Source organism: Parasedimentitalea psychrophila (assembly GCF_030285785.1).
In the GTDB taxonomy this organism is placed as follows: Bacteria; Pseudomonadota; Alphaproteobacteria; order Rhodobacterales; family Rhodobacteraceae; genus Parasedimentitalea; species Parasedimentitalea psychrophila.
The window spans coordinates 2,892,889-2,948,601 of sequence record NZ_CP127247.1 but is presented as its reverse complement, the minus strand read 5'-3'; the positions used below and the strand labels follow the sequence as shown (position 1 = coordinate 2,948,601).

Sequence of the window (55,713 nt, the reverse complement as noted above, 5' to 3'; positions counted from 1 at the left end):
GGGCCTCGGCGGCCTGCCCCAAACGCCAGGTCACCGCCTCATCGGCGAGCCCGCTCAGGTCTTCTTCGGCCTCGGCCACCTCGGCATCCAGCCCAAGCCGCGCTTCTATTTTGGCGAATTCTTCACTCAGCATCAGGCTGGCGGTTTCCAGATCACCGGGGTTGCGCAGACAGGGGCTGATTGCGACATGGCGAAGCGCATGCAGGTTTTCAAGGGCATAAGGCCCCAAAGCATAGAGTATTTCATCCTGCAGCCGGTCCGGCGCGCCCACGCCGTAGCGCAGGATCATATCGCGCATGATGGCATGGTCCGGGTCGGCGCAGGACATCCGTTCAAAATTGGCTTCAAATTCAACGATCACCGCCGGCGTGGCGATGGCGCTGGCCAGAATAACCGCCTCTCGCATGGCAATGGCTGCCTGATCGGTGGCCGCCGCCAACATGGAGCTTTTGGTGCTGGCCAGCGGTTGCGGCACCGCTTTGCCCGGACGCCATTTGCCGCGCGCCCCGTCCTTGAAGCCTCCCTTGGCGGTGAAGCCACCCTTGGGGGGAAAGTCACCATTGGGGTTAAAGGCCGCACTGGCAGGCTTGCGATTGCCGCGATACAGCTCCCAGAGCATGTCTTTGACGTCATCGCCATAGTGTTTGCGGATCGACGGATCGCGGATCAGTTTGATCTTTTGGCGCAGGCTTTTGTCCAGCCCGGCCTTGCGTTCGGGGCTGTCGAACACCTTGCCCTCGGTTTCGCGCTGCCACAGCAGTTTCACCATCGGCATCGCTTGATCCAACAGCGCCTGCACCGCCGCCGGACCCTGACTGCGGATCAGATCGTCGGGGTCTTTGCCTTCGGGCATCATCGCAAAGCGCAGCGATTTACCGGCCTCCAGCAGCGGCAGCGCCAGATCAATCAGCCGCATTGCGGCGCGCAGGCCGGCGGTGTCGCCGTCCAGCGCAATGATCGGCTCATCCGCGATCCGCCACATCATCATCAGCTGGCTTTCGGTCACTGCGGTGCCCAGCGGTGCCACTGCCGCCTCAAAGCCGCCGTCCGCCAGAGCGATCACATCCATATAGCCCTCGGCCACCAGCAGCGGCTGACCCTTGCCAGCGGCCACCCGGGCGGGGGCGAGATTATACAGGCTGCGGCCCTTGTCGAACAATTCGGTCTCGGGCGAGTTCAGGTATTTGGCGTTGTCATTGGGATCCATCGCCCGGCCGCCAAAGGCAATGGCACGGCCGCGGGCGTCGCGGATCGGGAACATGATGCGATTGCGGAAGGTGTCATAGGGTTTACCGCCCTTGGTTGACGGCTTTGCCAGCCCAGCACCGAAGATCAGATCCTCATCCACGCCCTTGCCACGCAGGTGGTCCCACATGTTCTGCCAGCCATCGGGGGCAAAGCCGATCTGCCAGCGTTCCAGCGATTGCTGCGACATGCCGCGCCGTTCCAGATAGGCGCGGGCGTCATGGGCGCGGCCGGTGTTCAGTTGCAGACGGAAGAACTGCACCGCCTGTTCCATCACATCCACCAGCAATGTGCGGCGGTCCTGTTTCTGTTGCGCCTGAGGGTCGCGGGCGGGCATTTCCATCCCGGCTTCGGCGGCGATGATCTGCACCGCCTCCATAAAGCCGACGTTTTCAGTTTCCTGCACAAAGCCAATCGCATCGCCCTTGGCCTGACAGCCAAAGCAATAATAGAATCCCTTGCGGTCATCGACGTGGAAACTGGCGGATTTTTCGTGGTGAAACGGGCATGGCGCCCACATGTCGCCCTTGCCCATATTGGATTTGCGCTGGTCCCACATGACTTTGCGCCCGACAACCTGGCTCAGGCTGACGCGGTTGCGCAGTTCATCAAGGAATCCGGGGGTCAGTGACATGGGGGTAATGTGCCAGAAAACGGAAGCAGTTCCAAGCCCGGGCTGCGTTTACAGTGGGTTTGGATAGGTGCCAATTATGTAGAAAGAAGGGGGCTTACTGGATCTGTTCCAGACAGCGTTCTTTCCAGACCTCCCCCAGATCCTCGTTGCGGATCACCTTCATCTTCATCTCGTAGACCCAGGGTGCAATCAGCGGAATGGCGGCATTGTAGTTGTCCGGCCAGTCTGGCTCGGCGGCGATAAGGGCTTCGCTCACCGCGCGTTCCTTGACCCGGTCGCGCCGGGCAGCCTGGATCGCCGCCACCACATCCGCCTGATAGCCGCAGCTTTCCTCGGCTGTTATTTCATCTGCCATCACCGGGGTTGCCAGCACAGCGGACAAGAGGGCAGCGCTTAGCGCGGTCAGGGTCTTCATCAGGCAGCTCCGGTGAATCGTCAGGGTCACGCCAGACTAAAGCGCCCGTCGCCAAGTGGGAACCGGTTTTCACCGGGGACCGTGTTGAATTTCAGCCCCCCAACCCCAGCCTGTTCCCAAGCCGATCCCTGCCCTAGCCCCGCGCGGTCACCCCTGCCATCGCAGTCTTCAGATCATGCACCAGGGTGCGCGCCATCGAGCGAAACACCATAACCTGAAACATATCCGGGCCAATGCGGGTGATCGAGGCCATCATATGGGCCAGTTCCGTCCGCACCGTATGGCCCAGCTCGAAGTTCTGGCGGCGCAGATCCACCGGCACAAATCGCGCCAGCACATCCTCGGCGCCGCTCCCCTCCAGCCGCACCACCGCCCAAGCATCGCCCTGATCGGTGAGCGCGGCAAACTCCGCCAGCCCTGCCGCTGCCACCGGACCCTGCAACAGCGCCATGCCCTGGCCAAACCAGATCACCCGGGTGCCAGCCTTGCCGGTGCTACGGTTGACCGCAGGGAAGCCCATGCCATGCGCCGCCTCCAGCGCTGCATTCAGCGCGGCGTCCTGCCCGGCATAAGGCGCAATCGAGGTCATTGCGTCGGGCAGGTCTTCGGTCAGCGAGACACTGCCGATGGTCAGCGGCAGTAGCCCATCACAGGGCGTCAGTGCAATCAGTTCAACCACGGGCACGACCTCCTTCGGGATCAAAGAATACTGGGCTCACCACTTCGCACAGCGCATCAATGCCGCGCATGTGATCCACCAGACGGATCTCTTCGCCAATGCGGTCCGCGCCGTTTTTCAAGAACGCCAGGGCGACCGAATGACCTAGGGTCGGCGAGAACCCCGCCGAGGTGACATAGCCCTGATCATAGACCCGCTCAACCGGATCATCAGGATTGAACAGATGCGCCCCGGTGGTCAGCTCTTTAACTGCGCCAATAGGTTTCAGCCCCACCAGCCGCTGGCGATCTTTGTCCATCAACCCCGGCCGCGCCGACATTGGCTTGCCGATACAGTCTTTCTTTTTCGACACCATACCCTGCATCCCCAGATCAAAGGCGGTGACAGTGCCGTTCAGCTCGGCATGGGTCAGGAAACCCTTTTCAATGCGCAAAACATTCAGCGCCTCCATGCCATAGGCACCACCGCCCAGCGCGCGGGCCCGCTGCAACAGCTCGCGAAACAGCGCATCGCCATAGCGGGCCGGCACCGCAAGCTCATAGGCCCTCTCGCCCGAGAACGAGATCCGGAACAGCCGCGCCGCGCCGCCCAAGACGTCAACCGCACCGCAAGCCATGAACGGCCAGCTGGCATCATTGATCTGATCGCCTAACATGCCATTCAGCAAGTCGCGCGATTTGGGCCCGGCAATGGCAAACTGCGCCCATTGCTCGGTCACCGAGGCGATTTGCACATCCCATTCCGGCCGCAGCACCTGATGCACAAACTCCAGATGCGCCATCACCTGCCCGGCAGCGGCGGTGGTGGTGGTCATCACATAGTGATGCTCGCCCAGCCGCGCGGTGGTGCCGTCATCCATCACAAAGCCATCTTCGCGCAGCATCAGCCCATAACGGACCTTGCCCAGCTTTAGCGTGCTAAAGGTGTTGGTATAGACAAAATCCAGCAGCTTTGCCGCATCCCGCCCCTGAATGTCGATCTTGCCCAGGGTTGAGACATCGCAGATGCCCACCGAGCCACGCACCAGCTCAACCTCGCGATCACAGGACTGTCGCCAGTTGCTCTCGCCCTTGGTCGGGAAATAGCTGGCACGGTACCACAGGCCGACTTCGATCATCGGCGCGCCTTGCTCTTTGCTGGCCAGATGCGAGGTCAGCAGCCGCTGAGGCCTGAACCCCTGCCCTGCCGCCCCGGCGCCCATTGCGGCGATAGAAACCGGCACAAACGGGGGCCTAAAAGTGGTGGTGCCGGTCTCAGGTATGCCGCGCCCGGTGGCATCCGCCAGCACCGCCAGCGCCGCCACGTTTGAGCTCTTGCCCTGATCGGTGGCCATGCCCTGTGTGGTGTAACGCTTCATATGCTCCACCGAGCGGAAATTCTCAGCTGCGGCCTGTTTCACATCCTTGACGGTGACATCGTTCTGGAAATCCAGCCAGGCACGCCCCTTGCCGGGCACCGCCCAGAGCGCGGTGATATTATAGGGCGCATCCTCCGCCTCTGGCACATCAGGTCTGGTTGATTTCAACCCCAGATCGGCCAGCACCTGTGCGGCGGCCTCCCCCCCCTCGCGCAGCGCCCCGGAGGTCGAGAAGGTGCCATTGCAGGCACCGGCACAGGTCAGCCCCGGCACTGTTCCCGGAGTGGGCACAAAGCTGGCAATGTCGCGGTTCCACTGGGGCCGCCCGTTCAGATGACAGGTCAGATGCAGCGTCGGGTTCCAGCCGCCCGACATCGCCAGACAATCGGTCTGAATGCGCTCCTCGCCCGCAACCGAGCGCACGGTGATACTGTCGATCCGCTTGCGGCCGCTGGTGTCACAGATCTGCGCGCCCTTCATCACGGCGTACAAATCACTGTCCGGCGCGTCATGGCGGCTGTCCACCAGCAGTGCCACATGCACCCCCGCCTGCACCAGATCGCGCGCGGTGTGATGGGCCTGATCATTATTGGCAAAGACCGTCACCCGCTGTCCCGGAGCCACCCCCCAGCGGTTCAGATAAGAGCGCACCGCGCTGGCGGTCATGATGCCGGGGCGGTCATTGTTGGCAAAGGCTATGGGGCGCTCAATCGCCCCAGTCGCCAAAACCGCCCGCCTCGCCACGATGCGCCAGAAACATTCACGCGGCAGGCCAGCGCGGCGCGGCTGATGATGGCCGACCCGCTCCAGCGCGCCGTAGGTGCCCTGATCATAAGCTCCGGTGATGGCGGTGCGCGGCATCAGCCGGACATTGTCCAGGCTGGCCATCTCCACCAAGACCTGCGCCACCCAGTCCGCCCCGGACAGGCCGTCGATCTGCTCAACCTCAGCCAGCAGGCGGCCTCCCATGCGGGCATCCTCTTCGGCCAGAATAACATCGGCGCCCGCCCGACCGGCGGTCAAGGCTGCCATCAACCCGGCAGGGCCAGATCCGATCACCAGCAGATCACAAAACCCATAGGCCTTCTCACAAGGATCCGGATCCGCCAGCCCCGACAATGCCCCAAGTCCCGCCGCCTTGCGGATCACCGGCTCATAGAATTTCTCCCAGAACGCCGCGGGCCACATGAAGGTCTTGTAATAGAACCCGGCGCCCAAAAACGGCGCCGCCAGATCATTGATGGCCTGCAGATCATGCTCGACCGAGGGCCAGCAATTCTGACTGCGCGCCTCCAGCCCGTCAAAGATCTCTTGGCTCGTGGCGCGAATATTGGGATCGCTTTGCGCCCCTGAGCCGATAGTCACCAGCGCATTTGGCTCTTCACTACCGGCACTCAGAATGCCGCGCGGGCGGTGATACTTGAACGAGCGCGCCACCAGATGCACCCCATTGGCCAGCAGCGCCGAGGCCAGCGTGTCGCCCTCCAGCCCCATCATGTGGCGCCCGTTAAAGGAAAACGTCACCGGCCTGGCGCCCTGCAACAACCCTTTGCCTGATATCCTCATCGCGCGCCCCCCAGATCCGCAGCCGAGGCCAGCGCGGTTGACAGCACCGCATGACTGACAACATTGCGACAGACATCGATCCAGGCACCGCAGCCCATCTCATGATACCACAGCTCATGCAGCTCCCCTGCCGGATTGTCCCGCAGGTTGACATGATCATGCCAGGCCTCCAGCGTCGCATCCGCTGCCGGGCGCGCCAATGCGGCGCCCTTGACATAAAACTCGCGACGATCGCGCTCGCCGCAATTCGGACAGTTGATCCTCATGCGCCAGCCCCCTTCTTCTTGTTCAAAATACCTCGGGGGTGAGGCCGCCAGGCCGAGGGGGCAGCGCCCCCATTCCCCACATCCCGAACCACATCAATGCAGATTATGTTGCGCACCGGAGCCCTCCTCATCCATCAACCCATGCCCCGAGCGGAACCGGTCCAGCTTGAACTTGGTGGCCGCGCCATGCGGGCGATCGGTGGCGATCAGATGGGCATAGGCATCGCCGGATCCGGGGATCGCCTTGAAGCCGCCGTAACACCAGCCACAATTGAGATAGAGCCCCTCGATGCCGGACTGATCAATGATCGGCGAGCCATCCGGGGTCATATCCATGATGCCACCCCAACTGCGCAGCAGCCGCGCCTTGCCCAGCGCCGGCACCATCGCCAGGCAGCTTTCCATAGTGTGCTCCACCATCGGCAGATTGCCGCGTGCCGCATAGGAGCTGTAAAAATCCAAGTAACTGCCAAACACCAGACCGCCCTTGTCGGACTGGCTGATATACAGATGGTTCTCGGCAAAGGCGATGACGTGGTTGAGCACCGGCTTCAGTCCCTCCGAGACAAAGGCCTGCAGCACATGGCTTTCGATCGGCAGCCGCAGCCCGGCCAGGGCCGCCACCTGTCCCGACCGCCCCGCCGCCGCCAGTGCGACCTTCTTGGCCCGGATCACCCCGCGCGTGGTCTGCACCCCGCGCACTTTGCCATTGTCGATATCAATGCCGGTGACTTCGCAGTTCTGGATAAGATCAACACCGCGCATATCGGCGCCGCGGGCAAAGCCCCAGGCCACCGCATCATGGCGCGCGGTGCCGCCGCGCCGATGCAGCAAGCCGCCCATGATCGGGAAGCGGTTGTTGTCAAAATTCAGAAACGGCGCTCGTTTGCGCACCCCTTCGACATCCAGCAGTTCGGCATCATCGCCCTGATTGATGATGGCATTGCCGCGCCGCACCATGGCGTCGCGCTGGCCATCGTTGTGATAAATCATCATCACCCCGCGCTGCGACATCATCGCGTTATAGTTCAAATCCTGCTCCAGCCCCTCCCAGAGCTTCAGCGAATGAGAGTAGAACTCGGAATTGCCCGGCAGGTAATAATTGGCCCGCACAATGGTGGTGTTGCGGCCCACATTGCCGCCGCCCAGATAGCCCTTTTCCAGCACCGCGATATTGGTGATGCCGTGTTCTTTTGCCAGATAATAGGCGGTGGCCAGCCCGTGACCGCCGCCGCCGATGATCACCACATCATATTCGGGTTTCGGCTCGGGGTTGCGCCAATGCGGTGCCCAGCCCTTGTTGCCTGTCAGCCCTTCTTTGAGCACGCGCCAGCCTGAAAACCGCATGGGCTACCTCCAAATTCAAATATGGGGAGGCCGGCCAATCCGCTGCCGTCTCCCGCTAAAGCATTGCTAGCCGCTTTCCCGTGTGGCTCCTACCCCTATTGGTAGAAACGCAACAGTCCGGCACCTTGTTGCCGGTACAAGTGCCCGTACTGGGCAGATATGTCTAGTCGAGGTTGCGACATCCTGCGTCGTTCTTTGGCAGCGCTCAATTCACGGACAGGTGCTCAACCACGAAACAGCTTTCACTAGGGGCTTGATCAGGCATAAAAACTGATGCAAAATTCGGGAGCGGGCACTTCAAATGAAGGATGATGGTCTAATGGTAAATGTGAGAAAAATGATATTGAAACGAATAAAGCTGCCTGCAATTGCCGCGTTACTTTTCACGGCTCTTTTGAGCAGTGCTGCCTCAGCGCAGTCAAAGAATGATCTGCCGGACATGCAGTATTATGGATACAAAATCGTTCACCACATGTCATCTGTAGTGGACCATATCGAGCAATTCGGCTTCAACGTTTTCGATCACCCTCGAATTGCCGACTACCGCTCTTTTGTCATAACACCAGCGCTTGATCATTTTTATTCCAAGGCCGTAGCAGATGTCCGGTTTGGCCCGGTAATCATTGATACCCCTGCCAGGGACGACCGGTACTCCAGCATCGAGATTTTTGACGTCGAACACCATGCAATTTTCGATCAGGTCACTGCGAAAGAGGGCGAACGGTTTGTTCTGGTTCATGAAGATTACAAAGGTACGCTACCCGAAGGCACGATCATAAAAACAACTTCAAACTTTCCCTTTGTCTTTCTTCGCACTCAGACATTTGCATTCAATGAAGACAAGTTGGCCAACAGTATCCGCCACGAGGCCCGGATGTATGGACTTTGGGGAAAAGTGGACTTGCCGAACCCCAAAGATACGCTTGCGTTGATCCAGTGGACCATTGACAACTCCAAGCCATATGCCCTGACACAAGACCTCATGGCTGAGGCCGCCATGAGCTATACTCCGACGGTACACAAGGCAACATTTGACAGTCTAAAACAGTTTCTCGCCGACGGTGGGGTAAGCGGCAATACAGGAGCGTTTGAACCGGTTGATCATCCGGCAGGCGGCAGCCACAAAGTCAGAGCGGCGGGTACGTTAATCGGACATTTGGGTTTCCCGGTACATCACGCTTATTATCAGGTTATCCCGGTGGACCGAACCGGAACCAAACTTGCAGGCGCCGTCGGGCCCTTTGTATTGACTTTGCCTCACGTCCCTGGCGTCGATCTGTTCTGGTCGGTCACACGTTATGATGCCAATACTTTTTTGCCGTTAAATCCCGCGGATATTGGGAACAACGACATTCAAGCTTATCCCGATTTTTCAATCGAACCTGACAGCGATGGGAACGTCTCTTTTACCTTCAGCATGGAGGATCCGAAAGATGGGACTTACTGGATGCCGGTACTCGACAGCGGCTATTATATTGTCGTCCGGTACTACGGCCCCACCTCGGAGCTTAATGGAAGAACAGCCAAGGATATTGTCTACAAAGGAACCCAGCTGGAAGAGACATTCAAAACTGTGAAGTTCTAACTGCCGCCAATGCCAATAGCAGCAGTTAAATCAAAGCTGGAAAATTCGCCGGTTTTGAGGTTTCGGAGCTAGACCCCAAAACGGAAAACGGCGCGCTGATGTTAGCGCGCCGTCACAATCATCTCGTCATAGTCATCTGTCTGGCAGATTACAGCCCCTTGGCGCGATAGCTGGCGGCCACTTTGCCGATCGACACCAGATAGGCGGCGGTGCGCAGGTCGGTGATATCGTCACGACTGTGCCAGACTTCGCGCATCGACTGATAGGCAATCCGCATGGTGTCATCCAGACCGGAGCGCACCAGTTCCAGCTCACCGGCGCCACGCAGGTATTTCTGACGGAAGTCCGGTGACATTTTCCAACGGCCCTCCATCACGCTCTCCAGCTGCGCCAACTCGTTGATCACCAACTGGTGGCGGGCCTCTTCTTGGCGGCGCTGCATGCGGCCAAAGCGGATATGCGACAGGTTCTTGACCCACTCAAAATAGGACACCGTCACACCGCCGGCATTGGCATACATGTCAGGGATGATCACCACACCCTTTTCGCGCAGGATGTCATCGGCACCGGCGGTCACCGGACCATTGGCGGCCTCGATGATCAGCGGAGCCTGAATACGCGCGGCGTTGGAGAGGTTGATCACCCCCTCCAGAGCTGCGGGCACCAGAATATCACACTCGGCCTCCAGCAACGGCGCACCGTCCTTGGAATAGGTGGCGTCTGGATAGCCACTGACGCCGCCATGCTGGCCGATCCACTGGCGCACCGCCTCAACGTCGAGACCATTGGCGTCAAACAGCCCGCCATCGTATTCGATGATGCCGATGACCTTGGCGCCGTCTTCTTCGCTCAGGAACTTGGCGGCGTGATAGCCCACGTTGCCCAACCCCTGCACAATGACCCGCTTGCCATCCAGCGAGCCTCTCAGACCAGCCGCCTTCACATCTTCCGGGTGGCGGAAAAATTCCTGCAGGGCGTATTGCACGCCCCGGCCGGTGGCCTCGACCCGGCCGGCAATGCCGCCGGCATTCAGCGGCTTACCGGTGACGCAGGCGCGGGAATTGATGTCGGTGGTGTTCATGCGGGCGTATTGGTCAGCGATCCAGGCCATCTCACGCTCGCCGGTGCCCATGTCAGGTGCGGGCACGTTTTGCGACGGGTGGATCAGGTCGCGTTTGATCAGCTCATAGGCAAAGCGCCGGGTGATCAATTCCATCTCGTGTTCGTCATATTGCCGCGGATCAATGCACAGGCCGCCCTTGGAGCCGCCAAACGGCGCCTCGACCAGGGCGCATTTATAGGTCATCAGCGCCGCCAGCGCCTCGACCTCGTCCTGGTTGACGCCCAGCGAGAAGCGGATGCCGCCCTTGACCGGTTCCATATGTTCGGAATGCACCGAGCGATATCCGGTAAAGGTCTTGATCTCGCCCCGCAAGCGCACCCCAAAGCGCACCGTGTAGGTGGCGTTGCAGACCCTGATCTTTTCCTCCAGGCCAGGTGGCAGGTCCATCAGGGCAACGGCCCGGCTGAACATCAGGTCAACGCTTTCACGGAAACTGGGTTCGTTGACGTTACTCATTGGCTCTTCTCCCTAATCCTGAGACGACTCGCCTACAGTTGTCACTGAAAGGTTATGACGACTTCTTTAATAAGTGCGACCTTTTTGACCATTTCATTTCAAAAAAACCTGTTTTTTCCGCGTTTTGGAAACTTTCGAGAATCCCCGCAACGGTCAGACCAGGGGTCGGGGCCGCAGTGAATCAAGGCACGAATTGCCTTAATTTTATGATCAATTTGAAAGTTAACGTCATATGAACGCCCCAATTCCGCCATCTTCATCAAGCATTAATACTTCAACCAAATCCCACAGTATCCATACGGGCCCTTTGTCACTTTTGGGCCGGAGAGGACTGCAATGCCACTGCGACTACGCCAGACAACCGCCCTATCCAGACGTGCAGCAAACCGCTGCAGGACAGGCCTGTGCAAATTCGCGCGGGAAGAGGACGGGGTTCTGATCAAGCCCACCATATTCATATTTCTGTCGATGCTGGCAGTTGGCGGTATTGGGGTTGATCTGATGCGCATGGAGCGCGACCGGACCGAGCTGCAGTATACTCTGGACCGGGCGGTGCTGGCCGCCGCCGATCTGGACCAGACCCAGACGCCAGATGCTGTGGTGCTCGACTACCTGACCAAATCCGGTCTGAGCGAATATTATAGCCCCCCCACCTCGGACATCGGCTTGGGCTATCGCATCGTTACCAGCACGGTCAACAGCGAGTTCGAGACCCATTTCATGAATTTCACCGGCGTTGGCAGCATCCCGATCTATGCCTCATCGACCGCCGAGGAAAGCATTGATGGGCTGGAGATTTCGCTGGTGCTGGATGTGTCGGGGTCAATGGATTCAAACAACCGTCTCACAAATCTTAAGGTCGCGGCGAAAGACTTCATCGATGAGATGGTGGCCAATACCACCGACGGCAAGATGTCGATCTCGATCATTCCCTATGCCACCCAAGTTTCAGTCCCGGAAGCGCTGTTTGACCAATACAACGTCTCGGCCGAGCAGGATTATTCCCACTGTGTAAATTTTTCGTCCTCAGACTTCAACAGTGTTGCGCTGCCGCTGACGACTCCTTTGCAGGGCACCATGCATTTCAGCCCCTGGTATGACAGTGATTATCGCCCAAGTGGGCGGTTGGTCAATTATGCCGTATGCTCTGCTGATGCAGATCGCGAAATACTGCCCTTTCAAAAAGACGCCGCGACGCTCAAGGCCTTCATCCAAAACCTCGACGCATGGGGAAACACCTCCATCGATTTGGGGATGAAATGGGCCACCACTTTGCTGGATCCCTCCGCCCAACCGGCCATCAACGCCCTGACCACCGGCGCGGATGCAAGCGTTCCCGTTGATTTTGCGGCGCGCCCGTCCAGCTATACCGATGCCGACACCATCAAGATCGTGGTGCTGATGACCGATGGGCAGAACACATCGCAGTATTATATTGACGAAGATTTTCGCAGTGGAATGTCGGACCTATGGTACAACGCAAGCGCGAACCGCTATTCCTCTTATGACCCGAACAGTTACCGGTCGTATGACAGAGATTACTATTGGGATAATTACGGAACCTGGAAAGATCACCCCTATGGCAACGGGTCGAGCGAAAGCGGCACTGCGGTTCGGCTGAGCTATGCTGAACTATGGGCCCGAACCTCTTTGAAGTATAACTACAAGTATATTTTCGGGGAATGGATGGGCACCTCGAGCGCCAAGAACAAATACTACTACCCCGTTCGAAAATATTACGGCACAACCACCAAGAACACCCGCACCCAAAACATCTGCAACGCAGCCAAGGAAGCAGGCATTATCGTCTACACCATCGGCTTCGAAGCCCCCAGCGGTGGCCAGGCGGTGTTGCAGGACTGTGCCAGTTCAGACGCGCATTACTTTGATGTGAACGGCTTGGAAATCTCGGACGCCTTTGCCTCAATTGCCACCTCGATTAGACAGCTGAGGTTGACCCAATGATCCGGCGCATTCAACAGTCACTGCGGCAGTTCCGCAGCCGCGAAAATGGCAACGTCACGGTGGAGTTTGCCATTGTGGTGCCTCTTTTCCTGATGATTTTGATGTCGACGGTGGAATTGGGGCTGATCACCATCAAGCAATCCATGCTGGAGCGCGCCTTGGACATGACGGTCCGCGATCTGCGACTGGGAACCGGCGCAGACCAGCAACATGACGACATCCGCGACGCCATTTGCTCCAGATCAGGCTTTATCGACAGTTGTGACACCTCGCTGCGTTTGGAGATGGTGCAGGTCGATCCGTTTAACTGGACCGGCATTGACGCCTCGCCGGACTGTATCAACGCGGTAGAAGATGTGCAGCCGGTGCGCAGCTTTATCAGCGGTCAGTCAAATGAGCTGATGTTCATTCGGGCCTGCATGAAATTCGCCCCGGTATTCCCGCAATGGGGGCTAGGTGACAGTCTGGACAAAGATTCCGGCGGTCGTGTCAGCCTGTTTGCCTCGTCAGCATTTGTTCAGGAGCCGAGGTAATCATGGATCGTTTCATAAAGCCCGCCTTTAAGACCTTTCGCCGCGACACCGATGGGTCTGTGTCAATCGAGACGGCATTCTACCTGCCGTTCCTGCTGCTGATCTTTGCGTCGATCTACACCTATTTTGATGCCTTCCAGCAGGAAAGTGCCAACCTTAAGGCGGCCTATACGATATCGGATCTGGTTTCGCGCGAGACCAATGCGATTAACAACGACTACATCGACAGCATGCATGCGCTGACCGAACTGCTGGTCCGCTCGGATTCCTCGGTCTCACTGCGGATCTCGGTCATTCGCTGGGATCAGGACGATGATCGCTATTACGTCGACTGGTCGGTCAATCGCGGCACCCACTTCTTCTCCTGGACCGATACCACTATCAGCCAGGTCGAGAATGATCTGCCTGCCATGCCCGATCAGGAGCGCGTTATTCTGGTGGAAACCCAAAACGACGTCAACGCGGCCTTTAAGATCGGCCTGCCGGACATGAATATCTACAACTTTGTGTTCACCCGGCCGCGCTTTGCGCCGCAGATTGTCTTTGAAGGCAGCCTGTCAGCCGGTGGCAGCCATGAAGATGGGACCGACGACACCAGCTAAGGCTAGAGCCGGCCATCACCGGCCTGATTGCGCCTCGCCACCATCGTGGCGAGGATTTCCGAGGCCGCCTTGCTTTGCGATCCCGGGGTGACGCCGCCAACACCAATCCGGCGCCCCATGCGCCAGTACAGCCCCGGCCGCCAGATCCGGCTGGCCGGGGTTTTGGTTTTAATCAGAAAGCCATTTGACGGTTTGAAAGCAAAGAAGCCGCTGTCGATGTTTTCAATATCGTCGATCCGCGCGATCACATTGCCATCGGTGCAGCGCAGCTCGGTCTCGGTCAGCTCGATGGTATATTGCGTGGCCTGCCACATGCGGGTCGCCAGCCAGATGGTCGAAACGCCCACAGCCAGCAAAAACGCCAACCACCCCACGGATGGCGGCGTCGAGAGCGCCACGTAAAGAACCAGCGCCCCGACTGATCCCAACATGCCAACGCCCATATAGCGACGACCCTCTGACGCGCTGATTGTTACTATGATGTCGTCGTTCATGATCCGCTCCCCAGATGCCGCACCCAAAAGATGCGCGACGGGTCTAGCCTGAAACAAGCGCCGCGAACAGCCCCCACTATTGGGTATGGCTATTTCGCAGCGGCCCGGTTGATCACCACCTCATAGCCCGGCTGTTCCGGCTCGTCGTCGATCAGCTCAGAGGGAAATCCGTCGGCCAGAACCCGGTGCCCTGTCGCCTCCTCCAGCCGTTCGATAATGCGGTCCGACTGGGCCCGCTCCCCATAGCGTTGCTGGCCATCCTTGATGATGCGGATCACTTCCGGCGACAGCTCCAGCGGCACCTTGTTGCGCTCGGCGATGGTCTGGAACAAGCCGATGTCCTTGAGCACCAGATCCATGGTGAAATTGACATCGCGCGCCCCCGACAGGATCAGCTGGCTTTCGGTTTCATGGGTGAACGAGGTGCCCGAGCTGATCTTGATCGCCTCATAAGTGGTGGCCATGTCCAGCCCCGCCGCCTTCATGGTCACCATGGCCTCGCACAGGGTCAGCAGGTTGGCGGTGGCCAGATAGTTGGTCATCACCTTCAGGGTGCTGGCGGTGCCGATCTCTCCGGTGTGCAACACCCGGCGCCCCATCAGGGTCAGCAGCGGCAGGATGCGTTCAAACGTTGGGCGCTCGCAGCCCGCAAAGATCGAGATATTGCCAGTGTCGGCGCGGTGGCAGCCCCCGGAAACCGGGCATTCCACCGCAGCGCCACCGCGGGCAATCACCGCCGCCGCCAGTCGCCGCACCTCGGCCTCGTCGGTGGTGGACATTTCCATCCAGACCTTGCCTGCCGTCACCTGCGGCAGCATCTCTTGCACCACCACAGCCGAGGCGGAGGGCGTGGGGAGACAGGTGATCACCACATCGCAATCGCGCATCATCGCCGCAGCTGAGCCGCCAGCGCTGGCGCCTTTGGCCACAAAGACCTGCACCAGATCCGAGTCCAGATCATGCACCATCAGATCCACACCATTGCGCAGCAGGCTGCCCGACAGCTTGGCGCCCACATTGCCCAGGCCGATAAAGCCCACCTTGAGTTCTTTTGTCATTCTACCACCGCTTGGAGTCCATTTAGCAGCAACGGCTAGCTTGACCTCATCTATAAATAAAACGAATAATAATGCGACTTGGCCCCCGAAAAATTAGCAGCAGAAAATTAGCAACACATGTCGGATCTCCCCAATCTCGTCTGGCTGCGCGCCTTTGAGGCCTCGGCCCGGTTGCGCAGCTTTACCGCCGCCGCCCATGAACTGGGGCTGAGCCAGGCGGCGGTGTCGCACCAGATCCGCAGTCTGGAGAGCAGTTTTGGCGTTGCCCTGTTCCTGCGCCGCGCCCGCCATCTGGAGCTGACCGCATTGGGGCATGCCTATTACCCCAGCATCGCCCAGGCGCTGGATGATATCGCCTATTCCACCCGTGGGCTACTGCGGCCGATGGAGGCACGCACCATTACCCTGCGGGCGCCGATCTCAACCGCCGTGCTGTGGATCGCGCCGCGTCTTGGCAGCTTTCAGGACCGGCACCCGCAGATCAAATTGCGGCTGATCTCGGCGATCTGGGCGGATAGCACCAGCGACGAGGATGTGGATATTGACCTGCGCCTTGGCCCCTCCAGCTGGTTCGACCGCCGGGCGCATCTGCTGGCAACGGAAAGCGTGCTGCCGGTGGCCACGCCGGACGTGGCGGCGCGATTGGGGTCGGCGCAACAGCTGCTTGAGCAAAACCTGATCCATATTCACGGCTATCAGGACAACTGGCTGCGATTTGCCAAAAGTCAGGGGCTGGAGCCGCAGGATCGTGGCGCTGGGTTGCTGACCGATACCTCATTGGCGGCGATCGAGATGGCGGCGGCGGGCAGCGGTGTGGCGATGATCATGCGGCGCTATGCGCAGGCACCGCTGGATCAGGGCAGGATCGCCCGGGTGATGGATTTTGAGATGCCGATGGGTCAGGGGCATTATCTGATGCCCACCACCGGATCAGACCCCAACAGCCCCGAGGAAAGGCTGGTGCGGGACTGGATCACCGAGATTTTTTCGTGACAACAAAGTCAGTTAACACGCAGACCAACGCCAATAGAAAATGTTGCACCACCGAACTTTGCCCGCTAGCTTCGCGCCATGGTATGGCCCAACAACACTCCGCCCCAACGTGATGGCGACGCCGAAGCAGGCATCGAAGTCAGCGATGATTTTGAGGGCTTTGCCCAACGCAACGACATTTTCAGCCGCGCCTTTTGGGATGATCGGGTGATCTCGAAACACAGCGCCAAGTTCTTTGCCTCCTACCGGATGGAGGCCGCGCCGCGCCGCGGTGACGGCTTTACCCGCCGCGATTTTGCCCTGCGCAATGCCGCCTGGCTGATCTCGGACAATGTCTCTAACCGCACTGCCGATCAGGGGCTGCGGCAGGGGTTTCAGGCGCCGATCCAGTCGGACACCCCGGTTGCGGAAGATGCCGCCGAGATTGATGATCCGGCGCAGATGTCGGCTGAAATCAAACGCGTCGCCACCTTCTTTGGCGCCGATCTTTGTGGTGTCACCGATCTGGATGACCGCTGGCTCTATACCAGCCGCGTTGACACCCGCGACATGTCCGACGCGCCGCATGACCTGCCCAAGGGCCTGACCAATGTGATCGTGCTGGGCCATGAAATGGATCAGGAGCTGGTCGCCACCTACCCCTCGGCGCTGGCCGGGGCGGCGACGGGGCGCGAATACAGCCACGAGGCATCGGTGGTGATGCAGCTGGCCGCCTATATCCGCAATCTGGGCTATGAGGCGGTGCCGTCGATGAACGATACCGGTCTGGTGATCCCTTATGCGGTCAAGGCGGGATTGGGCGAATACGCCCGCAACCAGATGGTGATCACGCCTGAGTTTGGCCCCCGCCTGCGGTTCTCCAAGATCTTTACCAACCTGCCGCTGGCGCATGACAGCGCCAAACCGCAAGGCGTGCGCGATTTTTGCGACATCTGCACCAAATGCGCCGAGGCCTGCCCGGTCAAGGCGCTGCCCTTTGGCCCGCCTGAGGTCGGCGGCAGCAATGTCTCGGCGATCAAGGGCGTGCGCAAATGGACCTCGGACGCCGAGAAATGTTTCTCGTTCTGGGCAAAGATGTCGTCGGATTGCGCCATCTGCATGCGGGTCTGCCCGTTCAACCGCGACTATTCCCAGCCGCGTCACCGGCTGTGGCTGAAACTGGCCCTGTCACCGCTGCGCCATCTGGCGCTGAGACTGTCCAAATCCCACGGTGGACGTCAGAAACCGGGCAATTGGTGGACCAAAACCGCCAAGTAACCCATCCCCGACCAGCCAATCAGCGAAATGATGATGCCAGACAGACGCCCCATAGCCCTGATCACCGCCCACGGCCAACCCTCAAACCCGCAGCCCCCCGAGGCGGCGCTGGCCCGGCTGGCGGCACAGCTGCAGGATCTGCTGCCAGAGTGGCACATCCGCTCGGCCACCTTATCTGCGCCGGGCCGGTTTGAGGGTGAACTGACGCCCGGCGCGGTGATCTATCCATTTTTCATGGCCCGAGGCTGGTTTGCCGGCCAGGTGCTGAGCCGCCGGATCGGCCAGATCCCGCATCAGATGGCCTGCCCCTTTGGGCTGGACCCGGCGCTGCCCGCGCTGGTGGCCTCGGCTCTGGAAAACGAAGTGGCCAAGCGCGGCTGGACGGGACAGGACTATGAGCTGCTGCTGGCCGCGCATGGCTCGGCGCGCGGCCCCAAAGCCGCCGAGGCGGCCGAGGATTTTGCAACAGCCCTGCGCCCCTTGCTGCCGCAGTCCCGGATCACCACCGGATTTGTGGAACAGGCGCCGTTGATTGAAACCGCCGCACAGGCACTAAGGGATCGGGCACTAAGGGATCGGGCACTAAGCGATCGGGCGCTAAGCGATCGGGCGCTGTGCCTGCCGTTCTTTGCCCAAGCCGGAGACCACAGCCGCATCGACATTCCTCAGTCGCTGACCGCGGCCGGATTTACCGATGCCCCCCTGCCAGTGACCGGCGCCCTTCCGGGGGTCGCCCACTTAATAGCCCGGGCCCTTGAAACCTGTCTTGGCGCCGGGGGCGCCCGATAAAACCTTCAAACATCCCCGTCCAGCGGGCATTGAGCCCTTGCACGCCTTGGGCACTTAGGATGAATGACGGCTCACACCATAGGCGGCGAGTTGGCGGAGTGGTGACGCAGCAGATTGCAAATTCGGCAATTTCCCTTTGATTTCTTTATATAATGTGCGGCGATCCTGCTGGACATGCAAGGAACGAAACGTGAAAATGTGGCAGCCTATTCCATCGGCTCGGCGTCGACCTTTGTTATAGCGCTGCGCAGCCTTCCGGACGTATCGACGAAGCTCACCAGACAGATATAATGCCCAATGCTGCTGGCGCGAAGGTTTGTTAGAATGGGCGGGAAGGAGCCGTTCGCTGCGATCTGAACGAACGACCGAGGTGCGGTCGTTCGCGATTGTCGGCTTAACGTTCTTGGGCTTAGTCCGACATTAACCATTTCTTCGCGGCTTCGAAATTCGCGGCGTCGAAGAACTGGGTCTCTGCATCTAAAAACCGTGAACCGACCTTTTGCGCCATCTTCTGCCAGGCCCGGTCGCCAACGATGGCAGCCTTGTCCAGCAGCGGTGCGTGGCCACGGGCAAGCGAAAGATGTGCCCCCATGGCCGACAACCCTTGCCAGCCATCAAATTCCCTTACATCGATCAGCAGTCGGAAGCCGTCCCGCTCGAGTAGTTTCGCATCCAGATCGCCCTCCGCCATCGCGTAGTCCTCGGGACTAACCTTACCGACCAGTTCGATCAGCAGCGCCGGGCCGCCCAGATCGCGGAGATGGATGGCACCCAGTGACTCCCTTAGCCAACGCCGGGCAGCCTCTTCTTCTTCGAAATCAAAAACTTGTACCGGGCATGGCATGATCGGCGCGAAGGCACGAATGGTGCTTGCGATCCAGCCACTTCCCGCGCAAACAGCTACCCGGTCGAAACCTCGCCAATGGCTGAGGCCGAGTTTCATATCGGCCCAGGCTGCACTGGCATTGAAACTCAGGTCCTCGCCAACCACGACCAAAAGTCGCACTGCGTCAACGTCAGCCAGCGCCGCCTCAAGCGCTGGTGTCAAGACGTCGTCATAGTCCACCGCCGCGATAGCGCCGCTCATGCGCATCTCAAGCTGACCTGCTGTTCCAGTATCAATCATTTCAATCATGGTGAAATCCCTTCGTTTCAATTTTTGATATAACCCTAGCTGCTTACAATTGCGTGTCAAACCTGAATGGGCACAGGCTAATCCTCCGCCAAGAGCCATCAAAGCCCGCAATTTTGGCTTGTCGTGATATAGCCAATCTGGGCTTAAACCTGCCGTTGGCCGCAGGCAGCACGAAGGTCCGCAGTGGGCCGTTAATGACCATGAAGGGAAAGGGCCTGATTGCTGCAGCCTGCACATTTCGTCACGAAGGGCGGAAAGTGTGAATTGGCTGCGGGTGCGAGCCCAGAATTCGAAAGCTCAGGACGCCGAAGTTCAGACAATCGCGTCCAGGATCTCGCCGTCCTTAGAATGGCAGAAGGCTGCGAGGTCCGCCATCATATCTCCTGATGTTGAGGGTGAAGTCCTGGCGTGTGTGTGGGGGGGAGCGCCATGAGTGGCAAACTTGCGCTGCCCCTCGCGCAGGCCCTCAACGACCCAGATACCCAGCGCTGACATCAAAGGCGCTGCGCGGGCAGAGAGCCGGCTCAATCGCGCGGTTACGCTGGCATGGGCCACATAGCCGCCCTTGGAATTCCAGATGGTTTCCGGCCCCTGCTCGCCAACACGGCGGAAACCACGGCCAATGTCGCCGCCCAGAAAAGACCCCGAGATCCCCTTGGGGCTTGCCGCAGTTTGTGGACCGGGCTCGCGTTCCACCAGTTACTGACAGCAGATCCAACGCCCTGAATACCATCGACTGCGCCAGCGCCCGTGTCCTGCAAGGCAGTGATAACGCCACTGAACCTCGTCCATGTTCCCGGACATTGCGGTACTTTCCCCCTGTCCATGAAAGGGGCACTAAATGGGACGACAGCGACGGAAATATACGGACGATTATAAGGCCGCGGCAGTTGAATGACTTTATGAGCCTAGTGCGACGCAGGGTAGCGTGTCGAGCGAGCTTGGGATCACCGGCACACAGCTGAAGACGTGGCGGCTTGAGGTAGAGACGTTTGGTTCATCAGAAGCCAAGCGCCGTCAGAAGGCGGATGCCGCTGAACGGGCCCGCCTTCGCAAAGAGAACAAGCGTCTTGCTGAGAAAATGGCGATTTTGGATTGAGCCGGAACGGCGACCGATCCGGGGGATCGTTATCCCGGTGAAAGCATCCGCTTTTTTCACAACGGGGGCGGTGAAACCATGACGAACAAGCCAAAGCTGCAATCTTCGAATACATTGAGGTCTTCTACAATCGCCAACGTCGCCACTCCAGTATCAGCTACAAAACGCCCCTGCAGGCATTTGAAGATACAACTTTGAAAATGGCCGCATAGGGTCAATAGTGAAACTGTCCGGTTTTAGGGACGAGGATCATCCAGGCGGCTGCCATAGTTCCAGCGCATCACCCGGGTGCCGATTGGGGGTGGTCAGAATATCGCGCACAGACTGGCGCAAATGCACCAGACCCGAGAGCCGTTTTCCGGTGGATGCGTCTAGGCCAATCATGCGGCGATCATGGTCACAGGATCAGCGGCGAGACCTCTGGCGGTTTTCCGGTTTGGTTATTTTGGGTCGTGGACGTTTCCTTATCTAAGCAACTGCATCGCGGGTAATTCGGTACCTATATCCAGCTCAGTTAAACAGTATTTTTGGTCCTAACCCGACCTCAGTAGAGAGCCTCGACACACGCCTGTTTTTCGGGAATTGACTGTTTAGAGACGACGTCGCAAATTAGTGTGAACAGGGAGTAACTGAATGCCACTTGTTGGTTCAACCGAGAACGCCACCACGGGCACGGCTAGCGTATTAGCGCTACGCGTTCGGGCACATCTCTGCCGAATTATCGGGCATGCAACTCCCATCACCTATCAAGCTCTTGCCAAGGCTTTGGGTCTCGTGCCACCAAACACGATCCATCAGCTTACTGTCGCATTGGAATGCCTGATAGAGGAAGACACCGCAGCCGCGCGCCCATTAATCGCAGCGCTCGTGGTCAGCAAGGCTCGAGGTGGACTGCCTGCGCCAGGCTTTTTCGATTGTGCGCAGCGGGTTGGTCGTTTCAAAGGCGATCCATTGGGGCCCGATGCCCCAGCTTTTTACGCGGCAGAGTTGGATGCAGCCGTCGAATACTGGCGCGCGACACCCAAAGCTGTGGAAACAGATGCCTAAGTTCGAAGGCCATCCTGAACATCGGGATCGAAAACGCTCAACGGCACGACTTTCGCCAAGCCGTTCATTGGTCACTGAGGTACCAATCAATGAGGCCAAATAACACTCGGGCTTTCGCTTCAAAAATCCCATGGTCGATGTTCTGAATTAGCCTTACAAGGATGCTATCGAATGCAGACGCGCTTCGCGGCAACTGCGAAACAGGAGTTGTGCCCATGGTAGAGCCAGAGACATTTACTTTTCTTGCAGATCTCGCAATGAACAACCGCAAAGCCTGGATGGACGAACACCGCGTTGAGCGCGACGATGCCCTGCGCAATTTCACCGGCATCGCGATGACACTGCACGACTATGCTGATCGCTTTGATCCTTTCATAGCTGACGCGGCGATCAAACCAAAGCAAAGCTACACCAGGTTCCATCAGGATCCGCGCAACCGCATCGGACGTGCGCTGTACCGTGCAGAGGTGGATGTTTTTGCCAATGCCGGTCATCCCACAGAAAACTTCGGATACTACCTCCATATCGAGCCAGGAAACTGTTACGCAGGCGCCGCGCTTTTTCAACCATCCAAACCGGCACTGGTACAGTTGCGCAAGCGTCTGGTCGATGATCCGGAGGGCCTGAAAGCCATCTTGGCCGATCCTGAGTTCAAAATGATTTTCCCAGACGGAATGGTCACACGAAAGGAGTTGGACACTGTGCCGGAGGGTTTTGTAAGTCGCGATCCCGCGGCGCCCTATTTGAAAATGGTCGGCCTGGGATGCCGAAAAAACTTTCCGGACGCGCTTTTGCTTGACGACAAGGTGATAGATCTGCTGATCGAGATCTTTCGCGCCGCCAGCCCATTGGTGCGCTACTTCGACTGATTGCACGCAAGAGAAATAGCGCGAGCGGAGCTATTGTCGGATGATGGGGCTGCATCCATTGACATGGTCTAGTACGCTCGACAATGCAGAGCACTTCGTGAATGCAACGACCCACCGCTTTCCGCCCTAAATGTCGGAAACTGCACTGCACACCAATGCCATAAGAGGTTTCTCAGCTGACAATGCGGTTATGAGTCGAGAAAAGGCCCGAAATCTGCGGTTCGGACTTTCAGGACGTTCTCTTAGATCAGTCCAATTGGTGCTTTCGGCCCATACAAGTCGTTCGGAGATACCCACTGGTCTCCCCGCAAACGGAGGTTCGTGCAGCCTGCTGCAATAACTCTCACACGAGTCAGAGACCATCGCCCTTATGGACCAACTTTCACATTGGACCACCCAAGTGGGGCCGCTCAACTCAAGCGGGGATGGTCACTATCATCAGGTGTCGACCGCTCGCCAAAATTTCATCTGGCCGACGTTTGGTTCACCCGATACTTTGCAAGAAATTTCAGCGCAAAGAGGGCACTGCACGCCATGAAACTTGAATTTCACCACATCAACTTTGTTTCACACGACGTGGACAAGCTGCACGACTTCTACACCAACCTGCTGGGCCTCGATGACATCCCGCAGGAGGACTTCCCACGCACCGAGGCCAAGGGGACACAAGGCTATGACGGCCAGATTCGCTTTGCGAGCGATGGCCAGATGCAAATGCACCTCGCAGAGCGTCGGCTCGATGTCGCCTTCACAAATGGGCAAGTCATCAATCCAGTTGACCGAGGCCACATCGCGTTCCGCACAGATGATATCCATGCATTTCTCACACTTTTAAAGGACAATGATATTCCGTTCTCGGACTACGGAACTTCGTTTGCCAAAAATTGGCATCAGGTCTTTTTTCAGGACCCGGAAGGTAATGTGATCGAAGTTCACCAACAGGTCCAAAATGAGTGAGGACGATGTGTTGCGCGGCTGTGGAAGCACGGAGCCTACACGTTATTGTAGCGAACGGCCCTAACCGGGCCTTCGTGACCACTTTGGCGAAGGTCTGGATTATGCTCAGAGCAGACCTGACTGTACCGCAATTTAAACGCTCAAGATGAAGTTGCAGCAATAATGGACTCTGCGATGTACAGGTCCTGCAGTGCGATGCCGGAGCTATCGAAAATTGTTATTTCTTCAGCTGTGCGACGGCCCTCGGCAGTATCGGATAAGGCAGCACCAATCGCCGTCAAAGACATTCCAGCGTCGACGTGTTGGAACTCACCAATACGGGCAGATTGTTCCGGCAGATCGCAAAACAATCGGCTTTGAGAAAAAAGTTGGGGCGGCAGTTCTTGCTTACCGATTGCATCAGATCCCATGCTCGAGATGTGGGTACCCGGGCGAACCCAATCTGCCTGAAACAAAGGTTTGGTGGCGGTCGTTGCCGTCACTATTATGTCGGCGGCGCGACAGGCTGTTTCTGCCTGTGCCCCTTCGGCAGGCAAGCCCTTCTCGCGCAATTGGGCTACAAAAGCACTGGTCCGGTCTGCATTCCGGCCCACGACCATGATCTTGGTGAGCGGTCGAATACGCGCGATGGCCTGCGCTTCATAAGCAGCTTGGTGGCCGGTGCCGAACAGGGCAAGCACTTGAGAATCCGAGCGCGCCAAAGCGTCAGTTGCGACGGCATCGGCAGCAGCTGTGCGATAAGCATTCAGCTTGCCCGCTTCGACGATGGCACCGATCCGCCCCTTGGTCTGATCAAACAGCAGGATGATCGAGTCGTGACGCGGCAGCCCCGCAGCGTCGTTGGTTGGGAAATACGACCCGACCTTCAACCCCGCCAGACTGCCATCGGCGGCGGACTTGATGGTAAATTTGTTCTGCGGGTTGCTGGCATTGCCCAACACGACTGGAAAGATGGCTGCCTCTGATGAGTTGGCGGCGATCAACGCACGACGCACGGCCTCATAAGCCAGTTCATGAGATATTGCAGCGCCAGATTGGGCTTCGGTAATATGGATCATGACCTGTCTCCTTACCAGCCGCCGAAACGCGGCCATTCAATCAGGGCGCTGTAGGGTTCGGCTGGTATGACGGTGAAATGGGAATGTTGCGCTGCGGTGGCACAGGCGTGGTTTGGTAGAATGCGCAGGCGCGTACCCACAGGCAGGTCGGGCATGGGGGAGGTCGCGCCGGATCGACGAGTGATGATCCCGTGTTCTTGATTGGCTGACGACAGGATCAAGTCTGGAAGGATGGTGCCCGCCTCGTCACAGACAACCCCATATCCTTGATCCACCGCTTGGTCTGCGGTGCCCCGATCACGCGACATTGCCATCCATCCGGCGTCTACCATGGTCCAGTCCCGATCAGTCTGGTGCCCAATCACGGTTGTAAGCACCGATAGCGCGATATCTTCCTTTTGGCAGACGCCAATCCCAGCCATCACCAGATCAAAAAACACATAGACCCCCGCGCGCAACTCGGTCACTCCGGTCAGATCACGCGCGGCATGAGCCGTAGGTGTGGACCCGACGCTAACCACCGGACACGGCAGGTCAGCCGCGCGCAGCGCCTTTGCAGCATCGACTGCCGCCGCGCGCTCGATCTCGGCGAATTTTGCATGTGCCTCGTTGCCTACGACAGTGTAACTCTCACCGGCATGGGTCATCACCCCTCGTAATTCTGCCCCACCTTGGTGAAGGATACGCCCAATATTGATCAAAAGGGGATCGTCGGGCCGCAGGCCGCCACGATGACCGTCGCAGTCGATCTCGATAAGCACTGGAATGGGAACTCCCGCCTCACGTGAAGCCTTGGCCACTTCTTCGGCTTGTACCACATTGTCCAGAATAACACTTAGGTCACAGCCAGAAGCGCGAAGCGCCACCACACGTGGCAGTTTCTGCGGCGCAATGCCAACAGCGTAGAGAATATCCCGTACACCTGCGGTCGAGAATGTTTCGGCCTCGGCCAGTGTCGATACAGTGGCCGGACCATCCCCTGCGGGCAAAAGGCGCCGCGCCACATCAACGGATTTGGCGGTCTTCAAATGCGGTCGCAGCGATACACCCAGCCCCTGTGCATGATCTGCAAGCCGGTCGATATTCCGCATCATTTTTGCCTCATCCAAGAGCAAAGACGGCGTTATCAAATCGAAAAAGCGGGGATCAGCGGTCATGTTTAGGTCCTTCTGGTGAGTACCTGTTGCGTTTATCGGTTGTAAGAGTGATTGCACATTTACCCGTTCTAACAATCACATTAAGCGTTTGGTTAATGCTTAGCTTAACCGATCTTCGTTTCTTTCAGGCCGTCGCAGCGGCTCCGTCGCTTGCAGCAGCTGCGCGGGTGCTGAATGTCACGCCCCCAGCCGTGACTCAGCGCCTAGCCCAAATAGAACAAAAATTACAACTGAAGCTGGCTGACCGAGGACCCGCAGGTCTGCGCCTCACAGCTGAAGGCGGGCTTCTGGCCGAACGCAGCGCTGCTATTTTGACCGATCTCGACGGATTGGCCGAGGAGTTGGCAGAGCGCCGTGGTGCTGTAGCGGGCCCGCTTCGCATCGTGGCCCCGTTTGGTTTTGGGCGGTTAAAAATTGCGCCTATCTTGGCAGCATTCGCCCTTGAACATCCCGAGCTGGCGCCCTCCTTGACCCTAACCGAAGATCCCCGGGGCGCAATGCGGACTAACCTCTGGGATGTGCTCATTCATGTCGGAAGATTACCCGATTTGGACCTGGTCCAGAAAAAACTTGCCCCAAACCGCCGCCTTCTCTGCGCCGCGCCGTGCTATGCGTCTCGACATGGTCTGCCAAAAACACCAAATGATCTGCCTATACATCGTATCGGAGTGGTGAGGGAAGATCAGGCCGACGTTACGCTTTGGTCGTTGACCCGCTCAAGCGGAGACACAGAATTAATCCGCATACATCCAAGTTTTGAAAGCAATGACGGCGAAGTGATCCGAGGCTGGGCATTGGGCGGCCTTGGCATCATTGAACGATCAGAATGGAGCGTCGCCGATGACTTGCGGGAAGGTCGGCTGCTGTCCGTCCTGCCGGATTGGAGATTGCCGGACGCAGATGTTGTCGCCCTTATGAACCCCCGCTCAGTTCGAGCCGCTCGGATCGAGGCGTTTGTGTCACATCTGAAGACCCAGCTCTCCGAGGCTGCCTGGTCGTTGGATCAGTAACCGCGCATCAAACTGTTCGAGGCCATCGCCGCTGGCCAAGAGCACTGCTTGAGCGCCCGTTTGTCCCGCAGTGCGGACATTCAAGCAATGCGCAGCCAGATGAAGGTTTCTGAGCGTCCATTGCCGACAGGCGATTGCAAAGCAATCTGCCGAGAGGGGGTATGTCGGATACTGCGAAAGTTTCAACGGGCGAATGCGGCCCTCTCACACATGCTTTGCATGTGCTGCCGGGTAGCAGACGAGTTGCTCAACGGCGAGATATTCTATTCCCTGCGCGAAGCCCAAATCATCATCGAAAGCTGGAGGAAACACTACAACGCCAAACGACCCCACAGTGCCCTGGGCTAACGCCCACCGGTGCCTGAGGCCATCGTACCGATGGACCAAAGGCCAACCATGCACTAACTTTCAAACTGGACCACCCAAGTGGGGCTGCTCATGGGTGCATCTCCTGCACCGGTAGGGGTGCATTTCCTGCACGGGTCGAAGGGAGCGACAAGACACCTCCCCTGAGGCCATTCATCAACGCCTAGTTGCGGCCCGCATGATGTCGAGCTTCAGCCAAAAAGAGCTCGCCTCAGCCGCGGGTATTAAATACACGACATTTCGTTCGCAAGAGCAAGCTGGCTCACCATCAGTGCGGTTAATGACCTATTTTCTCTCTGCATTCCAGGTCGACTTTAATTTCATCCTCGGCGGAGATCCCGCTCGACGGCCCTCCGACGTTCTTCAAGAGATACTGAAGCACCTCGACTAACACACCACCAAACCAAGGGTGCGAACACCCAGTTCAAATTCACGCCAAACGGCAACAAAAACTTGGCTACGAGCCTGGATAGCATTCGGTTCGCCCAGATGTTCATGCTTTATTCCTATTTCGCGCGATCCATCAAGCTCCCAAAAATGGGGAGATATACGAAATTCTCGCACTCAAGCCTGACTGATACAGAAATTTCGTATCCAAAGGGACTGCAAAATGAAGGGGAGATAGATGTCTGCTCAACAAAAAATGATCATTGAAACGGCCCGCAACGTTGCTTTGCAGCCAGAAGAATACACCGATGACCCAGCCCAATTCACCACGGCCTGGGCTACACTTAATGCCGCCCGCGGTCAGAGCATCAACACCAGCCGCCTGCGCGCTGCTCACCTGATCGAACGCCGCCTGCCCACCACTGAGCCAACCGAAATCGAGAAGTGCATGCAGCGCGTCACGGCAAAGACCCGCAACCTCATCCAGGCTCGATGCTCTGATCTTCCTCCAGCCGCATGATGACTTTCATAATCAGTGACGCGGGCGCCGCTGAGGGGGCGCATAAACCCATTCCGAAAATCCCCACCCACGCCCCCGCATTTTCGTCCGACAAGAGAACCCAAGACATGGACATGGACATGGACATGGACATGGACATGGAACCACTGAAAGTTCTGATCGGTTGCGAGACAAGCGGCATTGCACGCCGTGCCTTTGCTGAGCGCGGTCATGATTTTTGGTCATGTGATGTTGAACAGGCAGAAGACGGTTCCAATCGTCATTTCGTGTGCGACATACGGGACGGCATATTGTCGGAAGGCTGGGATTTGCTGGCAGTTATGCACCCACCCTGCACCCGACTCTGCCGATCCGGCCGCCGCTGGATGAGAGGCCCGGGCAAATGGACGCCGCCAAAGCAGCTCCCTAAGGGCCGCACATGGGAAAGCATGCGCTCTGAATTCGAACTCGGGATCAGCATTTTCACGACCTTCTGGAACGGCCCAATTGGGCGCGTTGCCATCGAAAACCCAGACATGAACGACCTCGCCCGTGACCGAATGCCCTCGGATCTGCCTTCCCCGCAATTGGTGCAGCCTTTCTGGTTTGGTGAACCGGCCTATAAGTCAACCGGCTGGTACACCAGAGGTCTCCCTGAGTTGACTGAGACACAACGCCTGCAGGAGCCAGAACGAGACAGCGACGTATGGAGGCGTTGGAACCGTGTTCACCGCATGTCGCCAGGTCCAGAGCGCGCCCGCCTTCGCAGTCGGTCATTTCCCGGCATGATGAACGATCCAGCGCCGGTGGCGCCAGGCAAAGACTTGGCTGCAGCAATCCGCCATTATTTCGCCAGCCCTAAATATACCGATCTCGCCCAGCGCACCCAGAAAGAGTATGACAAGCATATTGCCTACTTTCAAAAGAAGATGACCCATCTGCTCCCGCGCAACGTCGAGCGGTACCACGTCATATCCTGGCATTCCGCCTGGGCGAAGAAAGAGACCCCACATGCTGCAAACTACCGATTGACGGTCATGAAAATCCTAATGGAACATGCCAAGGACATGGGTCTGCGAACCAAGGAAATGGAAAACCCGGCCAAGGGAATCAAGGCAATAGAATACGAAAAACAGGATCGGAAGCCCTGGCCACAAGACAAGATTGAAGCCTATCGGCGCACTGCAGAGGATCGTTCTCTGCTTGTCATTGAGATGTGCATAGGCACCGGCCAACGCATTGCCGATGTTCTGAAAATGAAGTGGGGCGACATTCAGGACAGCGGCATAGTGCTGCCCCAGAACAAGACGAAGAAAGACCTTCGGGTCCCTCTGACATCTCACCTCAGCATTGCCCTGTCTAATACGGAGAAGCGCAGCGTATTCATCCTGACAAATTACCGCGCCACAGGCCCTTGGTCATATCCTGGTGCGTCCGATGGCGTAATGAAGATCCGGCTTCAGATCGGCGCTGAGGCATATGACATTCACGCCCTGAGACACACCACGGCAACCGAACTCTGCCTAGCTGGTGCCGATGATGAAACGATAGCTGCAGTAACTTTGCAAAGCCCACAAATGGTACAGCATTACACCCGGACAGTGCGTCAGAAAGTACATGCTCTAAGGTCTAAAGATTTCCGAGATTGATTGTTGTTTTGACACTTGCGAACAGAACAGAACATAAATAGAAGGTGTGGCAGACTGTGTGGCGGACCACCGTGAACCACATATAAGGTCTTGAAAAGGCGAGTTGGCGGAGTGGTTACGCAGCGGATTGCAAATCCGTGTACACGAGTTCGATTCTCGTACTCGCCTCCATTTAAAATCAATCACTTACACGATATTCCCAAGCGCCGAAAAAAACGTTCGCAACACGTTTCGCAACATTCATGTTTCGGTCCCGTTCTGTTCCCCGGTATATTCACCAGTAAGCGTTTGATGGCTCGACTGGGGTTCGAACGTCACTCCAACGGCTCTGCTTCGACCTTTGTGCGATAGCCGCCACTGTCCAGTGTGTGTGTCGCCTGTGTGATCAGCCATTCGCCGTCAATGTAGGATCTGAATCCGGCAACTGACAGCTTGGCCTCGGCCATCGCATCTGGGTTCCCCTTCATGCTGACAGAGAATGACCGCCCTGCCCGTTTCAATCGCTTCAACTCTGCATCAGCTGCCCGCTGTGCCGCGGCCTGGTTTGGCTGGCGCCGCTTTATCCGGCGGATGGGGTCACCCTCGCCTGCCCGGCATTCTTGCGACCGCCCAGCGCCAAGGTCCTGGTAGACCGTGATCACAGATCCGACAGCGTCCCGGACGCTGTTGCGGTAACGCCAGCGGCTCACCTTCGATTGCGTCAGCAGCAAACTCGGCATGGGCTGCCCCGATGCGGTCAGGCTTTCGCCCCTCTTGGCCATGACAATGCGACCATCACCGGGTTTGGCGATGGCGTCATGGTCCCGCGCCACCCGCGACAACAGGTTGATATCGCTTTCGTCAATCTGGTCGATGTGGGCCAATGCAATTGCGGCGAGGCTCTTTGACACGGCCTCCTGCAGCCCATGTTCTCCGGCGATCTTTGCCACCAGGTCGCCAATTGTCGTGCCGTCTGGCCAGCTGCGCTTTTTCTGATCCGTCAGTGCCGTTTTGCCGCTGCTGCTTTCCCCAGTCAGAGAGGCATAGCCCGTCACCGTCATTTGGTCCGGCGGGCCTTGCATCTCAACGGTATCCGCAATGAACAGGCCCATGTATTTCAACTGGAACGCATAGCCGAGCCAGACCTTGATTTCCGCACCGGCGCTCGGCTCAACTAGTTTACCAAACAAAGCGGTGTCACTCAGGGTGAATTGCACCTGGTCGGATTTCACCCCGGCAGCATCGGTCAGTGTCAGGTTTACCAGGCGCGATGCCAGGGTGCTGCTGATGTCCGTCCCATCAACCGTGATGCGAAAGAATGGCAGGAAATCGATCAATCCCATAGGCGCACCGTCTCGGCTTCCTTGGGGACCTCGATCACTGGCAGTTGCACCAGCGTGCCGATTGGCAGAACGGGGCCTTGGTCGGCCAGGCCAGGATTTGCCTCGAGCACGGTTTCCAGCGCGCTCGGTACCCGGTTGCCGTAGTGACGCCAGACGATCTCGTCCAGGATCTCGCCGTCTTTAGAACGGTAGGAGGCTGCGAAGTCCGCCATCATATCTCCTGATGTTGAGGGTGAAGTCTTGTCGCAGGGGCGTACCCTGAGCGGCAAACTTACGCTGCCCCTCGCGCACGCCTTCTATGACCCAGATGCCCATAACTTTTCCGGTACCCGCCATCATCGGCAGAGGAAAACCCAACTCTGCAGTCCGACGCATGCGGTTCAGCTGATCCAACCCGCCTTTGAAGTGAGGATAGATTACCCCTTGCAGATTGATTGTATCTGGCCCCAGCCCTGTAAATTGCAAAGCGTCGGCTGCGCCAACCTGTTCAATCGCTGCCCAGCGGTATGCGCTGGACCGGTTCAGGCTCTGATAGGCCGCATTGTCGATGCTGAATTGATAGCCGCCCAGCTGCAGCATGGTTCCCGCCATCATCCGCCCCCGTACTGGCCATAGTCATGCGCATTGTCGTAAAGCGCCCCCGCCTGCGCAGCGCGCCCCCGGCGTTCCAGCTCATCAGCAAGGTCGGAAACAGACATATTCTGTGCATTAATCTGGGCATGGATAATAACCGGCGCAGGCTGCGCGGCTGGCGCCAGTGCTGGTATCATGGCCGGGGTCATAGTTTGGGCCGCCTGCTGAACCTGCTGCATCACTGGCGCTGCTACCGTTTGTGCCTGGTCCATCGCCCGGCGCAAACCGCCGCCCAGCGCAGACATCAAAGGCGCGGCGCGGGCAGAGAGCCGGCTCAATCGCTCGGTTGCGCTGGCATGGGCCACATAGCCGCCCTTGGAATTCCAAATGGTCTCCGGCCCCTGTTCTCCAACACGGCGGAACCCCCGGCCAATATCACCCCCCAGAAAGGAGCCGGAGATGTTTTTGGGGCTTGCCGCAGTTTGGGAGCTGGGTTCGCCGTTCCACCAGTTCGAAACAGCAGACCCTACGCCCTGAATACCATCGACTGCGCCAGCGCCCTTGTCCCGCAACCAGGTCAACCCATCGAGCACCGGTTTCAGCTTGCCCATCAACCAATCGAACTTTTCGCCCAGCCAGTCGACCACAGCACCGATAGAGGCTTTGACCTCGCCCCATGCCCCGGCAATCCCGCCCGTCGCCGCCAGAGCCTCCATCACAGGGCCGATGGTTCCATCGTATCCGGTGCGCAACACGGCCCCGATTCCAGCAATCACGTTTCCAATGACAGTTCCGACCGCATCCCATGCCTCAGTGATGTGGCGGGTCACCCCGAGCATATCTGTGATCGGTTTGATCCCGTTCTCCCAGACGAACTTGAACACCCCACCGATGCCATTGAGGATCGTGGAAAGGTAACTTTTTGCTCCATCCCAAGCGGTGACAAGCCCTGCGGCGGCCGCGTCCATATCGCCGCGCCAGAGACCGCTGATAAAACCGCCAATACCCTGGAAGGTGGTTTTGACCCCATCCCACAGCTCGCCGAACCACGGCCCGATTTTTTCCCAGTTCCGATAGATCAGATAGGCAGATCCGGCGATGGCGGCGACGGCCAGGCCAATGGGGTTCAGCAGCAATGCCCGGCCGATCATGCCAATACCCTTAGCCACCAGTGGCGCGGCCCCTGTGACGCTGGCAAGCGAGACCCCGAGACGGCCAACGGCCAGACCAAAGCTGGCGATACTGCCAATGGTACGCGCGGCAAACAGCCCGCCGATCACCACGCCAAAGTTTTCCCAGCCGCCAGTCATTTCGGCCACTTTGGTCACCACCGTGCCGATGGTGCGACTAACACGGCCCATGCCCTCGGCCACCTGCCCGATTACCGGCAGAGCCGCCTCGAGCTTTTCCGAGGCGGTGCGGGCAAAATCGGCAATGTCATCGCGGTTGGTGATCGCCCAGGCGCTGAAACTCTTCATCGACCGGGTCACCACCGGCATCAGCTCGGAACCAATGGTGTTCTTCAAACCCTTGACCACCAGCTGCGCATCAAGCTGGGCATCAGCAAAGGCCTCGGCGCCCCGGGCCGCGTCTTCACTTAGCACATAACCGGTTTTTCGGGCGTCCTCACGCAGCTGCTGCAGTGCCTCAGAGCCATTGCCCAGCATATTCACCATGCCAATGCCGGAGCGGCTGAACAGGGCTGCAGCGATGGCCGCGCGCTCCGCTGGGGCTTCGATCAGTTGCATCTTATCAGCAATGGCCGCCATCGCGTCTGCAGGTCCCATTTTCACCAGATCCTGAGCACTCAGCCCGATCTGATCCAGGGCTTTCTTAGCAGCCCCAGTGCCCTGCGCCGCCTCGCCCAGGCGCTTTTGCATCGCCGTCAGGGAGCTATCAAAACTCTCGGCTGAGACGCCGGACCGCTCGGCCGCATAGCGGTATTCCTGCAGCGCCTCGATACCGATGCCCAGTTTGCCGGCTGTTTTGGCGACAGTGTCACCATAGGCCGCGGTTGAACTGGTCAGGGCAAAAATACCTGCTCCGGCAGCTGTCAGGCCAACACCCATCCGGCGGCCCATACGGCCAATGTTTGAGGTCATTCTGCCAAAGGTCTCGCCAACGCGGGCACTGTCGCGCATGGCCCGCTCCCAGCGGCGCTGCTTGCGGACCAGATCCTCGAGCGTGCGCTCAAGGTCTTCATATTCCCGGTCCAGCGCTTCAACGGATTTGCCCTGTTTCTTCAACAGGTTTCGGTCGCGCGTCAGCTCGCGCTGGCGTGCCTTCACCAAACTGATGCTGCCGCCGACCTTGTCAAAACCGGACCGGATCAGACCGACATTCTTTTTGAAAGAATTCTCGAGGACGCTGCCAATGGTGATTTCGGCGCTAAGTCTTTGCTTGCCCATTGATGCCCTCTATCCACCACAAAAAGCGGGTCACCCGCATTCCTGTAATCTCTGCCTCTGACCACCCGGTGAAACGCGCCAGGGACAGAACCCCGGCACGTGCCACATCAGGCGTCAGCCATTCATAAAACCCAGCGCAGCCTGCAGGCGGCCATAATCCCGCATCCTGGCGCTTTGGATGTTTTCCGGTGCGATCTCCGCGAGATTGGCCAACAGGATCACTTCGCTCATGGCGCTCTGGCCCTTGGCAGCTTTGTCGGCCGCCAACATGTCCGAGACAGCGGGCTCACGTAGGGTCAGCGATGTGCGCTTTGCACCATCGACATCGATGCCGCGCGCCAGGGTGACGATCAAAGAGCCGTCTTCGCCCTCCGCGAGGAATTCTGGTAGTTCGTTCATAATGTATCCTTAGATGCCGAGTGCCGCGCGCTGTTCAGCCAGGCGATCCACCCCGCCGACGATGCGAACCATGTTGATAACGTCGATTTCTGTCACGCTGACGCCGCCGATGGTTTCCTTGAAAGCCTCAAGCGTCATGTTGATGGTGATCGAGGCGGACTGCCCCGGTGACCAGGTGCCGCGATCCGGCTGCAGGATCTTGCCGCGCATATTGTGAACAACCGGCGTGACCGTGCCGTCCTCGCTTTCCAGCGCGCCGCGTGCGGTCACCTGGATCAGCTTGCCGGGGACGATGCCCCAAAGCGCCAGCACGTCAGCGGAATAATTCCGCAGGACATAGCTGGTGGTCATTTTCTCCATACCCATATCGATATCGATTGGACCGTCCATGCCGCCCGCGCGGTATTCCTCGGCTGCAACTGATGGGCTGGGCGGGGTGTAGTCCCCCAGTTCGCCCGCGAAGCCACGGCCATCGATGAACAGGTTGAAGTTTTTCAGGATGTTACGAATAGCCATTATGCAAATACCTCGGCGATATAGTCATTGACCAGATGTGAGCGGAACGTGACCCGCTCGGCCGGATAAGGCGGGGTAAAGTCGAAGTTGAACCAGACCTGCCCGTTCTGGATGCTGGCGGCGGTGTTGAGATCCGGATCCGCCCAGCACTTGCCACCGAGCAAGGCACCCTGTGCGACCAGCCCGGCAATGAAGCCATTCACCCCTTCGACCACGTCCTCGACGTAGGTTTTGGTGATTGCGCGATCAACAGCCCAGAGGTGCGCCCGCTGGATGCTTTCGTTCAGCACATCGGCGGTGCGGCGCACGCAAAGGAACTGCCATTTTGCATCCCCCGTCGGCACCTGGTTGCCCCAGAGCCGAAAGCCGTCTTGTCGAATGACGGTTGTCACCGCATTGGCATTCAGCAGGTTGGCGCGGCTGGATTGATCGCCCAGCTTGAAGTCAACTGGACGCGAGGTGCCCATGATGCCAAAAATGCCCTTGTTGGACGGCGACACCCAGAACCCGATATCGTTGTCGGTGCGCGCGATCACCCCCGCAACCCGGGCAGAGGCCGGTTCATCGACGATACTGCCGTCGCTGGCCAGCACCTTGACCCAGGGGTCAATCACATAGATCCGCCCGGTGGTGCCCCAGTCGCCCGCATAGGTCTGTGCGGCGGCGTCCGTGGTGTTCGGCCCATCGGCCACGATGATCGCGCCGATGCGGTCGGCAATGCCCTCGAGCTCCGCAACCACTGGGTTGGCCAGGTCACCGGGGCGCTGATGGGTCCAGCCGGGGGCGCAAAGAATACGCGGCGCATGACCAACAACGCTCTCAGAGCCCAACAGCGCATGCACGCCCTCAAACTGGCCGGTGCCCGCGTTTACACCACCAAGGATATTGGCCAGCGTTGCCGTCTCGTCGATGCCCTCTTCGACGCGCACCACAATGACCACTGCGCCGATCTGATCAAAAATACCGTCCAGCGCACCAGACAATGTGCCGCCACCGGTGCCATCAACGGTGGCGTCCAGCTTGGCGGCCTCAAGGCGGCTGCCTGCGATCAAAACCGGGGTATTCAGCGGAAATGCAACCGCATCAGCCTGCGGGGCGGTGCCAACGATGCCGATAATACCCGTTGAAACAGTTCGAATTGGGCGCGGGCCTGAGTCAATCTCGAGCACTTCGACGCCGTGAAGAAAACCAGCCATTTTAACCTCGCTGCTGTATGCGTGTTGCCGTGATATTGCACGGCCCAGCGTGTCATTCCCTCTGGCGGAATTCCGACTGGTTGGCGGCTCTACTTATCCTTGGCCAACAGCCACAGATCCCCGATGGTCGCCTCAGACACCGCAGGGGTATCTGCGAGGGCTCCAAGAGCGATCATCTGAGCCACCAGCCCCATCGTCACCTCAAAGCGGAAGGCGTTTTGGCTCAGATTGAACTTGAGCTCCGCATAAAGATCCCGGTCCGAGGCTTTGGCTGCAGTCAGCACAGTCTCGGTATCATCCTCCAGCCCGCTTTTGGCCAAGAGCCAGCCGAACTGGGCAGGGGTCAGGGGGTAATCACTGGGGTCTGTCGATACGACAGGCTCTGGCGGCGCCAGACGCACCTCCCAGTCGGCATTCTGGGCAATCTGTGCCGCAGAGCCCAGAACCTCACCAACATAGAACCCCGTGGCTTTGCTGAATATGTAATGCGTGGTTTGGATGTCTTCAGCTGGCATGATTATTCCTTCCAGGCGATTGCACGAATGTCGAATTTGGTTGCGCCATAGGTGATGATCGCACCGCCACTCGTGCTGCCACCGTTCGGCTCTTGGTGGATATTAATGGCACTACTGTCCGCATGGGTGGCCCTGCGCCGCGACCCGTCGCCATCGGAGTAAGGCAGCACCATGATCACGTCGCCCACAACAAAGCCGTTTGTTGCTGTGTGGCATTTCACCATCCACTGATATCGCATCGGGGTGCTGGCCAGACCGTGCAGCACCGAAAACGGCGCGGTCCATCCCGACACCCAGCCGCTGTCGTAATCAGGCCTCTGCAGGGCGGCGATTGCCTGCGCCACCCGCTCCGGGGTCATCAGCCCGTTACTGTTTGTCCCTGCTTCAGCTTGAGCCTGGGTTGCAATAGACGCCGATATTGTCAGATCAGCCCCCAGAGTTCCGCCGCCTGACAGCCCGGTGCCGGTACTGACATTGCGCGTCGTCTGAACAAAAGACGCCGAGTTTTTTCCGTCCAGCATGTCGGCGTCCAGCCCGGACCCGGCCCCGTCAACACTCAGAAGCTTGGCCAGAACGTCTGCCGCCGTATAATTCGCGGCATCCAGTTTGGCCGCGATCAGGGCGGTTAGCGCCGCCGAGGTATCGCCATTATCAGTGATGGCTGCAGCCAGCTCATTGAGCGTATCGAGCTGCGCCGGGGCGGCGCCGACCAGCGCATTGATCGCCACCTCGATGGCCTGCCTGGTGCGCAGCGCCGTCATCAGCTGAAGATTATTGCTGCCCGCCTCGGCTACAGCCTGATCTGCCAGATCCGCGACAAGCGTCAGGCCCGTGTCAATGGCACCGCCGCCACTCAACCCGGTGCCGGTGCTGATCACAGTGGCCACCGCCGCCGCGATCTGCGTCTTCAGCCATGCGGTGCGCTCGGCCAGCTGCTGCGCCTGGACGTTGGCAATTCCGGCGCCGGTCTCGATATTGGGCGGTCCGCCCAGCACCGGGTCACTCTGCTCGATCTGATAGATCCCGGCAATCCAAGCGGCGGCCTCAGGCAAATTCGTCATTGGATAACTCCATGAGTATAGCTGCCGTCATACGCGATGTCGGCGTTGTAGCGGTGGGCGGCTTCGGTGAAGTACAACCCCTTGAGGTGGCTGCGAGCCGGGGCAACATTGGTCAGGATCTCGCGCACCTGGGCGGCCTGATCTATGGTGATGGGGCGGTCCAGATAGATCCGGTATTCAGCCCAGTGATCCGGGCCTTCGTGGATCTCAGCGCCGTCATATTGGACGGTGCCGTCATAGAGCGAGCTGGGCTTGCCTTCGACAATGCGCGCGGTGCCATAACCCGCATCGGTGAGCGCGCGGCGCACCGCGCCGACGGTGCCTTTGCGGCGATGCACCTCAACAGAGCCGGCGATCACCGCCCGCTTGTCTTCCTCGGCCCAAGTTGGGTCCCAATTGTCGGCCGAGAACGACCAGGCAAGCCAGGGCAGCAGGTCCTCGGGGCAGGTTTCCGGATCCCAGAGCGCCTGCAACAGGACTGCGGGTGCCAATGCCGGGCCGGTGACCGCCTCGATGTCGCGTTCCTGGCTACTGGCGTTATGGGGCAGCAGACTATCAGGCACCGGTGCCCCCCACGGTTACAGTGATGCCAGTGCAATAGGGCGCTTGCGCCTCGCCGATCACGATATCCGCCACCGGGTTTGCCAGCGCCACATTCTGGACGCCCGGCTGGTGCAAGGCAGCATAGAGGCCGGACAGAGTGACATCGCGGCCAAGATGGTGTTGGGCAGCTGCGTAACCCACAGCGGCATCCTCGGCTGACTGGCGCACCACCGTGCTGTCAGGGCCGGGCAACACCGTCAGCATGGCCGTAATGGCATAATCGGTGATTGTGGCGGCTTGCACCGTCACCTGATCTGTCAGCGGCCGCACATCGTCGGCGTTGAGAGTGGCCATCACATTAGCAACCAATTCAGCGCCTGCACTGCCATTGCCAGTGCGCGACAGGATTGAAACCAGCACCTGACCTGGCGCCGGGCTCTGGACGCTGGCGTCCGCGACATCGCCGTCCGCGCCCAGTGCATGGAAGATATAGGCCCCGGCAGGGCCAGCGGTGCTCAGCCCCTCAAACGCCAGCAACATGCGGCGGCGGAAATCCTCGTCACTTTCCAGCACAGGCGACACTGGTGGCAGTGTCTCCGCATCACCTAGGTCAATGATCAGGCGCTCGACACCAAAACGCGCGGCGATCTGGTCCAGATTACTGCCCGTTGCATAGGCGGGCATGACCGCGCGGGCGCCATCATTGACCCGCTGATCCGTCAGCGTTTTGTAATAGGCTGCGACTTCCAGAATTTTATACGCCGGGTCACTCTCAACCAGAGCGTCAAAGACAGGATCGCGGGCGCGAAGATCTGCCAGCATTGCAGCAAGCGTGGCCTCGTAACTCACCGGCAACACCACGTTTGGTGCGGGAAGTTGGGACATATCAATCGCTGTGAAACCACCGGCCATCAGCGCACCTCAATGCCATCAAGGGTGACTTGCTGGCCTGTCGGCAGATATTGCCCCTCAATTGAGACGGTAACACCACCAGGCTCAAGCATGTCCACCGCCACCAGATCGACCGTTAACCGCGGCTCCCAGGTCTCGAGCGCCTCATAGGTGGCGGCCATCATATCCAGGCGGGTGGCGTCGTTCATGGGCGCATCAACCAGCCGATACAACCGGCTGCCATAGTCCCGGCGCATCACCCGGGTGCCAATAGGGGTGGTCAGAATATCGCGCACAGACTGGCGCAAATGCGCCAGGCCCGAGATGCTTTTACCAGTGGATGCGTCAATGCCATTCATGCTGCGATCATGGTCACAGGATCAGCGGAGAGACCTCTGGCGGTTTTCCAGCATAGACACTCTAACGCGTGCAAGTGATCTCTACGACTGTTCAACGGACTTTACGAACCTTCGTCCAGTTCAATTCACCTGCCTTCTCGACACTACTGACAGAAAAGGAAACGCTAATTCAACCATCGGCGCTTAGACTGACGTTTCAAAATGAGTGCCTCGACACAATAAGCCAAAGACCGCACGTATTGTTGCAGAGTTGAAAGCCATTATTGACCTACCTTAGCGTCATTGGCTAAAGTGGAACTTCGGATTAGCCGGAACACTCGAGCAAAATGTGAACTCGCTCATCCATGACCACAAGATGTCGTGGCACGTAGAATATATGGTAAGCTCAACATAGGGCCTTGGCCCCACGTTGAGGTTTAGAAAGGAGACAAAATGACATACCCATATGGTTGGAAAGACGACCCAACCCGGAAATGATCATTCTAGTTCTGCCAGACGCTGTCTGAGACAGTAGTCGTGAAACTGAAATAATTGCTCCGCCAATGCGGCGATCCTCACTGGCGGAGCCTCATGCAAGACATTTAGTTTCGTTCTAATCTCCTCAATAACTGAAATTTTATCAGCGAGTTGAGTGCGGACGAACAACTCACAATCAATACATTGGAAGTTTGCCTCTACTTCACGATTAGTGAGTTTTTGCAACTCTCCCTCGGACAACTTCCCCCGTGAAATCAAGAAGTCTTCTGAAATCTTCTCCATCGTTTGATCGAAATTTACGCATTCTCGAAGATCATCATCAGAAACAAGCGCGTTGTTTGGGCAGGTCGACAAGCGCGCCCGCGCATCTAGGCTCTGACCGAGGTACTTTTCAGCGTTTATCTTTGCTTCCGCCAGTCGCCCATCGTGTGTTCCAATAATTTCAGCGTAATAATAAGCGAGAGATATATAAATCGAGTTTCCGCGTCTCCAATATTTCTCGTATTCCCTTGTGTTTTCCTCCGGAACCTTGATGTGTTTGAAAACAGATACGGCCGCCTCTGTTTCGTCAATTGCTTCGAGTCGATCACCACTGAAGAATTTGAAAAGGGCCACATTTGCGAAAGCAAAAGTTTGCTCAAACGGATCTTCAATTTTCTCCATCCACAAAGCCAGCCCCTGCTCTGCTTTTCTGAGAGCCACCCGGTCGTTCGCATTTCTAGCCAGAAAATAATGTGCAATAAACGGAGCAAAGTTTTCAAAAGAGTAATTTACGGCGCTCCGATTGGACAGAGACATAATTTGGGTTTCAACCTTTCGGACTTCTTCATACGAGGTATCTAGTGATACCTTGGACAAACTCTCTTTAAAATCAATGCCATCCTTCGTTTTACTAAATTTCTTCTGAATGCTACTCATTGCCTCTTCGAACATGTCGCTCATCACACATTCGTTGATTGCGTTCTTCTTACTTTTTCTCACCCTAGAAACATTGCTTAACGTGTCTCTCAAAAGATCGCTTTGCCAATCGATCTGAGCTAGAACATCTCCCAATGCCTCGAAATTTTTCAATAGGTTAGGATCAAATGGAGCGGGAGATTTGTATATTAAGTCATGGGTCTTCGCCCCCCAGGCATCATGCATGGCTGTTTTAATTTGAATTTCGCATATCGGTGAAGTAGCTTCGTTGTATGAATGTTGCCTCACATTGTAGTGGCAAGCGAAGTACCCCCGATCGGAGAGTACACGACCATATTCTGGGTCAATATCAATTTGCGCTTTTTCGCGATCGTCAACATGAGCCCCTCGAACTTTATCGGCGCGCATGGAACCTTGTCCGATTAATTTGTCCAAAATTCTACAAATGGCAACAATATCCGATGGATATGAAACAACGACCGTAAAACCTATAATGTCCGGAATCTCCCACAGGCTTCCATGTGAATTACTTTTCTCGTTGTGGTAAGAATTAAACTTGCCCGCTATTTTCCTAACATTTTTAAATTTATCACCACCTTGCCGATCTTCTCGTCCATATATTTTTACAATTCTCTCCGCCCTTACCGCCCACTCTATCATCTTGCGAATATCCCGCAGCGTTTCTTCGAAAAGTTTCGCATTAAGACTCACAAATTTGTTTACGGATTGAACGGAAACTGGAACATCTAGCTTTGTAAAGCTCATCGTAAAATCCATTTCGTGTTATAAACCGCTGTGACAGTCCTACGGCATTTAGACACTACCTTTCATTCCGCAAAAACTCAACTGACCCGCCCGCAACCGATGATCTACAATCGACCGGTTCTCCAATCCGGCCCAACTGTTGACCATTGGCGGACACTGAGCCGGAGCCGGAGGCAAGGCTGCCGCCATGACACAGCGGCCCCGGAATACAATGGGCTGCCCAGCCGTCTCCCTGGCGATGCACGGAAATACCATTGGCAAGCACATTGCCGCTGCCGCCAGTACTGGCCCGTGGAGAAAAGGCTCCATGCCCCGTGCAGCTATCTCCTTTTCGTGTGACCGCAGGCATCAGTTTTGATCAATCCGGGCGCCGTTTATGGTGACACCTCCGGCGTCCACAACGATGGTTGATCCATTGCTGGACAAGGTGATTGCTGAGCCGGTGATAGTGATCGAGGAGCCGCCAATTTTGACGCGGTGCAGAGTTTCACTTGACCCTGCCCCCGGGTTTCCATCACTGAACACAGAGCCAAGGATCACCCCCTGCGACGTTTCCCCCGATTCAGACAGCACAACAACCTGCTCGCCAATGGAGACTGGCGCCCAGACTGTGATCGCGGCGGCGCGCTCGGCCATCCAGGGCAGCCAAGCGCTTTCGCTGTCGCCGCCAAAACTGACCTTGGCGCGTGCGGCCCCGGCATCGACCGCTGTCACAACACCAAATCGCACGATACCCTCGCGGGCCTGCTCATTTCTGCTGGCAGCGTAAGTCATGCGGTGCTGTCCAGCTCTGTATATGCGCCATCTTGGCCGGGTCCTGTATCAGGCGAATAGCCCACCATCACACGCTCCGGCGTGACCCCCTCGCCGGTCCAGACGCTTGCGCCCAGATCAACCTGCTGATCCCATTCAACCGCCCAGACCTCAAAATTGTCAAAGGCCGGGTCAAAAGCGTCAGGCCCGATCACGGTGACCTTTGCCGGGTTCACGGACTGGCCCCAGCGATTGTCATGCACCAAGACACCAAGAGCCCCCGCCAGTTTGCGGATCTCCCGTTTGAGGTTTTCCTGCCGGAAAGAAAAAACCACCCGCGCGGCCCATTTGGTCACCACCGCCAGCTGTTCGGTGCCTGGGTCACTATCCGGGTCCGCTTCCATGTCGACCAGCTCGAGCAACACCGCAGGCATCAAAAGGTCTTTGCGGTCAGCGCCGTAATCCTCGACGGTTTGCAGGTCGGGAAACTGCTCTCTGATCCTGGTCAGGATTGCATCGTGCAGCTGGTCCAGGTCGATATTATCCGCCATGCTCAGTCCCTTTTGCCAACGCGATAGAGCGTCCGTGATCGCACCTCAGCGCGGAAATTCTTGAAAAACACCTCTTCGATCTCATCGAAAACCTCGTCTTCAATGTAGATCTGCGCCTTGTCCTCAATGGCCATGCGCTCCTCTTTGACCGGCCAGCGGGATTTGGAGACGCGCCGCATGACCGTTTGCCGCCCCTTTGCGTTTCGTCCAACAAATGCACCGTCAAAATCTTGCCCGGCAAATGAGGCCCCGGCGCCGGTGCGGGTGGCGCGACCTTTGAACGCCGATACCCGCATATCGTTCAAACCAAACCACATGCGGACCTCGCCCATCGCCTTGCCACGCTTGAACCTAAATCCTTGCAGACGCTTGCGCAGCTCGGCGGCGCTGCGCAGCCCCAGCTCAGTGCGCAGCCCCTTGCGGCCCCGGGTTTTCATGGTGGACGCGGTGCGCCGCAGAGCACGGGAATAGGCATGCCGCAGATCTTTTTCGCTGGCATCGAACTCATCAGCGATCTGTTTCATCTCGCTCGTGTCAAAGTCAAACGCCAGCATCTATCTACCCTTTCGCCAGGCGCAGCACCGCAAAGCCGGTGCCGTCAGCCTGCGGCCCGGTCAGCAGGTAATAGGGGGTCCCATCAATCTGAACCGCGTCCTTAGCCGCCAGATCAGCCACATCAGCAGCCTTGCAGGTCAGGCGCGGATCAACGACATCCGCATCATATTCTCCCAGTTGGGCATTCAGATAGGGCTCGTCAAAGATGCCCCGGATCAAACGGGAAACGCCCCCCTGCGGCGTGACCATCGCCTCAAGGGCGAAATCGTCAAGCTGCAGGAAGGCGTCAGGATTTTCCCAAGGTGGGGCAGACATCAGTCCTTGCCGCCCTCAGTTTTGGCGGCCGGTTTGGCGGCGGTTTTGGCGGGTGCTTTCTTTGCTGGTGGCTTGCCCGGTTCAACCTTACCCCGGGCTTTCAGCGGTGCGGCCTGCGTGTCAGTCAAGGCAATCGGATTGCCTGGTTTCATGATCTTCTTGTCCCAGACAAACGAGCTGGTGACTGTATAATCGGATGTTTTTGACATTCTGTGTCCTCTGTTTTGACAGATAAAGCGGCGGGCCGGTTCAGCCCGCCAGAGTTTTCAACCCAGCAGCTTAGGAGGCGTCGGAGCCGTAGCAGAAGCTCGCAGCATGACGGATCACAAAGTCCACATCCTGCATCGTCACAATCCGCAGGCGGCCTTTCTTGCTGCCGGTGTACGGATCAACGGTGATGTCGAGGCCGCCCCACATGCCAAGGATCAAGTCTGCAAAATTACCAAAGAACAGATCGCCGTTTGCAATCTGGTTGGTCACCTCGGGCCGGTAGCCGTTCACAGAGTTACCGTTTTCCCAGATGGGTTGGCCGCTGGTGCTCGCGAATTTCTCTGTGCTCTTGAAGTGCCCCCGCATACGGGCGTTAAACGCATAAGCCATCGAATTGACATCGGCATTGTCCGCCGAGATTTCAGTCTCCATCTGGATCACTTCGCTCCAGGTCGGCAGCGCGACGCCGCCGCCAGATGCCGCCCCTGCAAAGTCGATGGCGTTCACGCCATTGGTGTTCTTGATCCCCAGCGGCTCATTTCCCGCACCAGACCCGTAGAACCCGGCTCGGTCGATAGTCAGTGCCAGAGCCGATGCAAGGTCACGGCGCACCAGGGCTTCAACATCCAGGCTGGATTGTTTCAGGGTGCGGCGGGTGATTTCCGAATAGGCCGCCACGGTCTTGGGGCTCATCTGACGCTGACCCAGACCAAGGATATCTTCCGGCGCATCATCGTTTTCACCGATCCAGTACCCTGAGGCACCCGATTCCTGCGTTGGAATATCAGGGTTGCCGGTCAGCCCACCAAGCGGTGTGGCAAGGCGCATCAGCACAGCGCGATTGCGCAGCATTTCGATAAAGCTCTGCGCCAACAGAGGAGAGCCAACCGAAAACCCACCAGTATCACCAGCACTGGAACCACTGCTATCAGTGTTCAGCGCACGGGTCAGAACCTCGGTCGGCACCATGACACCTTGTGCATCCCGGCCCATTTTCTGGGCAGCTGCATCAGAGGCTTCAAATTCAAATGCCGCGGCCTCTTGGGCGCGACGATTGGTCGGGTCAGCCAAAGCGCGCATGGCCCGGATAAAGGAGAACTGCCCGGCCTCGGCATCGGTCAGGCCAATGTCGCTGTTATCAGACAGGTGACGTTGAGTGCTGCGCTGGTGCAAATGGTCGTTCAGATCGCGCGTCATGTCCTCGACGCCTTTGCCTTCTGTGATCATCCGCATGGCCAGATCGCCAGCGTCATAGGCCGCACCCAGTTCGGTCAACTCACGAACGCGGGTCTGCTCCTGCTCACGACCACGGATCACAGCAGCGGCCTCAACATCGCTACCAACACCTGGATTAGCGCGTTCGAGCACTTCAATAATTTCGACGATTTCGCCGTTTTCATCCACTTTGGCCCGAACCTTATCGCCCTTGGCATCGCGGGTAATGATGGTGTTCATCTTGAGTTCCCTCTGTTGAGTATCAGCGGGCAAGCCATCCGCGCCCGTATCATTCCCCGCAGTTTGCCCTGCAGGCGCGCCACTTCCCTCTGGCGGATTTTCCGCACCCCGCCCCACACCAACGCTCTGGTCAGCGGGCACCGACACGATAGAAATCTCGTAGGGTTCCCATTCGGTGATCGTCACCAGGTTTGGCCGCCCCTCCCGCACCTCTTCCTCGATCTTGCTGACCGTGTAGCCCACCGACACATGGCGCCGGATTCCATCGACAATGTCCTGAAAGATCTCTTGCGCCCGGGGGCTGTTGCCAAACCGGACAACCGCACGCCCCATCTGGTCGCTATCAACGCGGGCTTTTTCAACGACACCAACCTGATCGTCCCAGTCATGGCCAACCAGGACCGCGCCGCCGTCATTCAGGCGCTGCAGCTTCACCGCCTTGCGCTTGTGCGACAGCACTTCCTCGCCAAACCAGCGCAACACGGGCGTGGTGCTGGAAAAGGCCAGCTCTACTGTGCGCGCCGCTTCATCGATGGCGCCAACCTCAACAGTCCGCAACAGCCCACGGCTGGCGCCCTGCTCACCTGCGTTGATCTGTTCTGGTGTGATGTCTCGGGTCAGCGACCGGCCAATCAATTCAGTCGCCCGCGTTGTTTCCGTCTTCGTTGTCTTCACCGGGGGTTCCGGTTTGGGGGGTACTGCCTTGCTGGCCATTGCCCTGCCCTCCTTTGAGTTTTCCTGTCATGACTGCGGTGATGATGTCTTCCGAGATGCCTGCGGCACGCATGCCCTCAATGTCGGCTGCGATCTCGGCATAGACGTCCTGGGGATCTCGCCCGCGTTCGCGGATCACCTGGCCGTGCGATTTGATCAGGTTGTCCATCGCCTCAACGTCGGCTTTCACATCCTTGGCCGGGTCGATCCATTCCCAGCGCCGAGGTTGGAATTGCACATCCATGAACTTCTGCCGCTTGGCCGCTGGCAGAGGTGAGCCGTTCTCAAGCGTGATGCGACCACCCAGCAGAGCAAAGGAAAGCCAGCGCTCATAAACCGGCAGAGCAAAGCTCTCGATCAGGCTCTCCTGCAGCTCTTTCCAATGGTCCCGCTCTGCCAGCATGCCGTGGCGAATGCTGGAAAAGTTCACGCCCTCAAGGTCATTGGACAGATCGTTGTAAGCAACACCTAAGCCGCTGGCGACACCCCGCAGCATATGCTTGGAGAACACCGCCATTTCGCCGTTGGGATACTGGGAATTGCTGTCAACAATCTTCGCGCCACCTGGTATGCTTTGATAAATACCCGGCTCGCTCTCGATCTCGATGCCCTCTTCTGCTTCATCTTCGGTAAGATCGGGCCCACGGCCATCTTCCCAAGCGATAAACCCTTGCCGGTTGGCGCCGTCACGAGCCGCAACCAAGGCTGACTTTTCAAATTCACCCAGCTGGTGCATGCGCCACAGGGCAGTGGCCATCCAGGGCAGGCCCCGTTTTTGCCCCACGATATCAGCCTCAAACCAATGAACGATCTCATCGGCCGGCACTTTTACAAAACCACGGCCACCATAGTTATAGTCAGCCTCATTCGGGCTTAGCGTGGTGAAGTAATAGGCAATGGGTCGGCCAAGCTTGGTGTACTCAATGCCCGCCCGGATAAACCCACCACCAGGGCGTTTTTCCTCGTCCAAGTCCACCGGGCAGCGCATAGGGTCCAGCACCTGCAGGGCAAAGCCCCATGGCCCGGCGTCCCGTCCATAAACAAAACGCACCATGAATTCGCCGTCGGTGACACAACCGTTGATCAGCTCTTTCTGGATCTGGCGGAAAGACCGGCGCCCGGTCACATCGCAATTCTGCGCCTTGCACCAGGACTTCCAGGCCCGTTCAATGGCGCGATTGGCGCCCTGATCCAGCGTGCCGCTGCTGCCATCCTTGCTGCTGGCTTGCAGCACCAGCCCCTGTTGACCAACGATGTTGCGGCGCGCACTGCGCTGGAAGGCTTTGCCATATGGGTTGTTGGCGGCCTGCTCGCGAGACCGCGCCACTAGGGTGCGCCAGTTCCGGCGAATGATCTGATCCGCAGGCAGCGGGGTATTTGTCCAGCCACTGGTGAGCCGGTCATTCTGCCCCGCGTCGAAATTGCGGGTGCGCCCAGACCGGCGCTGGCGAGCCAGCATTGGCGGGGTCTTGCGGGCCGTCGCCTCCTGCACTGGGGCGGATCGCGAAAACAGCTTGCCAAACATCAGAACCGCACCTTGTATCGAGGACCAAGCCCGCCACCCCGGCGGGCGCGTTTCTGCCCCGCCAGCTCGGCGCGGTACTTGTCACGCAGTTTCAAAAGATCAGACATCGGCGTCCGGGTCAGCGAGCGGTTGTTGATCTGGTAGTGCTGCTGATCGATGGTCGCCCGGTTCTCGATCACCGCCTCAATGGCATCGAGAACCCGGCGCACATGGTCGCGCCCGTCATAGCCCTCGACTTGCGCCGCCAGATCAGGTGCTATTTTGACTTCACCAGTCTCAACTGTGACCACATCGCCGTCGCTGCTGGCCCGGATCTCATAGCGATATCGCCCCGGTTTCCAGCCCTTGGTGACAGAGGCAGCGGCGCGCAGCTCGTGATTCTCAAAATTGCTGACGCTGCTAATATCAATCTGGCTGGGACCGCGCAGGATCAGGTCAATCGACCAATCCGGGGCAGGGTAAACAGGCAGGCAAGCAGTAACCTTAAAGGTCACCCCTGCCCCGATTTCGCCGGGTAAAGTGCTCACATTCACGCCCTATTCAGATACCGCGCCGCCGCCTTTTGCTCTTAGGCTTCCACCGGCGCTTTCTCGCAGTCTCCGATAGTGGCGCCTCCCCTGCCTCTGGCGGTTTTTCCGCAGGGGCAGCGTCAGCCTCGGGCGTCTCTGGCAATTCAATGTCCCGGCCCTGCTCTTCCAGCGCCCGCACCAGGCGCGGGATATTGGGATTTAAGATGCGAAGGGCTGCATAGGCATAAACGCGGCAATCAAAGGCCTCGTTTCTGGGCCGCACATTGTGCCATTCACGCACGGTAAACCCCTTCACCTTCCGGGTGCGCAGGGCCTCGGCGGTGAACATATCGTACCAGTTTGGATCTCGGGTCAGAGGGAAGTGATTGTATCCCGGCCCCGGCTCGGCGATCCGGGCGCGCTGTGCCACCACCACCTTGGCCTCATCAACACCAATCGAGAATAGCTGCACCGGCCGCACCCCGCGTTGCTTTATTTTGCTGGGCGCGGTGACAATGGGACGGCCCCAGCCACCAACACCCTTGATGGCAAACAGCTTTCGACCAAGTCGCGCCCTAGCATAATCATAGGCCGCCTGCGTGTAGCCCGCCTCGCCTCCTGTATCGAGGCAGGCCGCTGTGATCCGCAGCTCGACCCCAGTCTCATGGGTCCAGGTTTCCTCTAGAAATTCGTCCAGCTCTTTCCACACATCTGGTCGCAACGGGTCGCCCCAAAGGGTTTTATAGCCAAGCGACCAGGATTCTTCGCCCAGTCCCCAGCCAACGGTTTCCACCTCCAGCCGATCACCCTGCATGTCGATGCCAGCAGTCACAACACCAACCCCCATCGGGGCTTGCGCCCCAAATTCTTTGGCCCGGGCCATCAGGGTGTCCGCCTCGAGCTTGTCGCCTTCCTCCTCCCACGTCTCAGCCAATGAAACGTTGACGAAGGTTTGCAGATCCCCTGCCGCCTTCTTGTCCAGGAAGCTCTGAACAATGTCTTTCAGGTTTCGAAAACAGCTATACAATTCAGGCAGATGGTATGACGCATGACCGCGAAACGGCTTCTTGGCGATCCAGCCACCGCCCAAACGCTCGGCATTTCTGATGGCAGCGCAACGCTCGCCATCATTCCAAGCTGTCCCGCAGCCTTCACCCTCACACAAATAAGTGGCCGTCTCTGACAGATGCAGGCCGTTGTCGTCTTTATCCCAATCCACTTGGGACCATTTCAGAACCTGCTTGTGATCGCAGTGCGGGCAAACCACATGGAAATAGCGCTGATCCCCTTCCTCGAATGCGCTTTCAATCCAGCTAGCGCCCTTGATCGTTGGCGTGCTGATTTCCAGCAAGAGGCGCTGGTCACCAAAGGTTGCGGCCCGCTGCCATAGCAGGCCAACCGGGTGGCCCTCATCTGTGCGGTCATAACCATCGGTCTCATCGCAAACGATAAACGGCGCAGACCGGCCGCGCATGGTCTTAGGTGATCCGGACCAACTGAACATGAGGAACCCGCCCGGGTAACTCTTCATGCGTTGGTTGTTCACCCCATCCCGCCCGCGGGGTTTGGCAATCAGTTCTTGCAAGTGTTCGTTGGCATCGACCAGAGGATTGAATTTGGTTTCCAGCCAGGTGGTCAGATCACCCTGGCTCGGTTGCATCATCAGCTGAGAAACTGGATTAAATCCGATACGGTAGGCCTGGGCGGCCAGTGCCGTCTGTGTCTTGCCGACCTGCGCCCCCCACATCAGCGTGATGCGGTTGCAACTCGGCTCGACGGTCATGTCGATCACTTCACGCTGATAAGGCGCATTATCAAACCGCATCGGCCCAGGCACAGCATTGCCGACCGGGATTTGAATATTGGCCTCGGCCCATTCTGATGGTTTCAGATTCGGCGGCGGTCGCAGAAAAGACCGCGCACGCCGAACCGCACGAATAACAGCGCGGGCATTGGAAAAATCAGCCCGGGCGTTCACGCACCTTTCGCCCCTTCGCCCTCGGCGCTGTCACCCTCATCGGTTTCAAGCTCGAGGTCTGCCTCATTGATCAGATCATCATCAGCCAGCGCACCGAGCGCGTGGTCGATCTCTTCCAGCAGAACCGCCTTGAAATTGGTCTCGTCCGTCTCGCCAATCAACCGGCGCGCAGCTCGGCCAGGCACCACATTGCGCATGCCCGCCCGCACCTCTCCGAAGGCCTTGGTCAAGGCGCGCTCCAGCTGCTCGACCGGGACCAACTCATCTTTGGCTTTTGCCAGATCCAGCTCTGCCTGTTCGGTTTCTGCAGCTAGCTTGCGCAAAATCAACTCGTCTTTGTTGGCGTGTGTGGTGTGGCTCGCCTCGGCTCGGATATCATCTTCGCGCCAATTGCGCACCTCGGCAGTATTGAACGTCCAGGCGCGACCGCGCCCACCACGTTGCACCACAGGACAGCTACGGCGGACCCAGCCTTCAACGGTGGGAAGTGACACCCCGAAGATTTTCGCCAACTCAGTTCGGTTTACATCCAAACCGCGTGTTTTCTTTTTCTTTACAGTCACTTGAACCTCTTATGAATATCAAACCTGTTTGTCTCGAAGAGCGAGGTGATTTGGTGTTTCGAAACGAATTTTCATATTCGTTTCATGTACTTGCCAGATCTATATAAACAACAACCCCAAGCCCCAGCGGCACGCACACATAATTTTCTGCGTATACGAACACCCTCACAGCATCCCCCTAGGGAAGGACCCGCGAATACAAGCGACCAACACCTGATGCTGCCGCCCTGCCGATCTGCATAGGCGTTGGCAGCAGCCAGCCCAGAAGGCTGAGGAGCAGTAGCCAAGGCTTTGGGCCCTCATTCACCACAACGCTCTGCACGCTCTCACTGCGCACCCCAGTGCGGCCTGAGCTTTGCTCAATCGAGCGGGCCTGTGATCGGCTGACCCGCTGATCCGTGAAGGCGGCGGTGCCAACTGTCTGAGCATTGGTGCGCCCAGCCTGCAGGTTCGCGGCCACGTTCGGCCCGCCCCCCATGACCCCAGCCAGCTTGCCAACAGCAGTGCCGCAAGCAGCCAGGATCAGGCAGAGAAAGAGGCCAGGCAGCATGCGCATCAACTGGGCACAGACACGTTATGCAAACACAGCGATTGCTTGCTGTCTGCGCGGCGATTGGTCAGCCCTCGGATACGTTGACCGCCTGCGTTCACCCACCTACGAAGCTCGTTACAAGCACCAATGTAGTCGCCCGCATTGGCCTTGCGCATCATGGTAGACCGGCAAACATTTGGCGAACCGACGTTATATGCCAGTTCCAGCATAGAGGCCTGCACCCCCGCTGGGATATCCGGGTTTGTCATACAGCCCGCGATATCCGCATAAAAGCTCTCAACGTCATCCTGCAGTCGCGCCACACATTCATCCATGGTGGCCGTGTCGCCTAGCCGGACCCCCTGCGTGTCGCCAAAGCAAATTGTCTCGACGCCAACAATATCCTTGTAGGCCTCAAGCCGAACCCCTTCCCACTGGGCAATGAATGGCGTGGCCAAAGCCATCACCACAGCGGCACTTGCCCCCGCTATTGCACCGCGTCGCCCAACGGCCCCACATTCATCGTTGCGAAAGCTCTGAAATGATCTGATGCCTTCCTGCATGATAACCCGCGCCGGGATTGCCAGCACATTGAACACCGACGCCACGACCGCAAACCAAATCGGGTTCCACCCCAGCAGGTCAGAGGACACAATGCTAAGAAATACGCCTAACGCCGAGACAATCGCGGCAATCATCATGAGGCGCACCGACCAGGCCCCCGACAGCACCTGTTTCCAGTCTTTAATGAGTTTCATGCGGCATCTCCTATTGGTTTTCTAGGTAATAGTTGGGCAACGGCAATGACCGGCGGTCGAGCCGCGCGCGGATGTCCACCAGTGTTTCGAGAATGCGGTCTAAGGTGGCGTCTTGGGCGCTGATCCGTTGTTCGACCTGGCGCAGACGCGGGCCGAGGTCTTCTAACTGGCGCTCAAGACGCTCGAAATCATCCAGCGCCACAACCTGCCCGTCGAGACGGTCAAGCTTCGCCTCGGTGACTTCCATGCGGGTGTTGAATTGGCCCCAGGCAAACGCCAGAGAAGCAAGAATAGTGATCAGACTCAAAATCGTGCCTAGAGAAATATTCTTGTTAATAAATGGTTGCGACATGCAACGGCACCCCTTGTTCGCAATCTGGAAGCGCTCGCGCGACCATAGAGTTGCAGACATCATGGGCTTATTAGAAGTTGTTTGCCTCTGGCGGTTTTTCTAAGGTCAACTCCGCATATTCATTGAGTGCCGGGCCTCACTCGCTGCGCTCGGCCCACGCCGTGGTCATCAATTCGGAATGGTGCGGATACACGCCAGACGCCAAGCACAATTGCCGCGGTTCCAATGTCAGCCTGTTCAAGGTCGGGGAGTTCATAGGGGCGTTGCACATCCAAAATTACTGGCTCTATTTCACCGAGACGGAAGATAAATACTGCAAGCAGCAAGGCTGGCTGGGAAGATCAGCCTCACCATATACGGCTTCGGGTCGGCTTCCGGTGACACTAAACCCGCGAGTGATGTTGACCCTTTGATTGTCACCACAGCACCGAGCTTGCATCCTGTCAGTTAGCTATAGCGTGTAAACGACGGCTCACTGAATCTATTGCCTACGCCCACATCACCATGCTCTAGAATGCAGAAGAGGCGCATCTTCAGTTCATCAAAACAGCGTGGGCGGTTTGTCTGGCGCGATCCGCGAGGACCGTTTTGACGGTGATCTGGTGGTGCTAGCGTCTGAACACTCACAGTTGCACGGACTAAACCCACACCCAAGTTAAGACGATCTGTTGGTGAATACGAGAGTTTTGCATCATTCGGAAGCCAAGAGTTTGCAACCTCGCCTTCTCGCCACCACTCAACTAGCTCAGGGCAAGCGGAAGACCTTAATAAACTCATTTGAAATTATATCTGGTGCTTGAGTGTTTTCAACATTGTACATTCGCGCATAGTAACCTTCAGTTTCGATAAGGCGAACCGCGTCCTCAATGTCTGCTACCCACGTATAATTGACCTCACGCTTCCGTTCATCCGCAGTAAGATGTGGTGCCGTGAGTTGGTACTCGCCACGTTCTTTCATCGGTGTAAGACGATGAATTGTTCCGTTTTTGCTCGAAATCCCGATAATAACGTAAACCATATGTAAAAAACCTCAAGTTGTGATCAGTGCAGGTCCGACGGTACGTGCTCTTCAGCACCACATCCATCGAAATGGGAGCCTCAACCGCAACCGATTGCAAGTTTTAAGCAATGACCAGGTCCATCATTGTCAGGCACCCGTCGCATCCGCAATTCCGGCGGGATCACCTGCCGGAAAATGCATGCCCGCCTTCAACAGCCGAACATCCTCACCCTCGACTAAGATTGCATCGGCCGCGTTGGTGGGCAGACCTGAAACATCGACTCCTCCGCAGATTGTCCCATTGGGCGTGACGAATGCCATCTCCTCGCCGATCACATAGACGTAACGCGCGAAACCCTGTCCATAGAGACCATCGGTGCCCTTCGGATATTTCTTGAATATCACCTTATTATATTGTGGTTCGAGCAACCGCACAAATGCCTTCTCCGCGTCAGCCACGATGCGCTTGCCATCGTAGGTTCCGGTTAAGAGCTCGTCATCTACGTCATCTGCGTCGCTGATTGTCGTCATGATCAGCGGGTCTGCCGTGAATAGGAAAAGCGTGACTTCATCCGACACTCGCGCTCCAGGCGTGAGCGGATATTCACTCGACAGGATCTCCATCCGTTTTTCATGTCCTTTTTTGATGAGCCGGTCAAAACTGTCCCCCTTCTTGGCGATACCGATGTAGAGCAGGTCGAATGTCGACAGCGCTCGGCTGTTTTCGAGACCATAGATGCCGGAACGACCGCGCACGGCATTCCAAAGCAAAGATTCCGTCGAGAACCATTCGAGAACCTCAGAGCCGGGTGCGTGCGGCTTGTCGCTCCAAAACCTAAAGCCAGCTCCGGCACTATCTATTTCTAGGAGGAAGCCTTCTCCCGCATGGGAAGCAACGCCAGGCAACTCGTGAGGCTTAATCATGACTGGCACAGCTGGACGCTCACGGATCATGAAGTCGAATTTTAGCGTCTCGCCGCTTTCAGTCATTTCGAAGTTGCGCAAGCGCGCCTCAGGACGGGCTCCAATCATGTAGAAGTCGCTGAGCCGCAGCTGTCTCTCGACCTCTTTGTCATTTTTGAGAGCCGATGCAAACGAAGAAGATATAGGGGGGTAGACGGTTCGAAGCACCGTGAGCTTTGTTTTCGTTTTCATGGCCTCATCCCATTGGTAGTGTTCTCAATTTCGAAATTTATACCGTTCTGAACAGAGCATTTCTGTGTTGCCTACGCCCCACTATCCCCAGCTTAGTGGCTAGCAGTTTGGGACAACAACCCTCCGTCATAATTTAAGAGCCAAAATGGCCGTTTGGCCGGTGACGCAAACGTATGAATTTTGACTTTTAGTGGTCCAAAAAATTGAGCAGAAACCAAATCCGCCGGCCGTTCTTCTAACGCAGCCTCGAACAAATCAGCCCTTGCGAACCGCATGGAAGATAATCTGTAAAGCAGCAGGCAGATCGTCCTTTTTCTTTACTTTGAAGCGCGTGTTACCACGGTCGTCTTTGATTTCGAGGCGCGCAACTGGTTCAAAGTGATCGACCGCACCACGAACCGTAATGGAAATTTCGTCGATGCGCGGCTGGACAATGACATACCAGAAGTTGTCTGGGGTTTCGCTGAAGTTGCGGGACTTGCCACGCTTCAATTCACCAGGCGATTTTCGCCGAACCCCTGTGAGCAGTTGCTCAGCCACTTGCGCAGTTGTCTCCGAAAGTTCTGATTTTGCGAGTCGGAGAAATTCTCGATCACCAGGACTAAAGGACATCTGATGGGGGGCATCTAGGCTTGTGACTTCATCCGCGCCCTTCTCGCATGGACCTATCGCTATCCCTATTGTTTTGGAGGTCGTCCCAACATTGATTGGCGATACGTCTTCAAGATCAAAATGCAGGTGCTGGTTATCGGCGTCATAGTCATACGAACGAAACAACAGAACGCTTTGCGGACCTATGGCATGGCCTGCATTCCCAAAATGTCGGACTTGGTGAGGCGGCATGTCGAATGCCCAGATACCAGGCTTGATCTCAAGCACGCTAGTCGCGGTCATTTTCAGGGTCATGATCACACCTTCCGATAAACTTCTATCTGCGCAGATAGTCTGACAGACAGAGTCTGTCAAGAGTATGCCTTGACTCTAGGAAATGCTTGGACACAAACCCTTGGCAAGACCTTTGCCAGTTTTGTCACATTTTTGGCATTTCCATTGAAGTCAACTTTAGCCGCATTGCAGAAAATTGGCGGTGAGGGTTCAAAGCGGCCTGTTTTGCAAAGGGCGCTTTTTGCGTATAACTGCCGCTGAAGCTGACTGCGGCAAACGTCCGGTTCCCGCCCCTAATAGGGGAATGCAGCATCGCGCACCAAGGCGTGAAAGATACTGTTAGCCGACATTGTAAGTGAAAGC

The 55,713-nt window shown here is 57.7% G+C and carries 58 protein-coding genes, 1 tRNA gene and 3 pseudogenes (1 of these 62 only partly in view); 18 read left to right on the top strand and 44 right to left on the bottom strand.

What is annotated here, in order from left to right:
- The 6 genes from dnaG to QPJ95_RS14360 form a co-directional block, all read right to left on the bottom strand.
- Positions 1-1,879: the 5' portion of a DNA primase gene (gene dnaG / locus QPJ95_RS14385; protein ID WP_270919791.1), read on the bottom strand. It extends 140 nt beyond the left edge of the window; the window shows 1,879 of its 2,019 coding nt (coding positions 1-1,879); the start codon lies at positions 1,877-1,879; its stop codon lies off the left edge, out of view.
- Positions 1,880-1,973: 94 nt separating this feature from the next.
- Entirely contained in the window at positions 1,974-2,294 is a 321-nt protein-coding gene (locus QPJ95_RS14380) for a hypothetical protein (RefSeq protein ID WP_270919790.1), read from the bottom strand.
- A 133-nt stretch (positions 2,295-2,427) separates the two neighbouring features.
- Entirely contained in the window at positions 2,428-2,973 is a 546-nt protein-coding gene (locus tag QPJ95_RS14375; RefSeq protein ID WP_270919789.1) for a sarcosine oxidase subunit gamma, read from the bottom strand.
- Positions 2,966-5,896 carry a sarcosine oxidase subunit alpha family protein gene (locus QPJ95_RS14370; protein ID WP_270919788.1) on the bottom strand — a complete coding sequence of 977 codons (2,931 nt, stop codon included), beginning with the start codon at positions 5,894-5,896 and terminating at the stop codon, positions 2,966-2,968. Before QPJ95_RS14370 ends, QPJ95_RS14375 begins: the two co-directional genes overlap by 8 nt.
- The gene (locus QPJ95_RS14365; RefSeq protein WP_270919787.1) at positions 5,893-6,162 is read right to left on the bottom strand and encodes a sarcosine oxidase subunit delta; all 270 of its coding nucleotides are present in this window, start codon (positions 6,160-6,162) and stop codon (positions 5,893-5,895) included. Before QPJ95_RS14365 ends, QPJ95_RS14370 begins: the two co-directional genes overlap by 4 nt.
- Before the next feature lie 93 nt (positions 6,163-6,255).
- Positions 6,256-7,509, bottom strand: a complete 1,254-nt coding sequence (locus tag QPJ95_RS14360; RefSeq protein ID WP_270919786.1) for a sarcosine oxidase subunit beta family protein — start codon at positions 7,507-7,509, stop codon at positions 6,256-6,258.
- Positions 7,510-7,810: 301 nt separating this feature from the next.
- Between QPJ95_RS14360 and QPJ95_RS14355 the strand changes: the two genes are divergently transcribed.
- Entirely contained in the window at positions 7,811-9,094 is a 1,284-nt protein-coding gene (locus QPJ95_RS14355) for a DUF1254 domain-containing protein (RefSeq protein ID WP_270919785.1), read from the top strand.
- Positions 9,095-9,242: 148 nt separating this feature from the next.
- Here QPJ95_RS14355 and QPJ95_RS14350 read toward each other — a convergent pair whose 3' ends face one another.
- Entirely contained in the window at positions 9,243-10,673 is a 1,431-nt protein-coding gene (locus tag QPJ95_RS14350; RefSeq protein ID WP_270919784.1) for a Glu/Leu/Phe/Val family dehydrogenase, read from the bottom strand.
- A 336-nt stretch (positions 10,674-11,009) separates the two neighbouring features.
- Here QPJ95_RS14350 and QPJ95_RS14345 point away from each other — a divergent pair, with 336 nt between their 5' ends.
- From QPJ95_RS14345 to QPJ95_RS14335, 3 genes are read left to right on the top strand one after another with little or no spacing between them, the layout of a single operon-like run.
- Positions 11,010-12,638, top strand: coding sequence for a TadE/TadG family type IV pilus assembly protein (locus QPJ95_RS14345; RefSeq protein ID WP_270919783.1), 1,629 nt, complete (start codon positions 11,010-11,012; stop codon positions 12,636-12,638).
- Positions 12,635-13,171: a TadE/TadG family type IV pilus assembly protein gene (locus QPJ95_RS14340; protein WP_270919782.1), complete on the top strand. Its 537-nt coding sequence runs from the start codon at positions 12,635-12,637 to the stop codon at positions 13,169-13,171. The genes QPJ95_RS14345 and QPJ95_RS14340 overlap by 4 nt, the downstream gene beginning before the upstream one ends.
- 2 nt (positions 13,172-13,173) lie before the next feature.
- Positions 13,174-13,773, top strand: coding sequence for a TadE/TadG family type IV pilus assembly protein (locus tag QPJ95_RS14335; protein ID WP_270919781.1), 600 nt, complete (start codon positions 13,174-13,176; stop codon positions 13,771-13,773).
- Between the two features lie 2 nt (positions 13,774-13,775).
- Here the strand turns inward: QPJ95_RS14335 and QPJ95_RS14330 are convergent, their stop codons facing one another.
- Together QPJ95_RS14330 and QPJ95_RS14325 are read right to left on the bottom strand one after the other, a co-directional pair.
- Complete coding sequence (locus tag QPJ95_RS14330; RefSeq protein WP_270919780.1) at positions 13,776-14,267, bottom strand: hypothetical protein; 492 nt, start codon at positions 14,265-14,267, stop codon at positions 13,776-13,778.
- An 89-nt stretch (positions 14,268-14,356) separates the two neighbouring features.
- The gene (locus QPJ95_RS14325) at positions 14,357-15,325 is read right to left on the bottom strand and encodes an NAD(P)-dependent oxidoreductase (protein ID WP_270919779.1); all 969 of its coding nucleotides are present in this window, start codon (positions 15,323-15,325) and stop codon (positions 14,357-14,359) included.
- A 117-nt stretch (positions 15,326-15,442) separates the two neighbouring features.
- On the opposite strand from QPJ95_RS14325, the gene QPJ95_RS14320 reads away from it, so the two are divergent.
- From QPJ95_RS14320 to QPJ95_RS14310, 3 genes are all read left to right on the top strand, one after another.
- Entirely contained in the window at positions 15,443-16,318 is an 876-nt protein-coding gene (locus tag QPJ95_RS14320) for a LysR substrate-binding domain-containing protein (protein WP_270919778.1), read from the top strand.
- A 78-nt stretch (positions 16,319-16,396) separates the two neighbouring features.
- Entirely contained in the window at positions 16,397-17,575 is a 1,179-nt protein-coding gene (locus QPJ95_RS14315; RefSeq protein ID WP_270919777.1) for a 4Fe-4S double cluster binding domain-containing protein, read from the top strand.
- Positions 17,576-17,608: 33 nt separating this feature from the next.
- Complete coding sequence (locus QPJ95_RS14310) at positions 17,609-18,364, top strand: CbiX/SirB N-terminal domain-containing protein (protein ID WP_270919776.1); 756 nt, start codon at positions 17,609-17,611, stop codon at positions 18,362-18,364.
- A gap of 409 nt (positions 18,365-18,773) precedes the next feature.
- On the opposite strand, the gene QPJ95_RS14305 is transcribed toward QPJ95_RS14310, so the two are convergent.
- Both QPJ95_RS14305 and QPJ95_RS14300 read right to left on the bottom strand, forming a co-directional pair.
- Positions 18,774-19,499: a SpoIIAA family protein gene (locus QPJ95_RS14305; protein ID WP_270919775.1), complete on the bottom strand. Its 726-nt coding sequence runs from the start codon at positions 19,497-19,499 to the stop codon at positions 18,774-18,776.
- A gap of 312 nt (positions 19,500-19,811) precedes the next feature.
- Positions 19,812-20,195 carry a hypothetical protein gene (locus QPJ95_RS14300; RefSeq protein WP_270919774.1) on the bottom strand — a complete coding sequence of 128 codons (384 nt, stop codon included), beginning with the start codon at positions 20,193-20,195 and terminating at the stop codon, positions 19,812-19,814.
- Positions 20,196-20,427: 232 nt separating this feature from the next.
- On the opposite strand from QPJ95_RS14300, the gene QPJ95_RS14295 reads away from it, so the two are divergent.
- Both QPJ95_RS14295 and QPJ95_RS14290 read left to right on the top strand, forming a co-directional pair.
- On the top strand, positions 20,428-20,598 hold the full coding sequence (locus tag QPJ95_RS14295) for a hypothetical protein (RefSeq protein WP_286018128.1): 171 nt from the start codon (positions 20,428-20,430) through the stop codon (positions 20,596-20,598).
- Positions 20,599-20,684: 86 nt separating this feature from the next.
- Positions 20,685-20,810 (top strand): annotated as a pseudogene (locus tag QPJ95_RS14290) (IS3 family transposase); the annotation flags it as partial.
- Positions 20,811-20,847: 37 nt separating this feature from the next.
- Here the strand turns inward: QPJ95_RS14290 and QPJ95_RS14285 are convergent.
- Positions 20,848-20,982, bottom strand: coding sequence for a GPW/gp25 family protein (locus tag QPJ95_RS14285; RefSeq protein WP_270919773.1), 135 nt, complete (start codon positions 20,980-20,982; stop codon positions 20,848-20,850).
- A 249-nt stretch (positions 20,983-21,231) separates the two neighbouring features.
- On the opposite strand from QPJ95_RS14285, the gene QPJ95_RS14280 reads away from it, so the two are divergent.
- The 3 genes from QPJ95_RS14280 to QPJ95_RS14270 all read left to right on the top strand — a co-directional run bounded on the left by QPJ95_RS14280 (position 21,232) and on the right by QPJ95_RS14270 (position 23,471).
- Positions 21,232-21,645 (top strand): hypothetical protein, encoded by a 414-nt coding sequence (locus QPJ95_RS14280; protein WP_270919772.1) that lies wholly within the window; start codon positions 21,232-21,234, stop codon positions 21,643-21,645.
- Between the two features lie 215 nt (positions 21,646-21,860).
- Positions 21,861-22,514 (top strand): DUF2461 domain-containing protein, encoded by a 654-nt coding sequence (locus QPJ95_RS14275; RefSeq protein WP_270919771.1) that lies wholly within the window; start codon positions 21,861-21,863, stop codon positions 22,512-22,514.
- Between the two features lie 534 nt (positions 22,515-23,048).
- Positions 23,049-23,471 (top strand): VOC family protein, encoded by a 423-nt coding sequence (locus QPJ95_RS14270; RefSeq protein WP_270919770.1) that lies wholly within the window; start codon positions 23,049-23,051, stop codon positions 23,469-23,471.
- 140 nt (positions 23,472-23,611) lie between these two features.
- Here QPJ95_RS14270 and QPJ95_RS14265 read toward each other — a convergent pair whose 3' ends face one another.
- On the bottom strand, positions 23,612-24,529 hold the full coding sequence (locus QPJ95_RS14265) for an ornithine cyclodeaminase family protein (protein ID WP_270919769.1): 918 nt from the start codon (positions 24,527-24,529) through the stop codon (positions 23,612-23,614).
- An 11-nt stretch (positions 24,530-24,540) separates the two neighbouring features.
- Positions 24,541-25,686, bottom strand: coding sequence for a DSD1 family PLP-dependent enzyme (locus QPJ95_RS14260; protein WP_286018127.1), 1,146 nt, complete (start codon positions 25,684-25,686; stop codon positions 24,541-24,543).
- Between the two features lie 26 nt (positions 25,687-25,712).
- Between QPJ95_RS14260 and QPJ95_RS14255 the strand changes: the two genes are divergently transcribed.
- From QPJ95_RS14255 to QPJ95_RS14230, 6 genes and pseudogenes are all read left to right on the top strand, one after another.
- Complete coding sequence (locus QPJ95_RS14255) at positions 25,713-26,696, top strand: LysR substrate-binding domain-containing protein (protein WP_270919767.1); 984 nt, start codon at positions 25,713-25,715, stop codon at positions 26,694-26,696.
- A 237-nt stretch (positions 26,697-26,933) separates the two neighbouring features.
- Positions 26,934-27,044: pseudogene (locus tag QPJ95_RS14250) on the top strand (integrase core domain-containing protein); the annotation flags it as partial.
- Positions 27,045-27,687: 643 nt separating this feature from the next.
- A complete protein-coding gene (locus tag QPJ95_RS14245; RefSeq protein WP_270919766.1) occupies positions 27,688-27,969 on the top strand; it encodes a hypothetical protein in 282 nt (93 codons plus the stop codon).
- 137 nt (positions 27,970-28,106) lie between these two features.
- Positions 28,107-28,347: pseudogene (locus QPJ95_RS24235) on the top strand (hypothetical protein); the annotation flags it as partial.
- The gene (locus QPJ95_RS24070) at positions 28,335-29,597 is read left to right on the top strand and encodes a tyrosine-type recombinase/integrase (RefSeq protein WP_390923817.1); all 1,263 of its coding nucleotides are present in this window, start codon (positions 28,335-28,337) and stop codon (positions 29,595-29,597) included. The pseudogene QPJ95_RS24235 and the gene QPJ95_RS24070, both read left to right, overlap by 13 nt.
- Before the next feature lie 97 nt (positions 29,598-29,694).
- Positions 29,695-29,768: transfer RNA gene (locus QPJ95_RS14230), tRNA-Cys, on the top strand.
- Between the two features lie 143 nt (positions 29,769-29,911).
- Here QPJ95_RS14230 and QPJ95_RS14225 read toward each other — a convergent pair.
- The 30 genes from QPJ95_RS14225 to QPJ95_RS14080 form a co-directional block, all read right to left on the bottom strand.
- A complete protein-coding gene (locus tag QPJ95_RS14225; RefSeq protein WP_270920413.1) occupies positions 29,912-30,919 on the bottom strand; it encodes a contractile injection system protein, VgrG/Pvc8 family in 1,008 nt (335 codons plus the stop codon).
- Entirely contained in the window at positions 30,910-31,131 is a 222-nt protein-coding gene (locus QPJ95_RS14220; RefSeq protein ID WP_270920412.1) for a tail protein X, read from the bottom strand. Before QPJ95_RS14220 ends, QPJ95_RS14225 begins: the two co-directional genes overlap by 10 nt.
- On the bottom strand, positions 31,100-31,498 hold the full coding sequence (locus QPJ95_RS14215; protein WP_270920411.1) for a phage tail protein: 399 nt from the start codon (positions 31,496-31,498) through the stop codon (positions 31,100-31,102). The genes QPJ95_RS14220 and QPJ95_RS14215 overlap by 32 nt, the downstream gene beginning before the upstream one ends.
- Positions 31,499-31,509: 11 nt before the next feature.
- On the bottom strand, positions 31,510-33,900 hold the full coding sequence (locus QPJ95_RS14210) for a phage tail tape measure protein (RefSeq protein ID WP_270920410.1): 2,391 nt from the start codon (positions 33,898-33,900) through the stop codon (positions 31,510-31,512).
- Between the two features lie 114 nt (positions 33,901-34,014).
- The gene (locus QPJ95_RS14205) at positions 34,015-34,299 is read right to left on the bottom strand and encodes a phage tail assembly protein (protein WP_270920409.1); all 285 of its coding nucleotides are present in this window, start codon (positions 34,297-34,299) and stop codon (positions 34,015-34,017) included.
- A 9-nt stretch (positions 34,300-34,308) separates the two neighbouring features.
- Positions 34,309-34,815 (bottom strand): phage major tail tube protein, encoded by a 507-nt coding sequence (locus QPJ95_RS14200; RefSeq protein ID WP_270920408.1) that lies wholly within the window; start codon positions 34,813-34,815, stop codon positions 34,309-34,311.
- A complete protein-coding gene (locus QPJ95_RS14195) occupies positions 34,815-36,011 on the bottom strand; it encodes a phage tail sheath C-terminal domain-containing protein (RefSeq protein ID WP_270920407.1) in 1,197 nt (398 codons plus the stop codon). Before QPJ95_RS14195 ends, QPJ95_RS14200 begins: the two co-directional genes overlap by 1 nt.
- An 89-nt stretch (positions 36,012-36,100) precedes the next feature.
- Positions 36,101-36,526, bottom strand: a complete 426-nt coding sequence (locus QPJ95_RS14190) for a hypothetical protein (protein ID WP_270920406.1) — start codon at positions 36,524-36,526, stop codon at positions 36,101-36,103.
- Between the two features lie 2 nt (positions 36,527-36,528).
- Positions 36,529-37,587 carry a hypothetical protein gene (locus tag QPJ95_RS14185; protein WP_270920405.1) on the bottom strand — a complete coding sequence of 353 codons (1,059 nt, stop codon included), beginning with the start codon at positions 37,585-37,587 and terminating at the stop codon, positions 36,529-36,531.
- On the bottom strand, positions 37,584-38,150 hold the full coding sequence (locus QPJ95_RS14180; protein ID WP_270920404.1) for a phage tail protein I: 567 nt from the start codon (positions 38,148-38,150) through the stop codon (positions 37,584-37,586). The genes QPJ95_RS14185 and QPJ95_RS14180 overlap by 4 nt, the downstream gene beginning before the upstream one ends.
- Positions 38,143-39,015: a baseplate assembly protein gene (locus tag QPJ95_RS14175; RefSeq protein ID WP_270920403.1), complete on the bottom strand. Its 873-nt coding sequence runs from the start codon at positions 39,013-39,015 to the stop codon at positions 38,143-38,145. The genes QPJ95_RS14180 and QPJ95_RS14175 overlap by 8 nt, the downstream gene beginning before the upstream one ends.
- A gap of 26 nt (positions 39,016-39,041) precedes the next feature.
- Positions 39,042-39,380, bottom strand: a complete 339-nt coding sequence (locus QPJ95_RS14170) for a GPW/gp25 family protein (RefSeq protein ID WP_270920402.1) — start codon at positions 39,378-39,380, stop codon at positions 39,042-39,044.
- A gap of 477 nt (positions 39,381-39,857) precedes the next feature.
- Positions 39,858-41,540: a nucleotidyltransferase family protein gene (locus QPJ95_RS14165; protein ID WP_270920401.1), complete on the bottom strand. Its 1,683-nt coding sequence runs from the start codon at positions 41,538-41,540 to the stop codon at positions 39,858-39,860.
- A gap of 55 nt (positions 41,541-41,595) precedes the next feature.
- Entirely contained in the window at positions 41,596-41,889 is a 294-nt protein-coding gene (locus tag QPJ95_RS14160; RefSeq protein ID WP_270920400.1) for a PAAR domain-containing protein, read from the bottom strand.
- Complete coding sequence (locus QPJ95_RS14155) at positions 41,889-42,314, bottom strand: phage baseplate assembly protein V (protein WP_270920399.1); 426 nt, start codon at positions 42,312-42,314, stop codon at positions 41,889-41,891. The genes QPJ95_RS14160 and QPJ95_RS14155 overlap by 1 nt, the downstream gene beginning before the upstream one ends.
- A complete protein-coding gene (locus tag QPJ95_RS14150; RefSeq protein WP_270920398.1) occupies positions 42,311-42,844 on the bottom strand; it encodes a hypothetical protein in 534 nt (177 codons plus the stop codon). The genes QPJ95_RS14155 and QPJ95_RS14150 overlap by 4 nt, the downstream gene beginning before the upstream one ends.
- 2 nt (positions 42,845-42,846) lie before the next feature.
- Complete coding sequence (locus QPJ95_RS14145) at positions 42,847-43,398, bottom strand: phage tail protein (RefSeq protein WP_270920397.1); 552 nt, start codon at positions 43,396-43,398, stop codon at positions 42,847-42,849.
- 4 nt (positions 43,399-43,402) lie between these two features.
- Positions 43,403-43,714 (bottom strand): head-tail joining protein, encoded by a 312-nt coding sequence (locus QPJ95_RS14140; protein WP_270920396.1) that lies wholly within the window; start codon positions 43,712-43,714, stop codon positions 43,403-43,405.
- Complete coding sequence (locus tag QPJ95_RS14135) at positions 43,714-43,923, bottom strand: hypothetical protein (RefSeq protein ID WP_270920395.1); 210 nt, start codon at positions 43,921-43,923, stop codon at positions 43,714-43,716. Before QPJ95_RS14135 ends, QPJ95_RS14140 begins: the two co-directional genes overlap by 1 nt.
- A 70-nt stretch (positions 43,924-43,993) precedes the next feature.
- The gene (locus QPJ95_RS14130) at positions 43,994-46,054 is read right to left on the bottom strand and encodes a phage major capsid protein (protein ID WP_270920394.1); all 2,061 of its coding nucleotides are present in this window, start codon (positions 46,052-46,054) and stop codon (positions 43,994-43,996) included.
- Entirely contained in the window at positions 46,017-47,618 is a 1,602-nt protein-coding gene (locus QPJ95_RS14125; RefSeq protein ID WP_270920393.1) for a phage portal protein, read from the bottom strand. Before QPJ95_RS14125 ends, QPJ95_RS14130 begins: the two co-directional genes overlap by 38 nt.
- Positions 47,618-48,145, bottom strand: coding sequence for a hypothetical protein (locus QPJ95_RS14120; protein ID WP_270920392.1), 528 nt, complete (start codon positions 48,143-48,145; stop codon positions 47,618-47,620). Before QPJ95_RS14120 ends, QPJ95_RS14125 begins: the two co-directional genes overlap by 1 nt.
- Positions 48,146-48,158: 13 nt before the next feature.
- Positions 48,159-50,105: a phage terminase large subunit family protein gene (locus QPJ95_RS14115; RefSeq protein WP_270920391.1), complete on the bottom strand. Its 1,947-nt coding sequence runs from the start codon at positions 50,103-50,105 to the stop codon at positions 48,159-48,161.
- Positions 50,102-50,668, bottom strand: a complete 567-nt coding sequence (locus QPJ95_RS14110) for a terminase small subunit (protein WP_270920390.1) — start codon at positions 50,666-50,668, stop codon at positions 50,102-50,104. Before QPJ95_RS14110 ends, QPJ95_RS14115 begins: the two co-directional genes overlap by 4 nt.
- Before the next feature lie 178 nt (positions 50,669-50,846).
- Entirely contained in the window at positions 50,847-51,218 is a 372-nt protein-coding gene (locus tag QPJ95_RS14105; protein ID WP_270920389.1) for a bacteriophage spanin2 family protein, read from the bottom strand.
- 5 nt (positions 51,219-51,223) lie between these two features.
- Positions 51,224-51,958, bottom strand: a complete 735-nt coding sequence (locus QPJ95_RS14100; protein WP_270920388.1) for a lysozyme — start codon at positions 51,956-51,958, stop codon at positions 51,224-51,226.
- 10 nt (positions 51,959-51,968) lie between these two features.
- Complete coding sequence (locus tag QPJ95_RS14095) at positions 51,969-52,310, bottom strand: hypothetical protein (protein ID WP_270920387.1); 342 nt, start codon at positions 52,308-52,310, stop codon at positions 51,969-51,971.
- 745 nt (positions 52,311-53,055) lie between these two features.
- Positions 53,056-53,328 carry a hypothetical protein gene (locus QPJ95_RS14090; protein WP_270920386.1) on the bottom strand — a complete coding sequence of 91 codons (273 nt, stop codon included), beginning with the start codon at positions 53,326-53,328 and terminating at the stop codon, positions 53,056-53,058.
- A 129-nt stretch (positions 53,329-53,457) separates the two neighbouring features.
- Complete coding sequence (locus QPJ95_RS14085) at positions 53,458-54,465, bottom strand: hypothetical protein (protein ID WP_270920385.1); 1,008 nt, start codon at positions 54,463-54,465, stop codon at positions 53,458-53,460.
- A 255-nt stretch (positions 54,466-54,720) separates the two neighbouring features.
- Complete coding sequence (locus tag QPJ95_RS14080; RefSeq protein WP_270920384.1) at positions 54,721-55,371, bottom strand: hypothetical protein; 651 nt, start codon at positions 55,369-55,371, stop codon at positions 54,721-54,723.
- Positions 55,372-55,713 lie beyond the last annotated feature (342 nt).

What these genes read in the sequence shown, in the direction of transcription:
- QPJ95_RS14380 (WP_270919790.1), bottom strand. Translation starts at nt 2,294, where the DNA reads ATGAAGACCCTGACCGCGCTAAGCGCTGCCCTCTTGTCCGCTGTGCTG.
- QPJ95_RS14370 (WP_270919788.1), bottom strand. Translation starts at nt 5,896, where the DNA reads ATGAGGATATCAGGCAAAGGGTTGTTGCAGGGCGCCAGGCCGGTGACG.
- QPJ95_RS14365 (WP_270919787.1), bottom strand. Translation starts at nt 6,162, where the DNA reads ATGAGGATCAACTGTCCGAATTGCGGCGAGCGCGATCGTCGCGAGTTT.
- QPJ95_RS14360 (WP_270919786.1), bottom strand. Translation starts at nt 7,509, where the DNA reads ATGCGGTTTTCAGGCTGGCGCGTGCTCAAAGAAGGGCTGACAGGCAAC.
- QPJ95_RS14355 (WP_270919785.1), top strand. Translation starts at nt 7,811, where the DNA reads ATGAAGGATGATGGTCTAATGGTAAATGTGAGAAAAATGATATTGAAA.
- QPJ95_RS14350 (WP_270919784.1), bottom strand. Translation starts at nt 10,673, where the DNA reads ATGAGTAACGTCAACGAACCCAGTTTCCGTGAAAGCGTTGACCTGATG.
- QPJ95_RS14345 (WP_270919783.1), top strand. Translation starts at nt 11,010, where the DNA reads ATGCCACTGCGACTACGCCAGACAACCGCCCTATCCAGACGTGCAGCA.
- QPJ95_RS14340 (WP_270919782.1), top strand. Translation starts at nt 12,635, where the DNA reads ATGATCCGGCGCATTCAACAGTCACTGCGGCAGTTCCGCAGCCGCGAA.
- QPJ95_RS14335 (WP_270919781.1), top strand. Translation starts at nt 13,174, where the DNA reads ATGGATCGTTTCATAAAGCCCGCCTTTAAGACCTTTCGCCGCGACACC.
- QPJ95_RS14330 (WP_270919780.1), bottom strand. Translation starts at nt 14,267, where the DNA reads ATGAACGACGACATCATAGTAACAATCAGCGCGTCAGAGGGTCGTCGC.
- QPJ95_RS14325 (WP_270919779.1), bottom strand. Translation starts at nt 15,325, where the DNA reads ATGACAAAAGAACTCAAGGTGGGCTTTATCGGCCTGGGCAATGTGGGC.
- QPJ95_RS14320 (WP_270919778.1), top strand. Translation starts at nt 15,443, where the DNA reads ATGTCGGATCTCCCCAATCTCGTCTGGCTGCGCGCCTTTGAGGCCTCG.
- QPJ95_RS14315 (WP_270919777.1), top strand. Translation starts at nt 16,397, where the DNA reads ATGGTATGGCCCAACAACACTCCGCCCCAACGTGATGGCGACGCCGAA.
- QPJ95_RS14310 (WP_270919776.1), top strand. Translation starts at nt 17,609, where the DNA reads ATGCCAGACAGACGCCCCATAGCCCTGATCACCGCCCACGGCCAACCC.
- QPJ95_RS14305 (WP_270919775.1), bottom strand. Translation starts at nt 19,499, where the DNA reads ATGATTGAAATGATTGATACTGGAACAGCAGGTCAGCTTGAGATGCGC.
- QPJ95_RS14285 (WP_270919773.1), bottom strand. Translation starts at nt 20,982, where the DNA reads ATGATTGGCCTAGACGCATCCACCGGAAAACGGCTCTCGGGTCTGGTG.
- QPJ95_RS14280 (WP_270919772.1), top strand. Translation starts at nt 21,232, where the DNA reads ATGCCACTTGTTGGTTCAACCGAGAACGCCACCACGGGCACGGCTAGC.
- QPJ95_RS14275 (WP_270919771.1), top strand. Translation starts at nt 21,861, where the DNA reads ATGGTAGAGCCAGAGACATTTACTTTTCTTGCAGATCTCGCAATGAAC.
- QPJ95_RS14270 (WP_270919770.1), top strand. Translation starts at nt 23,049, where the DNA reads ATGAAACTTGAATTTCACCACATCAACTTTGTTTCACACGACGTGGAC.
- QPJ95_RS14265 (WP_270919769.1), bottom strand. Translation starts at nt 24,529, where the DNA reads ATGATCCATATTACCGAAGCCCAATCTGGCGCTGCAATATCTCATGAA.
- QPJ95_RS14260 (WP_286018127.1), bottom strand. Translation starts at nt 25,686, where the DNA reads ATGACCGCTGATCCCCGCTTTTTCGATTTGATAACGCCGTCTTTGCTC.
- QPJ95_RS14245 (WP_270919766.1), top strand. Translation starts at nt 27,688, where the DNA reads ATGTCTGCTCAACAAAAAATGATCATTGAAACGGCCCGCAACGTTGCT.
- QPJ95_RS24070 (WP_390923817.1), top strand. Translation starts at nt 28,335, where the DNA reads ATGAGAGGCCCGGGCAAATGGACGCCGCCAAAGCAGCTCCCTAAGGGC.
- QPJ95_RS14225 (WP_270920413.1), bottom strand. Translation starts at nt 30,919, where the DNA reads ATGGGATTGATCGATTTCCTGCCATTCTTTCGCATCACGGTTGATGGG.
- QPJ95_RS14220 (WP_270920412.1), bottom strand. Translation starts at nt 31,131, where the DNA reads ATGGCGGACTTCGCAGCCTCCTACCGTTCTAAAGACGGCGAGATCCTG.
- QPJ95_RS14215 (WP_270920411.1), bottom strand. Translation starts at nt 31,498, where the DNA reads ATGCTGCAGCTGGGCGGCTATCAATTCAGCATCGACAATGCGGCCTAT.
- QPJ95_RS14210 (WP_270920410.1), bottom strand. Translation starts at nt 33,900, where the DNA reads ATGGGCAAGCAAAGACTTAGCGCCGAAATCACCATTGGCAGCGTCCTC.
- QPJ95_RS14205 (WP_270920409.1), bottom strand. Translation starts at nt 34,299, where the DNA reads ATGAACGAACTACCAGAATTCCTCGCGGAGGGCGAAGACGGCTCTTTG.
- QPJ95_RS14200 (WP_270920408.1), bottom strand. Translation starts at nt 34,815, where the DNA reads ATGGCTATTCGTAACATCCTGAAAAACTTCAACCTGTTCATCGATGGC.
- QPJ95_RS14195 (WP_270920407.1), bottom strand. Translation starts at nt 36,011, where the DNA reads ATGGCTGGTTTTCTTCACGGCGTCGAAGTGCTCGAGATTGACTCAGGC.
- QPJ95_RS14190 (WP_270920406.1), bottom strand. Translation starts at nt 36,526, where the DNA reads ATGCCAGCTGAAGACATCCAAACCACGCATTACATATTCAGCAAAGCC.
- QPJ95_RS14185 (WP_270920405.1), bottom strand. Translation starts at nt 37,587, where the DNA reads ATGACGAATTTGCCTGAGGCCGCCGCTTGGATTGCCGGGATCTATCAG.
- QPJ95_RS14175 (WP_270920403.1), bottom strand. Translation starts at nt 39,015, where the DNA reads ATGTCCCAACTTCCCGCACCAAACGTGGTGTTGCCGGTGAGTTACGAG.
- QPJ95_RS14170 (WP_270920402.1), bottom strand. Translation starts at nt 39,380, where the DNA reads ATGAATGGCATTGACGCATCCACTGGTAAAAGCATCTCGGGCCTGGCG.
- QPJ95_RS14165 (WP_270920401.1), bottom strand. Translation starts at nt 41,540, where the DNA reads ATGAGCTTTACAAAGCTAGATGTTCCAGTTTCCGTTCAATCCGTAAAC.
- QPJ95_RS14160 (WP_270920400.1), bottom strand. Translation starts at nt 41,889, where the DNA reads ATGCCTGCGGTCACACGAAAAGGAGATAGCTGCACGGGGCATGGAGCC.
- QPJ95_RS14155 (WP_270920399.1), bottom strand. Translation starts at nt 42,314, where the DNA reads ATGACTTACGCTGCCAGCAGAAATGAGCAGGCCCGCGAGGGTATCGTG.
- QPJ95_RS14150 (WP_270920398.1), bottom strand. Translation starts at nt 42,844, where the DNA reads ATGGCGGATAATATCGACCTGGACCAGCTGCACGATGCAATCCTGACC.
- QPJ95_RS14145 (WP_270920397.1), bottom strand. Translation starts at nt 43,398, where the DNA reads ATGCTGGCGTTTGACTTTGACACGAGCGAGATGAAACAGATCGCTGAT.
- QPJ95_RS14140 (WP_270920396.1), bottom strand. Translation starts at nt 43,714, where the DNA reads ATGTCTGCCCCACCTTGGGAAAATCCTGACGCCTTCCTGCAGCTTGAC.
- QPJ95_RS14135 (WP_270920395.1), bottom strand. Translation starts at nt 43,923, where the DNA reads ATGTCAAAAACATCCGATTATACAGTCACCAGCTCGTTTGTCTGGGAC.
- QPJ95_RS14125 (WP_270920393.1), bottom strand. Translation starts at nt 47,618, where the DNA reads ATGTTTGGCAAGCTGTTTTCGCGATCCGCCCCAGTGCAGGAGGCGACG.
- QPJ95_RS14105 (WP_270920389.1), bottom strand. Translation starts at nt 51,218, where the DNA reads ATGCTGCCTGGCCTCTTTCTCTGCCTGATCCTGGCTGCTTGCGGCACT.
- QPJ95_RS14100 (WP_270920388.1), bottom strand. Translation starts at nt 51,958, where the DNA reads ATGAAACTCATTAAAGACTGGAAACAGGTGCTGTCGGGGGCCTGGTCG.
- QPJ95_RS14095 (WP_270920387.1), bottom strand. Translation starts at nt 52,310, where the DNA reads ATGTCGCAACCATTTATTAACAAGAATATTTCTCTAGGCACGATTTTG.
- QPJ95_RS14090 (WP_270920386.1), bottom strand. Translation starts at nt 53,328, where the DNA reads ATGGTTTACGTTATTATCGGGATTTCGAGCAAAAACGGAACAATTCAT.
- QPJ95_RS14085 (WP_270920385.1), bottom strand. Translation starts at nt 54,465, where the DNA reads ATGAAAACGAAAACAAAGCTCACGGTGCTTCGAACCGTCTACCCCCCT.
- QPJ95_RS14080 (WP_270920384.1), bottom strand. Translation starts at nt 55,371, where the DNA reads ATGACCCTGAAAATGACCGCGACTAGCGTGCTTGAGATCAAGCCTGGT.